General features: G+C 71.4%; 53 protein-coding genes and 2 tRNA genes (2 of these 55 only partly in view). 33 read left to right on the top strand and 22 right to left on the bottom strand.

The window, feature by feature from the left end; all coding sequences use genetic code 11:
- Positions 1 to 57: the final stretch of a GNAT family N-acetyltransferase gene (locus MUK52_RS16280; protein ID WP_114059028.1), read on the top strand. The gene continues 396 nt to the left of window position 1, outside the view; 57 of the gene's 453 nt are visible here — the last part of the coding sequence; the start codon falls outside the window, past its left edge; its stop codon occupies positions 55 to 57.
- Positions 58 to 69: 12 nt separating this feature from the next.
- Here MUK52_RS16280 and MUK52_RS16275 read toward each other — a convergent pair whose 3' ends face one another.
- Positions 70 to 1455 carry a serine hydrolase domain-containing protein gene (locus MUK52_RS16275; RefSeq protein ID WP_284577429.1) on the bottom strand — a complete coding sequence of 462 codons (1386 nt, stop codon included), beginning with the start codon at positions 1453 to 1455 and terminating at the stop codon, positions 70 to 72.
- 10 nt (positions 1456 to 1465) lie between these two features.
- On the bottom strand, positions 1466 to 2941 hold the full coding sequence (gene dnaB, locus MUK52_RS16270) for a replicative DNA helicase (protein WP_114058323.1): 1476 nt from the start codon (positions 2939 to 2941) through the stop codon (positions 1466 to 1468).
- A gap of 433 nt (positions 2942 to 3374) precedes the next feature.
- Between dnaB and MUK52_RS16265 the strand changes: the two genes are divergently transcribed.
- On the top strand, positions 3375 to 4712 hold the full coding sequence (locus MUK52_RS16265; RefSeq protein WP_284577428.1) for an MATE family efflux transporter: 1338 nt from the start codon (positions 3375 to 3377) through the stop codon (positions 4710 to 4712).
- Positions 4713 to 4786: 74 nt separating this feature from the next.
- Here MUK52_RS16265 and rplI read toward each other — a convergent pair whose 3' ends face one another.
- From rplI to rpsF, 4 genes are all read right to left on the bottom strand, one after another.
- A complete protein-coding gene (rplI, locus tag MUK52_RS16260; protein ID WP_114058325.1) occupies positions 4787 to 5233 on the bottom strand; it encodes a 50S ribosomal protein L9 in 447 nt (148 codons plus the stop codon).
- Between the two features lie 18 nt (positions 5234 to 5251).
- The gene (gene rpsR / locus MUK52_RS16255; RefSeq protein ID WP_005315025.1) at positions 5252 to 5488 is read right to left on the bottom strand and encodes a 30S ribosomal protein S18; all 237 of its coding nucleotides are present in this window, start codon (positions 5486 to 5488) and stop codon (positions 5252 to 5254) included.
- Positions 5489 to 5531: 43 nt separating this feature from the next.
- A complete protein-coding gene (locus MUK52_RS16250; protein WP_284577384.1) occupies positions 5532 to 6107 on the bottom strand; it encodes a single-stranded DNA-binding protein in 576 nt (191 codons plus the stop codon).
- Between the two features lie 71 nt (positions 6108 to 6178).
- On the bottom strand, positions 6179 to 6469 hold the full coding sequence (gene rpsF, locus MUK52_RS16245; RefSeq protein WP_003956532.1) for a 30S ribosomal protein S6: 291 nt from the start codon (positions 6467 to 6469) through the stop codon (positions 6179 to 6181).
- Positions 6470 to 6718: 249 nt separating this feature from the next.
- Between rpsF and MUK52_RS16240 the strand changes: the two genes are divergently transcribed.
- From MUK52_RS16240 to MUK52_RS16230, 3 genes are all read left to right on the top strand, one after another.
- Complete coding sequence (locus tag MUK52_RS16240; protein ID WP_114058327.1) at positions 6719 to 7033, top strand: hypothetical protein; 315 nt, start codon at positions 6719 to 6721, stop codon at positions 7031 to 7033.
- Positions 7034 to 7165: 132 nt separating this feature from the next.
- A complete protein-coding gene (locus MUK52_RS16235; protein ID WP_114058328.1) occupies positions 7166 to 8284 on the top strand; it encodes a lipid II:glycine glycyltransferase FemX in 1119 nt (372 codons plus the stop codon).
- Positions 8285 to 8351: 67 nt separating this feature from the next.
- Entirely contained in the window at positions 8352 to 9383 is a 1032-nt protein-coding gene (locus MUK52_RS16230) for an alanine racemase (RefSeq protein WP_114058329.1), read from the top strand.
- Between the two features lie 74 nt (positions 9384 to 9457).
- On the opposite strand, the gene MUK52_RS16225 is transcribed toward MUK52_RS16230, so the two are convergent.
- Both MUK52_RS16225 and MUK52_RS16220 read right to left on the bottom strand, forming a co-directional pair.
- Complete coding sequence (locus tag MUK52_RS16225; RefSeq protein WP_284577358.1) at positions 9458 to 10912, bottom strand: glycosyltransferase family 87 protein; 1455 nt, start codon at positions 10910 to 10912, stop codon at positions 9458 to 9460.
- A gap of 87 nt (positions 10913 to 10999) precedes the next feature.
- Complete coding sequence (locus tag MUK52_RS16220) at positions 11000 to 13540, bottom strand: transglycosylase domain-containing protein (protein ID WP_472912551.1); 2541 nt, start codon at positions 13538 to 13540, stop codon at positions 11000 to 11002.
- A gap of 272 nt (positions 13541 to 13812) precedes the next feature.
- On the opposite strand from MUK52_RS16220, the gene MUK52_RS16215 reads away from it, so the two are divergent.
- From MUK52_RS16215 to MUK52_RS16205, 3 genes are all read left to right on the top strand, one after another.
- On the top strand, positions 13813 to 14415 hold the full coding sequence (locus MUK52_RS16215; RefSeq protein WP_114058332.1) for a PadR family transcriptional regulator: 603 nt from the start codon (positions 13813 to 13815) through the stop codon (positions 14413 to 14415).
- A gap of 49 nt (positions 14416 to 14464) precedes the next feature.
- Positions 14465 to 15547 carry an inositol-3-phosphate synthase gene (locus MUK52_RS16210; RefSeq protein ID WP_114058333.1) on the top strand — a complete coding sequence of 361 codons (1083 nt, stop codon included), beginning with the start codon at positions 14465 to 14467 and terminating at the stop codon, positions 15545 to 15547.
- Between the two features lie 113 nt (positions 15548 to 15660).
- Positions 15661 to 16941 (top strand): MFS transporter, encoded by a 1281-nt coding sequence (locus MUK52_RS16205; protein WP_114058334.1) that lies wholly within the window; start codon positions 15661 to 15663, stop codon positions 16939 to 16941.
- Positions 16942 to 17005: 64 nt separating this feature from the next.
- Here the strand turns inward: MUK52_RS16205 and MUK52_RS16200 are convergent, their stop codons facing one another.
- Complete coding sequence (locus MUK52_RS16200) at positions 17006 to 18448, bottom strand: CCA tRNA nucleotidyltransferase (RefSeq protein WP_114058335.1); 1443 nt, start codon at positions 18446 to 18448, stop codon at positions 17006 to 17008.
- A gap of 184 nt (positions 18449 to 18632) precedes the next feature.
- Between MUK52_RS16200 and MUK52_RS16195 the strand changes: the two genes are divergently transcribed.
- From MUK52_RS16195 to trxA, 7 genes are all read left to right on the top strand, one after another.
- A complete protein-coding gene (locus tag MUK52_RS16195; protein WP_284577351.1) occupies positions 18633 to 20972 on the top strand; it encodes a DUF6049 family protein in 2340 nt (779 codons plus the stop codon).
- A 46-nt stretch (positions 20973 to 21018) separates the two neighbouring features.
- Positions 21019 to 23181, top strand: a complete 2163-nt coding sequence (gene murJ, locus MUK52_RS16190; protein ID WP_114058336.1) for a murein biosynthesis integral membrane protein MurJ — start codon at positions 21019 to 21021, stop codon at positions 23179 to 23181.
- A 117-nt stretch (positions 23182 to 23298) separates the two neighbouring features.
- Positions 23299 to 25020, top strand: coding sequence for a protein kinase family protein (locus tag MUK52_RS16185; RefSeq protein ID WP_284577348.1), 1722 nt, complete (start codon positions 23299 to 23301; stop codon positions 25018 to 25020).
- 160 nt (positions 25021 to 25180) lie between these two features.
- Positions 25181 to 25882 carry an RNA polymerase sigma factor SigM gene (sigM, locus tag MUK52_RS16180; RefSeq protein WP_162793322.1) on the top strand — a complete coding sequence of 234 codons (702 nt, stop codon included), beginning with the start codon at positions 25181 to 25183 and terminating at the stop codon, positions 25880 to 25882.
- Positions 25879 to 26844: an anti-sigma factor family protein gene (locus tag MUK52_RS16175; protein ID WP_284577344.1), complete on the top strand. Its 966-nt coding sequence runs from the start codon at positions 25879 to 25881 to the stop codon at positions 26842 to 26844. Before sigM ends, MUK52_RS16175 begins: the two co-directional genes overlap by 4 nt.
- Before the next feature lie 124 nt (positions 26845 to 26968).
- Complete coding sequence (gene trxB / locus MUK52_RS16170; protein WP_114058340.1) at positions 26969 to 27928, top strand: thioredoxin-disulfide reductase; 960 nt, start codon at positions 26969 to 26971, stop codon at positions 27926 to 27928.
- Positions 27929 to 27978: 50 nt separating this feature from the next.
- Positions 27979 to 28320: a thioredoxin gene (gene trxA, locus MUK52_RS16165; RefSeq protein WP_114058341.1), complete on the top strand. Its 342-nt coding sequence runs from the start codon at positions 27979 to 27981 to the stop codon at positions 28318 to 28320.
- Between the two features lie 93 nt (positions 28321 to 28413).
- Here trxA and MUK52_RS16160 read toward each other — a convergent pair whose 3' ends face one another.
- The 9 genes from MUK52_RS16160 to rpmH form a co-directional block, all read right to left on the bottom strand.
- Entirely contained in the window at positions 28414 to 29031 is a 618-nt protein-coding gene (locus MUK52_RS16160; protein WP_114058342.1) for a GNAT family N-acetyltransferase, read from the bottom strand.
- A gap of 105 nt (positions 29032 to 29136) precedes the next feature.
- On the bottom strand, positions 29137 to 30225 hold the full coding sequence (locus MUK52_RS16155) for a ParB/RepB/Spo0J family partition protein (protein WP_114058343.1): 1089 nt from the start codon (positions 30223 to 30225) through the stop codon (positions 29137 to 29139).
- The gene (locus tag MUK52_RS16150) at positions 30222 to 31310 is read right to left on the bottom strand and encodes a ParA family protein (RefSeq protein ID WP_114058344.1); all 1089 of its coding nucleotides are present in this window, start codon (positions 31308 to 31310) and stop codon (positions 30222 to 30224) included. Before MUK52_RS16150 ends, MUK52_RS16155 begins: the two co-directional genes overlap by 4 nt.
- A 266-nt stretch (positions 31311 to 31576) precedes the next feature.
- Positions 31577 to 32293: a 16S rRNA (guanine(527)-N(7))-methyltransferase RsmG gene (gene rsmG / locus MUK52_RS16145; protein ID WP_114058345.1), complete on the bottom strand. Its 717-nt coding sequence runs from the start codon at positions 32291 to 32293 to the stop codon at positions 31577 to 31579.
- Between the two features lie 152 nt (positions 32294 to 32445).
- Positions 32446 to 32958: a Jag family protein gene (locus MUK52_RS16140; RefSeq protein WP_284577337.1), complete on the bottom strand. Its 513-nt coding sequence runs from the start codon at positions 32956 to 32958 to the stop codon at positions 32446 to 32448.
- Between the two features lie 15 nt (positions 32959 to 32973).
- Positions 32974 to 34077 carry a membrane protein insertase YidC gene (yidC, locus tag MUK52_RS16135; RefSeq protein WP_114058347.1) on the bottom strand — a complete coding sequence of 368 codons (1104 nt, stop codon included), beginning with the start codon at positions 34075 to 34077 and terminating at the stop codon, positions 32974 to 32976.
- A 3-nt stretch (positions 34078 to 34080) separates the two neighbouring features.
- A complete protein-coding gene (gene yidD, locus MUK52_RS16130) occupies positions 34081 to 34362 on the bottom strand; it encodes a membrane protein insertion efficiency factor YidD (RefSeq protein WP_114058348.1) in 282 nt (93 codons plus the stop codon).
- Positions 34359 to 34733, bottom strand: coding sequence for a ribonuclease P protein component (gene rnpA / locus MUK52_RS16125; protein WP_284577334.1), 375 nt, complete (start codon positions 34731 to 34733; stop codon positions 34359 to 34361). The genes yidD and rnpA overlap by 4 nt, the downstream gene beginning before the upstream one ends.
- Before the next feature lie 21 nt (positions 34734 to 34754).
- Complete coding sequence (gene rpmH, locus MUK52_RS16120; protein ID WP_007265229.1) at positions 34755 to 34892, bottom strand: 50S ribosomal protein L34; 138 nt, start codon at positions 34890 to 34892, stop codon at positions 34755 to 34757.
- 356 nt (positions 34893 to 35248) lie between these two features.
- On the opposite strand from rpmH, the gene dnaA reads away from it, so the two are divergent.
- From dnaA to MUK52_RS16065, 11 genes are all read left to right on the top strand, one after another.
- Entirely contained in the window at positions 35249 to 37030 is a 1782-nt protein-coding gene (gene dnaA / locus MUK52_RS16115) for a chromosomal replication initiator protein DnaA (protein WP_284577319.1), read from the top strand.
- 965 nt (positions 37031 to 37995) lie between these two features.
- The gene (dnaN, locus tag MUK52_RS16110; RefSeq protein ID WP_114053261.1) at positions 37996 to 39126 is read left to right on the top strand and encodes a DNA polymerase III subunit beta; all 1131 of its coding nucleotides are present in this window, start codon (positions 37996 to 37998) and stop codon (positions 39124 to 39126) included.
- Between the two features lie 223 nt (positions 39127 to 39349).
- Positions 39350 to 40225, top strand: a complete 876-nt coding sequence (gnd, locus tag MUK52_RS16105; RefSeq protein WP_284577317.1) for a phosphogluconate dehydrogenase (NAD(+)-dependent, decarboxylating) — start codon at positions 39350 to 39352, stop codon at positions 40223 to 40225.
- Positions 40226 to 40298: 73 nt separating this feature from the next.
- Entirely contained in the window at positions 40299 to 41435 is a 1137-nt protein-coding gene (gene recF, locus MUK52_RS16100) for a DNA replication/repair protein RecF (RefSeq protein WP_284577315.1), read from the top strand.
- Entirely contained in the window at positions 41432 to 42001 is a 570-nt protein-coding gene (locus MUK52_RS16095) for a DciA family protein (RefSeq protein WP_428985377.1), read from the top strand. Before recF ends, MUK52_RS16095 begins: the two co-directional genes overlap by 4 nt.
- A 435-nt stretch (positions 42002 to 42436) precedes the next feature.
- Positions 42437 to 44494: a DNA topoisomerase (ATP-hydrolyzing) subunit B gene (gene gyrB, locus MUK52_RS16090; RefSeq protein WP_114053264.1), complete on the top strand. Its 2058-nt coding sequence runs from the start codon at positions 42437 to 42439 to the stop codon at positions 44492 to 44494.
- 41 nt (positions 44495 to 44535) lie between these two features.
- Positions 44536 to 47130 carry a DNA gyrase subunit A gene (gene gyrA / locus MUK52_RS16085; protein ID WP_114053265.1) on the top strand — a complete coding sequence of 865 codons (2595 nt, stop codon included), beginning with the start codon at positions 44536 to 44538 and terminating at the stop codon, positions 47128 to 47130.
- Positions 47131 to 47133: 3 nt separating this feature from the next.
- Positions 47134 to 47838 carry a DUF3566 domain-containing protein gene (locus MUK52_RS16080; protein ID WP_284577311.1) on the top strand — a complete coding sequence of 235 codons (705 nt, stop codon included), beginning with the start codon at positions 47134 to 47136 and terminating at the stop codon, positions 47836 to 47838.
- Positions 47839 to 47908: 70 nt separating this feature from the next.
- Positions 47909 to 47982, top strand: a tRNA-Ile gene (locus MUK52_RS16075).
- A 147-nt stretch (positions 47983 to 48129) separates the two neighbouring features.
- Positions 48130 to 48264 (top strand): DLW-39 family protein, encoded by a 135-nt coding sequence (locus MUK52_RS16070; protein ID WP_208809277.1) that lies wholly within the window; start codon positions 48130 to 48132, stop codon positions 48262 to 48264.
- Between the two features lie 123 nt (positions 48265 to 48387).
- Complete coding sequence (locus MUK52_RS16065; protein ID WP_284577283.1) at positions 48388 to 49692, top strand: hypothetical protein; 1305 nt, start codon at positions 48388 to 48390, stop codon at positions 49690 to 49692.
- 46 nt (positions 49693 to 49738) lie between these two features.
- Here MUK52_RS16065 and MUK52_RS16060 read toward each other — a convergent pair whose 3' ends face one another.
- The gene (locus MUK52_RS16060; RefSeq protein WP_284577281.1) at positions 49739 to 51064 is read right to left on the bottom strand and encodes a serine/threonine-protein kinase; all 1326 of its coding nucleotides are present in this window, start codon (positions 51062 to 51064) and stop codon (positions 49739 to 49741) included.
- A gap of 44 nt (positions 51065 to 51108) precedes the next feature.
- Positions 51109 to 51657 carry a helix-turn-helix domain-containing protein gene (locus MUK52_RS16055; protein WP_114053269.1) on the bottom strand — a complete coding sequence of 183 codons (549 nt, stop codon included), beginning with the start codon at positions 51655 to 51657 and terminating at the stop codon, positions 51109 to 51111.
- A gap of 162 nt (positions 51658 to 51819) precedes the next feature.
- On the opposite strand from MUK52_RS16055, the gene MUK52_RS16050 reads away from it, so the two are divergent.
- From MUK52_RS16050 to MUK52_RS16040, 3 genes are all read left to right on the top strand, one after another.
- A tRNA-Ala gene (locus MUK52_RS16050) sits at positions 51820 to 51892 on the top strand.
- A gap of 116 nt (positions 51893 to 52008) precedes the next feature.
- Positions 52009 to 52731, top strand: coding sequence for a hypothetical protein (locus tag MUK52_RS16045; RefSeq protein WP_284577278.1), 723 nt, complete (start codon positions 52009 to 52011; stop codon positions 52729 to 52731).
- Positions 52732 to 52856: 125 nt separating this feature from the next.
- Positions 52857 to 53330 (top strand): LysM peptidoglycan-binding domain-containing protein, encoded by a 474-nt coding sequence (locus MUK52_RS16040; RefSeq protein ID WP_284577276.1) that lies wholly within the window; start codon positions 52857 to 52859, stop codon positions 53328 to 53330.
- A 70-nt stretch (positions 53331 to 53400) separates the two neighbouring features.
- On the opposite strand, the gene MUK52_RS16035 is transcribed toward MUK52_RS16040, so the two are convergent.
- Complete coding sequence (locus MUK52_RS16035; RefSeq protein WP_114053272.1) at positions 53401 to 54078, bottom strand: DUF5324 family protein; 678 nt, start codon at positions 54076 to 54078, stop codon at positions 53401 to 53403.
- A gap of 174 nt (positions 54079 to 54252) precedes the next feature.
- Between MUK52_RS16035 and MUK52_RS16030 the strand changes: the two genes are divergently transcribed.
- The gene (locus MUK52_RS16030) at positions 54253 to 54780 is read left to right on the top strand and encodes a peptidylprolyl isomerase (protein ID WP_114053273.1); all 528 of its coding nucleotides are present in this window, start codon (positions 54253 to 54255) and stop codon (positions 54778 to 54780) included.
- 94 nt (positions 54781 to 54874) lie between these two features.
- Positions 54875 to 55750: a rhomboid family intramembrane serine protease gene (locus MUK52_RS16025; RefSeq protein ID WP_284577272.1), complete on the top strand. Its 876-nt coding sequence runs from the start codon at positions 54875 to 54877 to the stop codon at positions 55748 to 55750.
- Positions 55751 to 55893: 143 nt separating this feature from the next.
- Here the strand turns inward: MUK52_RS16025 and crgA are convergent, their stop codons facing one another.
- Complete coding sequence (gene crgA / locus MUK52_RS16020) at positions 55894 to 56145, bottom strand: cell division protein CrgA (RefSeq protein ID WP_114053275.1); 252 nt, start codon at positions 56143 to 56145, stop codon at positions 55894 to 55896.
- A 90-nt stretch (positions 56146 to 56235) separates the two neighbouring features.
- Between crgA and MUK52_RS16015 the strand changes: the two genes are divergently transcribed.
- Positions 56236 to 57024, top strand: coding sequence for a DUF881 domain-containing protein (locus MUK52_RS16015; protein WP_114053276.1), 789 nt, complete (start codon positions 56236 to 56238; stop codon positions 57022 to 57024).
- A 127-nt stretch (positions 57025 to 57151) separates the two neighbouring features.
- Positions 57152 to 57185: the 5' end (the start) of a hypothetical protein gene (locus MUK52_RS16010; protein WP_174250323.1), read on the top strand. The gene runs 143 nt beyond the window's last position; 34 of the gene's 177 nt are visible here — the first part of the coding sequence; the start codon lies at positions 57152 to 57154; its stop codon lies beyond the right edge, outside the window.

Here is a 57185-nt window from a genome sequence, read left to right as displayed (position 1 = left end):
TTCTACGAGCGGCTCGGCTTCACCGCCTCGCACGTCGGCTTCAAACTCGCCCTCTGACCGTCGGCGAGGTCAGCCGATGCCGCGCCAGCCCTGCGGGTCCACTCCGCCCGGAACGGGCGCCTCGGGGTCGTAGGGCTGCCGGGTGAACACGAAGGAGCCGAGGTCGAGGTGGCTCACCGTGCCGTCGGGCCCGCGCACGGCCCGCAGGGTCTCGCCCGCGTAGTAGCCGGACAGGCCCACCCAGGTGCCGTCGGGCTGGGGGCGGAACCGGGCGGCACGGCCCTGCACCGCCACCGGGCCGAGCTCCAGGTGGCCGTCGGAGCGCAGCCGGACCGCGTGCGCGGCCGTCCCCCAGTACCAGGGCCCGCACAGCTCCAGGGCCACCGGATCTTCCTCCGCGAAGGGCTTCCACGGGGCGGGGATCCGCGGCTCCGCCTCGGCCACGAGGTGCAGCAGCTCCGCCGCGACCGTCGCAGCGGGCAGCCCGGACGTGCAGTTGGCCAGCACGACCGCCGACAGGTCGTCCGCCGCGCTCAGCCACAGGCCGGCGACGAAGCCGGGCAGCGAGCCGCTGTGCCCGGCGATCCGCCGGGCACCGCTCTGCACGAGCTGCAGGCCCAGCCCGTACCCCTGGTCGGCGAGCCCCGGCTCCGGAGGCGACGCCGCGACGGCCATCTCCGCGACTGTCGCCGCGCCGAGGACGCGGTCGTCACCGTGGATCAGGAACTGCCCGAACCGTGCGAGGTCCCGGGTAGTGGACCACAGCTGGCCGGCAGGGGCCATCAGTCCCAGGTCCTCCGCGGGTTCGGGAAGCATCACGTCGGCCCACGGGTGAACGGCCCAGCCGCCCGCATACGGCGCCTGGGCCTGCACCGTGGTGCGGTCCAGGCCCAGGGGCTCCAGCACCTCCGCGCGGAGCGCCTCCTCCCACGGCCTGCCCCGCAGCGCCTCGACGAGCGAACCGAGCAGCGTGTAACCCGGGTTGGAGTAGTGGTGGCGCCTGCCCGGCTCGAACCGGAAGGGATCCTCGCCGAGTACGTCTGCGAGTTCCGGTCGGAGCGCCGCGGAGGAGCGCTCCCACCACTCGCCGGGAGTCTCGGCGGCCAGCCCGCCCGTGTGGGACAGCAGTTGGGCGACCGTCACCTCGCCGGCACCGGTGCCGGGCAGGTGCTTCTCGACCGGATCGGCGAGCGACAGCAGCCCCTCGTCACGCAGCCGCATCACGAGCACCGCGGTGAACGTCTTGGTGATGGAGCCGATCCGGTACTGCACGTTCCCGTCGGGCCCGTGGCCTTCCGCCGAGGTGCGCGCGCCCTCCCAGACGACGGCGCCGCCGCGGGCGACCGCAGCGACCAGCGAGGGCGCCCGCCCCTCGCTCTGGGCGGCGGCGATCCGGTGGAGCAGCGCGCGCCGGGTCGCGGGAAGCAGGTGCAGTTCGTCAGGCAGGGCGTCCATGCCCCGGATGCTACGTGTTGGCCATGTCCACGAACCGCGAATAATGACCCTGGAAGGCCACCGTGATCGTCGCGGTCGGGCCGTTTCGGTGCTTGGCCACGATCAGGTCCGCCTCACCGGCCCGCGGTGACTCCTTCTCGTACGCGTCCTCGCGGTGCAGCAGGATGACCATGTCGGCGTCCTGCTCGATGGAGCCGGACTCGCGCAGGTCGGAGACCATCGGCTTCTTGTCGGTGCGCTGCTCGGGGCCGCGGTTCAGCTGGGAGAGCGCGATCACGGGCACCTCCAGCTCCTTGGCGAGGAGCTTGAGGTTGCGGGACATGTCCGAGACCTCCTGCTGGCGGCTCTCGGGCCGGCGGGAGCCGCCCGACTGCATCAGCTGGAGGTAGTCGATGACCACCAGGGCGAGGTCATTGCGCTGTTTGAGGCGGCGGCACTTCGCCCGGATCTCCATCATCGACAGGTTCGGGGAGTCGTCGATGTAGAGCGGGGCGGCCGAGACATCGGGCATGCGGCGGGCCAGGCGGGTCCAGTCGTCGTCGGTCATGGTGCCCGAGCGCATGTGGTGCAGGGCCACGCGGGCCTCCGCCGAGAGCAGGCGCATCGCGATCTCGTTGCGCCCCATCTCGAGCGAGAAGATCACACTGGGCAGGTTGCTCTTGATGGAGCAGGCGCGCGCGAAGTCCAGGGCGAGGGTCGACTTGCCCATGGCGGGACGGGCCGCGATGACGATCATCTGGCCGGGGTGGAGGCCGTTGGTGAGGGAGTCGAGGTCGGTGAAGCCCGTCGGGACGCCGGACATCTGGCCGCTGCGCGAACCAATGGCCTCGATCTCGTCGAGCGCGCCCTCCATGATGTCGCCGAGCGGCAGGTAGTCCTCGGAGGTCCGCTGCTCGGTGACGGCGTAGATCTCGGCCTGGGCGCTGTTGACGATCTCGTCGACGTCGCCGTCGGCGGCGTACCCCATCTGCGTGATCTTCGTACCGGCCGCCACCAGGCGGCGCAGGACGGCGCGCTCGTGGACGATCTCCGCGTAGTACGAGGCGTTCGCGGCCGTCGGGACCGACTGGACCAGCGTGTGGAGGTAGGAGACGCCGCCGACCTTGCCGATCTCGCCGCGCCGGGTGAGCTCCGCGCCGACCGTGATCGGGTCGGCGGGCTCGCCCTTGGCATACAGGTCGAGGATGGCCTGGTAGATCGTCTCGTGGGAGGGCCGGTAGAAGTCGTGCCCCTTGATGATCTCGACGACGTCCGCGATGGCGTCCTTGGAGAGGAGCATGCCGCCGAGCACGGACTGCTCGGCGTCGAGGTCCTGCGGCGGAACGCGCTCGAAGCCGCCGCCGTCCCAGGCGCCGCCCTCGCGGCCGGACTCGCGCTGCTCGTCCCCGCGGCCGCGGCCGTCCCCGCCGCGGCGCGAGCGGGTGGGGAGACGGTCACCCGGACCGCTGTCGGCCCAGGGGTCGTCCGTGGGCTCGGGGATACTCACCGGGCCGCCTCCTCCCGTCCGCAGCGCGGACCTCGCCGTGCCAGTCTTCTACGGCACGGCTCTGACATTCGGGACACCCGGATCCGCTCCCGGCGGGTCGGGCAACGCACAACGGTAGGCCCGGAGGCGGCATCAGCCAATCTTGTTATCCACAGGCTGTGTGGATGAGATGTGGATGACCGACCCAATGCTGTGGGTAACTCGGCCGAAGCTGTGCACGGACCGGGGGACAGCGCTGTGGACAAAATCACCCACCACCCCTGACCACCGCCCTGACCTGCACGTTCTCCGGCAACAGCCCACGTCGGAGAAAAATCTCGGCACCTTCCCCCAGATCGCCTCGGACGAGGTGCCGCGCACACCCGGACCCCTCGTCATGTAAGGAGCTTAATGGCCTTGCGTCTATTACCTGTGGAAGATTAGATTGAGTCCCATGACACAAGCCCTCGAACCGCGGAAGGCGGCACCGCGACGGCACGACCGGGAAATCCTCGCCCTCGCCGTCCCGGCCTTCGGCGCACTCGTCGCCGAGCCCCTGTTCGTGCTGGCCGACAGCGCCATCGTGGGCCACCTCGGCACTCCGCAGCTGGCCGGCCTCGGCATCGCCGCCGCCCTCCTCACCACCGCGGTGAGCGTGTTCGTGTTCCTCGCCTACGCCACCACCGCGGCGGTCTCCCGGCGCGTCGGCGCGGGCGACCTCCAGGCCGCCATCCGCCAGGGCATGGACGGCATCTGGCTCGCCCTGCTGCTCGGTGCGGCCGTGGCCGCCGCTGTCCTGCCCACCGCACCCTGGCTGGTCTCGCTGCTGGGCGCTTCCGACACCGTCGCCCCGCACGCCACGACCTACCTGCGGATCTCCGCGCTCGGCATCCCCGCGATGCTGGTGGTCCTCGCAGCCACCGGAGTCATCCGCGGCCTCCAGGACACCCGGACCCCGCTCTATGTCGCCGTCGGCGGCTTCGCCCTCAACGCCGGCCTGAACGCCGCCCTCGTCTACGGGGCCGGCCTCGGCATCGCGGGTTCCGCGTGGGGCACGGTCCTCGCCCAGTTCGCCATGGCCGGCGCCTACCTCGCCGTGGTGGTCCGCGGCGCCCGCCGGCACGGCGCCTCCCTGCGCCCCGACGCGGCCGGGATCCGGGCCTGTGCCCAGGCCGGCGCGCCGCTGCTGGTGCGGACGCTCTCCCTGCGTGCCGTCCTGATGATCGCCACCTTCGTGGCCGCGCGTCTCGGCGACGCCGATGTCGCCGCCCACCAGATCCTGCTCTCCCTGTGGAGCCTGCTCGCCTTCGCCCTCGACGCCATCGCCATCGCGGGCCAGGCCATCATCGGCAGGTATCTGGGCGCCGGGGACACCGACGGGGCCAAGGCCGTGTGCCGCCGCATGGTGCAGTGGGGCATCGCCTCGGGCACCGTCCTCGGCCTCCTGCTGGCTGCTGCCCGCCCGCTGATCGTGCCCCTCTTCACCACCGACCCCGCAGTGGAGGATGCGCTGCTGCCGGCCCTGCTCGTCGTGGCCGCCTCGCAGCCGGTCGCCGGGATCGTCTTCGTCCTCGACGGCGTCCTCATGGGCGCCGGCGACGGCCGCTACCTGGCCTGGGCCATGCTGGCCACCCTGGCGGTGTTCGCCCCGGCCGCCCTGCTCGTACCGGTCCTGGGCGGCGGCCTCACGGCCCTGTGGTGGGCGATGACGCTGATGATGCTCGTCCGCATGGCGACCCTCCAGCTGCGGACCCGCTCCGGACGCTGGGCCGTCGCCGGCGCGACCCGCTGACAGCCGGCGCATGTTTCACGTGAAACACGGCGAAGGGCCGCACCCGAGAGGGTGCGGCCCTTCGTACGCGGCACTCAGGCGGCGACGACCTCGACGCCCACGTTCGCGGCGACCTCGGCGTGCAGACGCACGGAGACCTGGTACGAACCGAGGGTCTTGATCGGGGCAGCCAGCTCGACGCGGCGCTTGTCGACCTTCGGACCACCGGAAGCCTCGATCGCCGTGGCGATGTCGGCCGGGGTCACGGAGCCGAAGAGACGGCCGGCGTCACCCGAACGGGTGGCCAGACGGACCTTCGTGCCCTCGAGCTTGGCCTTGACCTCGTTGGCCTGCTCGATGGTCGCGATCTCGTGGATCTTGCGGGCGCGGCGGATCTGCGCCACGTCCTTCTCGCCGCCCTTGGTCCAGCGGATCGCGAAACCGCGCGGGACCAGGTAGTTGCGAGCGTAGCCGTCCTTGACGTCGACGACGTCGCCGGCGGCACCGAGGCCCGAGACCTCCTGGGTCAGGATGATCTTCATGTGTCGGTCACCCTTTCCTTATCGCGCGGTGGACGTGTAGGGCAGCAGCGCCATCTCACGGCTGTTCTTCACGGCCGTGGCGACGTCACGCTGGTGCTGCGTGCAGTTGCCGGTAACGCGGCGGGCACGGATCTTGCCGCGGTCGGAAATGAACTTCCGCAGCATGTTCGTGTCCTTGTAGTCCACGTACGCGGTCTTGTCCTTGCAGAACGCGCAGACCTTCTTCTTCGGCTTGCGCACAGGCGGCTTCGCCATGGTGTCTCTCCTGTGTGATCAAGAAGTGGGGATGCGAGCTTCCCTAGAAGGGGGGCTCGTCCGAGTAGCCGCCGCCGGAGCTTCCGCCCCAGCCACCGCCGCCGCCCTGCTGCTGCTGGCCGCCGGCCGGCGCGCTGGACGCCCACGGGTCGTCGGAAGGAGCTCCGCCGCCCTGCGGGCCGCCGGAGCTTCCGCCCCAACCTGCGCCGCCGCCCTGCTGCTGGCCGCCGCCGTACCCACCCTGGCCGCCGCGACCGGTGGTCTTGGTGACCTTGGCCGTGGCGTTCTTCAGGCTGGGGCCGACTTCCTCGACGTCCAGCTCGAAGACCGTGCGCTTGACACCCTCACGGTCCTCGTACGACCGCTGCTTCAGCCGGCCCTGCACGACGACGCGCATGCCACGCTGAAGGGACTCGGCGACGTTCTCAGCCGCCTGCCGCCACACCGAGCAGGTCAGGAACAGGCTCTCGCCGTCCTTCCACTCGTTCGTCTGGCGGTCGAAGGTGCGGGGGGTGGACGCGACACGGAACTTCGCGACCGCCGCACCCGAGGGGGTGAAGCGCAGCTCGGGGTCGTCGACGAGATTGCCGACGACCGTGATGACGGTCTCGCCTGCCATGGATGAACCTCTCGGCGGGGATTGCTGCTGGCTGCTGTGCTACTCGAACCCGATTACCGCTGAACCGGGGTTCAGTGGGTCTCGGGGCGGAGGACCTTGGTCCGGAGAACCGACTCGTTCAGGTTCATCTGGCGGTCGAGCTCCTTGACGACCGCAGGCTCGGCCTGCAGGTCGATGACCGAGTAGATGCCCTCGGGCTTCTTCTTGATCTCGTAGGCGAGACGGCGACGGCCCCAGGTGTCGACCTTCTCGACCTTTCCGTTGCCCTCACGGACGACGGAGAGGAAGTTCTCGATCAGCGGGGCGACAGCGCGCTCCTCGAGATCCGGGTCGAGGATGACCATCACTTCGTAGTGACGCATGTGGAACCCACCTCCTTTGGACTCAGCGGCCACGGTCGTTCCGTGGCAGGAGGGTCGTGATGCGTACCGCACGGCGCCTGAGAGCAGACACCGCGCAGACCGTACAGACTACCCCGCCGACTCCTTCCGGTTGAAATCCGGCAGCGGAGCCCCACAATCTGTAGGCAACGGGTGCGCTCGGTGCTATGCCCCGGCCGGGCCGCGGCCAGCCCGCAGCACCCTCCGCCCCAGCCAGGAGGTGCTTTTCCGATGGCACAGGCAGTACGCACCCAGTCCTCCATCTCGCTGCTCGCAACCGACGGCAAGCCGCACCCCGTCCAGGACGCCCTGATGGCGGCCACCCTCGTCCTCGGCTTCGTGTCGTTCATCACGGCCTTCTTCCACGACCTGCACCTGCTCACCTCGTGGACCGGCCTCCTCGGAATCCTGACCGGCGGCTACGGGCAGTTCATCTCCGAGACGACACGCGAGCGCTTCGCGCTGATCATCGGCCTTGGCGCGTCGGGCCTCGGCTTCTTCCTCGGCATGGCCCACGGCGGGCTCTTCGGAGGCTGGCTGGGCTGACCGGGGCACCTCCGCGGCAGGGCGCCCGCCGCTGACCGGGGGCGGGACCGACCCGTCCCCCAGAAGGGCGGCGCCCTTGTCGCAGTAGGCTTCGCGCCATAGCCAGCGAAGCCGCCGGAGGAGACGCCCCGAATGAGCCTGTCCCTGAGGACCATCAGCCGAGAGCAGCATCTGGGATACCTCCAGAGCCTGCCCTCGGCTAGCCACTGCCAGGTCCCGGCGTGGGCCGACGTCAAGAACGAGTGGCGGTCCGAGAACCTCGGATGGTTCAACCAGAACGACGAACTCGTCGGTGCCGCACTCGTGTTGTACCGCCAGCTGCCCAAGGTGAAGCGGTACCTCGCCTACCTGCCCGAGGGCCCCGTCATCAACTGGTTCGCCCCGAACCTGGAGGAGTGGCTCCAGCCGATGCTGGCCCACCTCAAGCGGCAGGGCGCCTTCACCGTGAAGATGGGCCCGCCCGTCGTCATCCGGCGGTGGAACTCCGCCGCCATCAAGGCCGGCATCCAGGACCCCGAGGTCAAGCGGCTGCGCGACGTCGAGGCCTCGCACATCGAGCCGCGCGCCTTCGAGGTGTCCGACAAGCTGCGCCGCATGGGCTGGCAGCAGGGCGAGGACGGCGGCGCCGGCTTCGGCGACGTCCAGCCGCGCTACGTCTTCCAGGTGCCGCTCGCGAACCGCTCGCTGGACGACGTCCTCAAGGGCTTCAACCAGCTGTGGCGCCGCAACATCAAGAAGGCCGAGAAGGCCGGCGTCGAGGTGGTCCAGGGCGGCTACGAGGACCTGGAGACCTGGCAGCACCTGTACGAGGTCACGGCCGTGCGCGACAAGTTCCGCCCGCGCCCGCTCAGCTACTTCCAGCGCCAGTGGACGGCCCTCAACTCCGAGGACCCGAACCGCATGCGGCTCTACCTCGCCAAGCACGAGGGCGAGGCCCTGGCCGCCGCCACGATGATCACCGTCGGCCAGCACGTCTGGTACTCGTACGGCGCCTCCGCCAACCACAAGCGCGAGGTGCGCCCGTCGAACGCGATGCAGTGGCGCATGCTGCGCGACGCGTACGCCCTGGGCGCGAGCGTCTACGACCTGCGCGGCATCAGCGACACGCTGGACGAGAACGACCACCTGTTCGGCCTCATCCAGTTCAAGGTCGGCACGGGCGGCGAGGCCGTCGAGTACGTCGGAGAGTGGGACTTCCCGCTCAACAAGGTGCTGCACAAGGCGCTCGACATCTACATGTCGCGCCGCTGACGCCCCGCACCCCCACACCACCGCACCGCTGCATCAGCAGCCATTTCCAGAGAGGCTCCGGACGGGCATGGCGCTCACGCTCTACGTCGACACCGCGCGCTGGCGTGCGCACCACAAGCAGATCCTCGACCAGTTCCCCGGAATGGTCCCGGTCTGCAAGGGCAACGGCTACGGCTTCGGCCACGAGCGGCTCTGCGAGGAGGCGACCCGGCTGGGCACCGACATCCTGGCCGTCGGCACCACCTACGAGGCCGCGACCATCAAGGACCTGTTCGGCGGCGACCTGCTCGTCCTCACCCCGTTCCGGCGGGGCGAGGAGCCGGTGCCGCTGCCGGACCGGGTGATCCGCTCCGTGTCCTCCCTCGACGGGGTCCGCGGCCTGGTCGGCGCCCGCGTCGTCATCGAGTGCATGAGCTCCATGCGCCGCCACGGCATCTCCGAGCAGGACCTGGGCCAGCTGGCCGCGGCGATCGAGGACGTGCGGCTGGAGGGCTTCGCCCTGCACCTGCCGCTGGACCGCCCGGACGGCTCGGACCCGGTCGAGGAGGTCATCGGCTGGATGGACCGGTTGCGGGCGGCCCGCCTGCCGCTCCACACCATGTTCGTCAGCCACCTGCGCTCCGAGGACCTGGCCCGGCTCCAGGCGCAGTTCCCGCAGACCCGCTTCCGGGCCCGCATCGGCACCCGGCTGTGGCTCGGCGACCACGACGCGACCGCCTACCGCGGCAGCGTCCTGGACGTCACCCGCGTCGCCAAGGGCGACCGGTTCGGCTACCGCCAGCAGAAGGCCGCCTCGGACGGCTGGCTCGTCGTGGTCGCGGGCGGCACCTCGCACGGCGTCGGCCTGGAGGCCCCCAAGGCCCTCCACGGCGTGATGCCGCGCGCCAAGGGCGTGGCCCGGGCCGGCCTGGCCACCGTCAACCGGAACCTTTCGCCGTTCGTGTGGGCCGGCAAGCAGCGCTGGTTCGCCGAGCCGCCGCACATGCAGGTCTCCATCCTGTTCGTGCCGTCGGACGCGCCCGAGCCGAAGGTCGGCGACGAGCTCGTGGCGCACCTGCGCCACACCACGACGCAGTTCGACCGCCTCCTCGACGCGTAAAGGGCGGCGGGCCCGGGGCCGTCCGCCCCGGGCCCGCCGCCCGTCCCCGCCCGGCAGCCGCCGGGCGCGCTCCGTCACCCGCCGCGGGCGGCGCCCCACTCGACCCGCTGCTCCGGCTCCTCCTGCCGCTGCCCGCGCAGGGCGTCCGCCAGGGTGAACACGTCTCCGGCGCCGTCCAGGACGCCGCCCGACGGGTCGTCGGAGCCGTCGCGGCGGACGACGTCCCGCTCGGGCATCAGGATGTCGCGGACCACCAGCGCGCACAGGTACAGCGTCCCCAGCAGGTGCACCGCGATGGCCAGCTGGTAGCCCTCGGGCGGCAGCCCCTCGTGCTTGTCCCCGCTGGTGGTGTAGGCCAGGTAGAGCCAGATCCCGAGGAAGTACATGACCTCACACGCCTGCCACACCAGGAAGTCGCGCCAGCGCGGCCGGGCGAGCGCCGCGAGCGGGATCAGCCACAGCACGTACTGCGGCGAGTAGACCTTGTTGGCCAGGATGAAGACGGCCACCACCAGGAACGCCAGCTGCGCGAAGCGCGGGCGGCGCGGGGCCGAGAGCGTCAGCAGCCCGATGCCCGCGCACAGCAGCAGCGTCAGGCCCGTCGCGTACGTGTTGGCGTCGGCCAGCGGGTTCCCGGTCCGCTGCGAGATCAGCAGCCACACGGAGCCGAAGTCGATGGGCCGCTCCTGGCTGAACGTGTAGAACTTCTGCCAGCCCTCCCAGGCGAACAGCATGACCGGCAGGTTCACCACCAGCCACGACACGGCCGCGCCGAGGGCCGCCGCGCCGAAGGCGCGCCACTTCCCGGCCCGCCAGCACAGCACGAACAGCACCCCGAGCAGCAGCACGGGATAGAGCTTGGCCGCGGTCGCCAGGCCGATCAGGACGCCTGCGAGGAGGGTCCGGCCGCGGGACCAGGCGAGCATGCCCGCCGCGGTCAGGGCGATGGCCAGCAGGTCCCAGTTGATCGTCGCCGTGAGCGCGAACGCCGGGGCGAGGGCGAAGAGCAGTGCGTCCCAGGGCCGGTTGCGGTGCGTGCGGGCGACGCACACGGCGATGACGGCGGCGCAGGCCATCAGCATGCCCGCGTTGGCCATCCAGTACATCTGCTCCCGGTGCTGCATGGAGCCGCCGCCCGGGGTCAGCCAGGATGCGACCTCCATGAAGAGGCCCGTGAGCACCGGGTACTCGAGGTAGGCCATGTCGCCGGGGATCCGGTCGAAGTACGGCGTGAGGCCGTCGGCGAAGCCCCGGGCCACGAAGAGGTGCGGGATGTCCGAGTAGCAGGCGTGGGTGTACTGGGAGCCCGCCCCGCGGAACCACGCCCAGTTGTAGCAGGGAAGCTTCTGCACCATGCCGAGCGCGAACATCCCGATCGCGGTCAGCGCCACGACGCGCACCGGGTGGAGCCAGTGGCCGCCCAGCCTGGCATGGCGGCCGATCGGCCCGCCGATGAACTCGCTGCCGGCCGCGGCGACCTCGTCCTCCCGGGTGGGAAGGACAAGCCGGCCCTCGTGCACCTTCGTCATGCGCTCATCCTGCCGTACGCCGCCGGACGCGCGGGAGGGCCGCCGCAACCGGTGCGGCGGCCCTCCGCGTCACAGGGGGCGGCGGGGTCAGCCCGTGAAGCCCGTGCTGCCGCCCCAGCTGGTGACAGCGCCCGGGCGTCCCGGCCTCACCGAGGGGGACGGGCTCGGCGAGCCGGACGAGCCGTCGCTGCCGCCGTCGGCACCGCCGCTGTCGTCGGGGATGCAGTACAGCTCCCACGGCTTGCAGGGGCGGCCCGTACCACCGCGGGAGCGGCTCGGGGACGGCGACGGGGAGGCCGAGGGGGACGGCGAGGCCGAGGCCGACGGCGAGGGGACCGCCGACGGGCTGGGGGAGGGCGCGCCCGCCCCGTCGGCGATCACGCCGATGTCCTCCGGCTCGGGGAACTGCTTGACCGGAGTGCCCTTGAGGGCCTCCTTCATGTACGCGGTCCAGATGACGGCCGGGATGTCGCCACCGTGGATGGAGTCGGTGCCGCCGACGCCCTTCATGGACATCAGCTCCTTCTCCTTCGAGTTCGGGTCGGTGCGGAAGAGGGCCACCGAGGTGGACAGCTCCGGGGTGTACCCGACGAACCACGCCGACTTGTTCTCGTCCGTCGTACCGGTCTTGCCGGCCGCCGGACGGCCCAGCTTGCGGGCCTTGGTGCCGGTGCCGTTCTCGACGACGTTCTGGAGCACCTTGGTGATGTTGTCGGCGATGGAGTCGTCCATCGCCCGCTCCTCCTTGGGGGGCTCGAACCCGGGCAGGTCCCGGCCGTCCTTCTGGACGCCGCGCACCGAGTAGGGCTCGCGGTGGATGCCGGAGGAGGCGAACGTGGCGTACGAGTCGGCCATGCGGATGGCGCTGGGCGTCGAGGTGCCCAGGGCGAACGAGGCGTTGTTGCCCGGGTCCATGGACGAGTCCAGGATGCCCGTGGCCCTGGCCACGTCCCGGACCTTGCCGTGGCCCACGTCGAAGACGAGCTGGGCGAACGGCACGTTGATCGACTTCTCCATCGCCTCGTGCAGCGTCACGTAGCCGTACGGGTAGGCACTCTCGTTCTTCTGGCGGAACGGCTTGCCGCTCGCGTCGCGCAGCGGCTTGCCGTCCCGGTTGTTGATCACCGTGAGGTCGTTGGCCTGGTACTTGCTCTGCGGCGAGATGCCGCGGCCGTTCGAGTTCTGCGTCCCGTACTCCATCGCCGCCGCCAGGACGTACGGCTTCCAGGTCGAGCCGACCGGGACGCCGATGGTGTTGGCGTTGTTGCTGAAGTACTTCTTGTCCATGCCGGGGCCGCCGTACAGGGCGACGATCGCGCCGGTCTTCACGTCGACGGAGGCGGCGCCGAACTGGACGAAGGTGTCGTGCTCGGGCCGGGCCTTCTCGTCCAGGAAGTCGTTGCGGGTGTCCTCGACCGCCTTGGCCAGGGCGTCCACCTTCGGCTTCTGGAAGGTGGTCTTGATCTGGTAGCCGCCGCGGGCCATCTGCTCGGGCGTGAGCTTCGCGACCTTCATCACGTACTGCTTGGCCGTCTCGACCAGGTAGCCGGTCTGGCCGGAGAGGCTGCGGGCCTGCTCGGAGTCGACGAGCTTGGGGAACTCGCGGTACTTCTCCCGCTCCGCCTTGTCCATGCGGCCGACCGCCACCTCGCGGTCGAGCACCCAGGCCCAGCGGGCGTGGGCGCGCTTGGTGTTCTCCTCGGGCGTGGCGTTGTCGCCGATGCCGCCGTCCGGGTTGTACAGGTTGGGGCCCTTGAGCACGGCGGCGAGGAAGGCGCTCTCGGACGGGTCGAGGTCCCAGCAGTCCTTGCCGAAGTAGGCGCGCGCGGCGGCCTGGATGCCGTAGGCGTCGCGGCCGTAGTAGGCGGTGTTCAGGTAGCCGGCGAGGATCGTGTTCTTCTCCTCGGACACACCCAGCCTTATCGAGATGAACAGCTCGGTGACCTTGCGCTTGAGCGTCTGGTCGGAGTCCAGGTAGGTGTTCTTCACGTACTGCTGGGTGATCGTGGACCCGCCCTGGGTGGAGCCGCCCTTGGCCATGTTCCAGACGGCCCGCATGATGCCCATCGGGTCGACGCCCTTGTCGGTCTCGAAGGACTCGTTCTCCGCGGCGATCACCGCGTTCCGCATCGACTTCGGGATCTTGTCGATCGGGACGATCTGCCGGTTCATCGAGCCGCCGGTGGCGACCATCTGGGTGTCGTCGGCCCAGTAGAAGACGTTGTTCTGCGCCTGGGCCGCCAGGTTCGGGTTGGGCGTGTCCACCGCCGCGATGCCGATGCCGGCGCCCGCGAAGACGATCGCGAAGAAGCCCAGGGCCGTGCCGCCGACCAGTTTCCAGGACGGCACGAAGCGCTGCCAGCCGTTCCTGTCGGAGCGCGGGTAGTTGATCAGCCTCCTGTCCGGGCGGCCTGCTCCGCGGCCCCGTCCTGCGGGTCCCTGCGGGGCTCGCCGCGCTCCGCGGCTGCCGTGTTCCCCTCGCGGGTCTGCGTACGGTCCGCTGTGCGACGCGGTGGGGACGCTGCGTGCGGGCCCGGCACCCCGTCCGGGGCGCTGCTGGGCAGCCCTGCGGGCTGCGGCACGTCCGCCGCCCTCGGGCTGCGGCGGTTTGCGGCGGTGCTCGCTCATCGAACGACTACTCCTCGGGCAGGCGAGTGGCCTGGAAGCGGCTTGTGAGTTCCGATCCCCCCGGTGTCACGCCGCAAGACTACGCACGCTCAAAACCCGAACAGTGCCGAAGTTCACCCCAAATCAGGCAACTCGCATCCTGCGAATTGGTGATGTGATGCCGGTCACCAGATCGCTACTTGTCGCCGGAGGGCACCCGTTCTATCGTCTGGATGTATCGAGCCGATACATCGGCTCGGCATAAGGCTCAGGGTTGCAGGGGAGGCAGGCGGATGAGCAGGCGCTCGGGCATCCTCGAGTTCGCCGTCCTCGGCCTGCTCCGCGAGGCCCCCATGCACGGCTACGAGCTCCGCAAACGGCTCAACACCTCGCTGGGGGTGTTCCGGGCGTTCAGCTACGGGACGCTCTACCCCTGCCTGAAGACGCTGGTCGCCAACGGCTGGCTCGCCGAGGAACCGGGCAGCGCCCCGGAGGACGCTCTCGCCGCTTCACTCGCAGGGCGCCGCGCCAAGATCGTCTACCGGTTGACGGCCGCCGGGAAGGAGCACTTCGAGGAGCTCCTCTCCCACACCGGCCCCGACACGTGGGAGGACGAGTCCTTCGCCGCCCGCTTCGCCTTCTTCGGCCAGACCGAGCGGGACGTGCGCATGCGGGTCCTGGAGGGCCGCCGCAGCCGGCTGGAGGAGCGCCTGGAGAAGATGCGCGCCTCACTGGCCCGCACCCGGGAGCGCCTCGACGACTACACGCTCGAACTGCAACGGCACGGCATGGAGTCCGTGGAGCGCGAAGTGCGCTGGCTGAACGAGCTCATCGAGAGTGAGCGGGCGGGACGGGATCGGAGACGACCCGGCCCGCCCGACGAAACTGCAAAGTGAGGCCTGCACCGCGCAGGCCTCGTCCGAGAACAAACAGGGAGCAACCGGAATGGGTTCGGTTCGCGTAGCCATCGTCGGCGTGGGCAACTGCGCCGCCTCGCTGGTGCAGGGCGTCGAGTACTACAAGGACGCCGACCCGGCGGCCAAGGTCCCCGGTCTGATGCACGTCCAGTTCGGCGACTACCACGTGGGCGACGTCGAGTTCGTCGCCGCGTTCGACGTCGACGCGAAGAAGGTCGGCCTCGACCTCGCGGACGCCATCGGGGCCAGCGAGAACAACACCATCAAGATCTGCGACGTCCCCACCACGGGCGTGACCGTCCAGCGCGGCCACACCCTGGACGGCCTGGGCAAGTACTACCGCGCGACGATCGAGGAGTCCCCCGAGGCCCCGGTCGACGTGGTCCAGGTCCTCAAGGACCGCCAGGTCGACGTCCTGGTCTGCTACCTGCCCGTCGGTTCCGAGGACGCGGCGAAGTTTTACGCCCAGTGCGCCATCGACGCCAAGGTCGCCTTCGTCAACGCCCTCCCGGTCTTCATCGCCGGCACCAAGGAGTGGGCCGACAAGTTCACCGAGGCCGGTGTCCCGATCGTCGGCGACGACATCAAGTCGCAGGTCGGCGCCACCATCACGCACCGCGTGATGGCGAAGCTGTTCGAGGACCGCGGCGTCCGCCTGGAGCGCACCATGCAGCTCAACGTGGGCGGCAACATGGACTTCAAGAACATGCTGGAGCGCGAGCGCCTCGAGTCGAAGAAGATCTCGAAGACGCAGGCCGTCACCTCGCAGATCCCCGACCGCGACCTCGGCGACAAGAACGTCCACATCGGCCCGTCCGACTACGTCGCGTGGCTCGACGACCGCAAGTGGGCCTACGTCCGCCTCGAGGGCCGCGCCTTCGGCGACGTCCCGCTGAACCTCGAGTACAAGCTCGAGGTGTGGGACTCCCCGAACTCCGCCGGTGTCATCATCGACGCCCTGCGCGCCGCGAAGATCGCCAAGGACCGGGGCGTCGGCGGCCCGATCCTGTCGGCGTCCAGCTACTTCATGAAGTCCCCGCCGGTCCAGTACTTCGACGACGAGGCGCTGGAGAACGTCGAGAAGTTCATCCGCGGCGAGGTCGAGCGCTAAACAGGACCGGTCCGGAGCGCCGGGGCCGCCGTCCCCCGGTCTCCACCCGCCGTTCCGCCGGGGTCCCCGGGCAATCTGCCCGGGGACCCTCCTCGTGTGTGAACCTTGCCCTCATGCCCGTCGTACGTGATCTGCGCGTACTCCTGCGCCTGAGGGACTTCCGCAACCTGCTCGCCGTACGGCTGTTCTCGCAGGCCGCCGACGGTGTCTACCAGGTGGCCCTGGCCACCCACGTGGTCTTCTCCCCCGAGAAGCAGACCTCGCCGGCCGCCGTCGCCTCGGCCATGGCGGTCCTGCTGCTGCCGTACTCCGTCATCGGGCCCTTCGCCGGAGTGCTCCTGGACCGCTGGCGACGCCGCCAGGTCTTCCTCTACGGCAACCTGCTGCGGGCCCTCCTCGCCTGCATCACCGCAGTGCTGGTCGCCACCTCCGTCCCCGAGTGGCTCTTCTACGCCTCGGCCCTGTCCGTGACCGCCGTCAACCGCTTCGTCCTGGCGGGGCTCGCCGCCTCCCTGCCCCGCGTCGTCGCGCCCGCCCAGCTGGTCACCGCCAACGCGCTGTCCCCGACGGCCGGGACCCTTGCGGCGACCGCAGGCGGAGGCCTCGCCTTCCTGCTGCGGTTCGTCGCCGCCGACTCCGACGCCCTCGTGGTCCTGCTCGGCGCCGCCCTCTACCTCGGAGCGGCGCTGATGTCGCTGCGCCTGGCCGTCGGCCTGCTGGGACCGGACCATCCGCCCGGCACCGTCCACCCGTCGGTGGTCCAGGGCGTCGCGCTCACCGTCCGGGGGATGGCCGCGGGGCTGCGGCACCTCGCCGAGCGCCGCGAGGCCGCCCAGGCACTGGCCGCCATGACCATGATGCGGTTCTGCTACGGAGCCCTGACGGTGACGCTGCTGATGCTCTGCCGCTACGCCTGGTCGGACACCGAGTCCGACGGCCTCGCCCTGCTGGGGCTCGCGGTGGGCGTCTCGGGGGCGGGCTTCTTCGCCGCGGCCGTGGTCACACCGTGGGCGGCCGGCCGCCTGGGCACCCGCGGCTGGATCACCGTGTGCTCCGCAGCCGCAGCGGTCCTGGTGCCCGCCCTCGGCCTGTCGTTCCTGCCGGAGCCCATGCTGGCCGCCGCCTTCGTCCTCGGCCTCGCCACCCAGGGAGCGAAGATCGCCACCGACACCGTGGTGCAGTCCCGTGTGGACGACGACTTCCGGGGGCGCGTCTTCTCCGTCTACGACGTGCTGTTCAACATCGCCTTCGTCGCCGCCGCGGCCGTCAGCTCGCTGGTGCTCCCCGCGGACGGCCGCTCGGCAGTACTCCTCGTGGGCGTCGCGGTCCTCTACGCCCTGACCGCGCTCTACCTGGGGCGGCGGCCCGGTGTTTCACGTGAAACACGCCCCTGACCCGGCAGGCGGGCCGGGCCCGCGGCAACGTTTCACGTGAAACACAGCGCGGGCCCCTCCCGCATCAGGCCTGAGCAGCCCACCACTCGCGGAGGGCCGAGACCGCCGCCTCGCGCTCCATGGGCCCGTTCTCCAGCCGCAGCTCCAGCAGGAACGCATAGGCCCTGCCGACCACGGGGCCGGGACCGACGCCCAGCTCCTGCATGATCTCGTTGCCGTCCAGGTCGGGCCGGATCGCGTCCAGCTCCTCCTGCTCCTGGAGCTGCGCAATGCGCTCCTCCAGGCTGTCGTACGTCCGGGAGAGCGCGTTGGCCTTGCGCTTGTTGCGCGTCGTGCAGTCGGACCGGGTCAGCTTGTGCAGGCGGTCCAGCAGCGGGCCGGCGTCGCGGACGTAGCGCCGCACCGCCGAGTCGGTCCACTCGCCGTCGCCGTAGCCGTGGAACCGCAGGTGCAGCTCGATCAGCCGGCAGACGTCCTTGACCATCTCGTTGGAGTACTTCAGCGCGGTCATGCGCTTCTTGGCCATCTTGGCGCCCACCACCTCGTGGTGGTGGAAGGAGACCCGGCCGTCGCTCTCGAAGCGCCGGGTACGGGGCTTGCCGATGTCGTGGAGGAGCGCGGCGAGCCGCAGGACCAGGTCCGGGCCGTCCTCCTCCAGCGCCATCGCCTGCTCCAGCACGATCAGCGAGTGCTCGTAGACATCCTTGTGCCGGTGGTGCTCGTCACTCTCCAGCCGCAGCGCCGGCAGCTCGGGCAGCACCCGGTCGGCCAGCCCGGTGTCCACGAGCAGCCCGAGGCCCTTGCGCGGGTGGGCGGAGAGCATGAGCTTGTTCAGCTCGGCCTGCACCCGCTCCGCCGAGACGATCTCGATCCGCTCGGACATCGCCTTCATCGCGGCCACGACGTCCTGCGCGACCTCGAAGTCGAGCTGGGCGGCGAACCGCGCCGCGCGCAGCATCCGCAGCGGGTCGTCGGAGAAGGAGTCCTCAGGGGTGCCGGGCGTGCGCAGGACGCCCGTCCGCAGGTCTTCCAGGCCGCCGTGCGGGTCCACGAACTCCTTCTGCGGGAGCGCCACGGCCATGGCGTTCACGGTGAAGTCGCGCCGGACGAGGTCCTCCTCGATGGAGTGGCCGTAGGAGACCTCGGGCTTGCGGGAGGTGCGGTCGTAGGACTCCGAGCGGTACGTCGTGACCTCGATCTGGAAGCCGCCCTTCTGGGCGCCGACGGTCCCGAAGGCGATCCCGACGTCCCAGACCGAGTCCGCCCACGGACGGACGATCTTCAGGACGTCCTCGGGGCGGGCGTCGGTGGTGAAGTCGAGGTCGTTGCCGAGACGGCCGAGCAGCGCGTCGCGGACGGACCCGCCGACCAGGGCGAGGCTGAATCCCGCCTCCTGGAACAGGCGGCCGAGCTCGTCGGCGGCAGGGGCGACCCGCAGCAGTTCACTGACCGCGCGGCTCTGCACCTGACTCAGGGCACTGGGGGTGTCTTCATTGGCGTTCGGCACAACAGAAAAGGGTACGTGCCCCGCCCGGAGGGGGCTCCCCCGTTTCCGGCACCCCGCCCTCCGGCGGCCCCGGTGCCGGGCCGATCATGTGGAGCAAGGCGCGGCACTCGCGCCCGGCGGGTCTCGTTACCATTCCTGGACGCACGAACGACGACCACTGACACTGCGAGGGACGGGTTAGCGCGTGGCCGAGCCGGCAGACATCCAGGGGGCTTCCCCCGCTCCTGCCCGGCGCCGCTGGCTGCGGCGCGCCGTCGTCCTGCTCTGCGGGACGCCGCTGCTCGGCGCCCTCGTCCAGCCACCCGCCCCGGCGGACGCGGCCGCGACGGGCTCCGTGGATGTGCAGCTCACCACAGTGGCTCCCGCCGCCCCGGTCAAGGGCGACACGCTGACGATCTCCGGAACGGTGGTCAACAACGGCCGCGAGACGATCACCGCGGCCCACGTGGGGCTCCGGGTCGGGTCCGCCCTGAGTGACCGCACCTCGATCGACGAGGCCGCGGACCGGACCGGTTTCCGGGCGGGCACCGACCCCGGCGAGGTCGACCAGGCGTACTCGGTGAAGGTCGCCTCGCTGCCCTCCAAGGTCAGCCAGACGTTCACGCTGACGATCCCGGTGAACAAGCTGGGGCTGGAGAAGGAGGGCGTCTACCCGCTGGGCGTCTCCCTCTCCGGCGAGACCGACAGCCGCCCCTACGAGCAGGTCCTCGGCATCAAGCGGACCTTCCTTCCCTGGCAGCCGGAGCCGGCCGCCAAGCGCTCCCAGCTGACGTACCTGTGGCCGCTGATCTCCACGACCCGCCTGACGGCGGAGACGGGCTCGGACGAGCTGCAGACCCCGGTCTTCCTCGACGACTCCCTCGCGGACGAGCTCCGGACCGGCGGCCGGCTGGAGCGGATGGTCTCCCTCGGCAAGGAGCTGCCGGTCACCTGGGTCATCGACCCCGACCTGCTGTACACGGTCGACGCGATGACCAAGGGCTACCGCCACCGCACCCCGGACGGCCGGGTCGTCCAAGGCCGGAACAAGGCCGTCGCCGAGCAGTGGCTCGCCTCGCTGGAGGCGGCGGTCCAGAGCAAGAAGGTCGTGGCCCTCCCGTTCGCCGACCCCGACATCGCCTCCCTCGCCCACCAGGGCAAGGACGTCTCAGGCACGCTCGGACAGCTCCGGCCGGCCACGGACAAGGCGAAGCAGGCGGTGGAGACCGTCCTGCACGTCACCCCGTCCACCGACTTCTCCTGGCCCGTCGAGGGCGCGATCGACCCGTCGATCGTGAACGTGGCCACCTCGGCCGGCGCCCACCACGTGCTGGCGCGCAGCGACAGCCTGCAGGAGACCGGCGCCCTCGGGTACACCCCGTCGGCGGCCCGCCCCATCGGCGCGGGCGCCACGGCCGTCGTGGCCGACGCCGACCTGTCGACGGCCTTCGAGGGCGACATGCTGAGCGCCTCGAACTCCACCCTGGCCGTGCAGCGATTCCTCGCCCACAGCCTGGCCCTGAACCTGCAGAAGACCGACAGCCAGCGGAGCTTCGTCGTCACCCCGCAGCGGATGCCGACCGCCAGCCAGGCCCAGTCCATGGCCGAAGCCCTCCGCGCCCTCCAGCCGGGCCGCTGGACGCAGCCCGCGGACCTGGAGGCCGCAGCCGCCGCCAAGCCGGACGCGGGCGTGAACACGCAGGTGCCGGGCGCCGGCCAGTACCCCGACGCGCTGCGCAAGACGGAACTGCCGGTCGCCGCCTTCGAGAAGATCCGCACCACCCAGAACACGCTCGACCACTTCAAGGCCATCCTGACGGCCCCCGACCGCGTCGAGATCCCGTTCGGGAACACCACGAACCGCGAGATGTCCACCTCGTGGCGCGGCCGCCCCCAGGACGCCGGGCACTACCGCAACCAGGTCCAGCAGTACCTGGTCGGCCTGACCGAGAAGGTCAAGGTCGTCCCCAAGTCCGACGCCACCCTGTCCGGCCACAGCGCGACGATCCCCGTGAGCGTCCAGAACAGCCTCGTCCAGGACGTGCACGGGCTCGTCCTGCGGGTGAAGTCGGCGAACCCGACCCGCCTGGTGTTCGGCAGGAGCGGGGAGGCGGAGCAGCAGGTCACCGTCCAGGGCGGGCACAGCCAGACGGTGAAGTTCACCGCGAACGCGACGGCGAGCGGACCCGTCGAGGTCACCGCCCAGCTCTTCACCGAGAACGGCGTCCCGTACGGCAAGGAGCGCAGGTTCACAGTGGAGGCGACCGAGATCACCCCGACCGTGATGCTCGTCATCGCGGGCGGTGTGCTCCTCCTCGTGCTGGCGGGCGTCAAGATGTACGCCAGCCGCAAGCGCGTGGCCGCCCGGGCCGCCGCGGAGGAGGCCGCAGAGCCGGCCGGCGACGGCGGGGAACCGGCCGGGGATGCCGCGGAGCCGGCCGAGGGTGCGCGGCCGGCCGACGGCATGCAGCCGAGTGACGGCACCCCGGACACCGGAGCGCAAAGCACCGGCCGGTCCGGCGCGGGTGAGACAGTGGACCGTTGAGCGATGCCGTGGCCGGCCGGCCTGGGGACGATGAGGTGGGGTTTCGATGAACGCGCCGTACGACGGTGACCGCGCGCAGGGCACTGGCGCGCCCGCGCCCTACCCGGGCGCCGACCCGGGCGGTCAGGTTCCCGCGCCCGCCCCCGGGCCGGACCGGGACCCGTACGTCCAGGACGCCTACGACCGCGACCCCTACCGGTCGCACGACCTGTCGGCCCAGGACCCCGTGGCCGAGGTCCTCTACGACCGGGCCTCCCACCCCCCGCCGCCGCCCGGCACCTACCAGGAGCCGGGGCCGCTGTACGCGGCGCCGCAGACGGCCGCACCCGCCCCCGACCCGCGCGTGTGGGCGCAGACGCCGCCGCCCGAGCCGGACGGCCCCTCCCGCCACCTCCGGTACGGCGACCGCCCGGGCACCACCGAGTTCGTCGGCGTCGACGCGCTGGTCACCACTGCCGGGGAGGACGAGCCGCAGACCGACGCCTTCGCGCACCTGTACCGGGACCAGCAGGCCACCCCCGGCACAGCCGTCGAGGACGCCCCCGTCGCGGCCCCGGCACCGAGCAAGCCGGCCGGCCGGGCCTCCGGGCTGCTGAAGTCCAGCGCCCTGATGGCCGCCGGAACGATCGTCTCCCGCATCACCGGCTTCCTGCGGACCCTCGTCATCGCCGCGGCGATCGGCGTCGGCACGTTCAACGACACGTACCAGATCGCCAACACGCTGCCGACGATGATCTACGTGCTGGTCGGCGGAGGCGCGCTCAACGCCGTCTTCATCCCCCAGCTCGTCCGGGCCATGAAGAACGACAGCGACGGGGGCCAGGCTTACGCCAACCGGCTGCTGACCCTGGTCGTCGTCCTGCTGGCCGCCATCACCACCATCTGCGTGCTCGCCGCACCGGTGTTCATCACGATGATGTCGCCGAAGATCGCCTCCGACCCGGACCAGATGGACGTGGCGGTCGCGTTCGCCCGCTACTGCCTGCCCACCATGTTCTTCATGGGCGTGCACGTGGTGCTCGGTCAGATCCTCAACGCGCGGGGCAGGTTCGGCGCGATGATGTGGACGCCGGTCCTCAACAACATCGTCGTCATCGCCACGTTCGGGGCGTTCATCTGGGCCTTCGGCGGCTTCACCACCTCCGGTGTCAGCGCCGCCACCGTCACCCCGGAGGGCGTGCGCCTGCTCGGCCTCGGCACCCTCCTCGGCCTCACCGTGCAGGCGCTGGCGATGCTGCCGTACCTGCGCGACGCCGGGTTCGCCCCGCGCCTGCGATTCGACTGGAAGGGCCACGGCCTCGGCAAGGCCGCCCGCCTCGCCAAGTGGACGTTCTTCTTCGTCCTCGCCAACCAGGTCGGCCTCGTCGTCGTGACCCAGCTGGCCACCTGGGCCGGCTCGGTCGCCGAGAAGCAGGGCCACCCCGGCACCGGCATCACCGCCTACAACTACGCGCTGCTGCTGTGGCAGATGCCGCAGGCCATCATCACCGTCTCCGTCATGACGGCCGTCCTGCCCCGCATCTCCCGCTCCGCCCACGACGGCGACGCGGCCGCCGTCCGCGACGACATCTCCTACGGCCTGCGCACCTCGGCCGTCGCGATCGTGCCCTGCGCCTTCGCCTTCCTCGCCCTCGGCGTCCCGATGGCCACGCTGCTGTACGCGGGTTCCGGCGACGGCGCCCGCAACATCGGCTACGTGCTGATGGCGTTCGGCCTCGGCCTCATCCCCTACTCGGTCCAGTACGTGGTGCTGCGCGGCTTCTACGCCTACGAGGACACGCGCACGCCCTTCTACAACACGGTCATCGTGGCCGCCGTCAACGCGGCCGTCTCCACCGCCGCGTTCTTCGTGCTCCCCGCCCGCTGGGCCGTCGTCGGCATGGCCGCCGCCTACGGACTCGGCTACGCCGTCGGCGTCGGCGTCGCATGGAAGCGGCTGCGCAAGCGGCTCGGCGGCGACCTCGACGGCGCCCACGTGCGGCGCACCTACGCCCGCCTCACCGGCGCCTGCATCCCGGCCGCCGCCGTCGCCGGAGGCGCCGCGTACGCGGTCACGCAGTGGCTGGGCAGCGGAGTCGCCGGCTCCCTCGCGTCGCTGACCGCGGGTCTCATCGCGCTGGCCGCCGTCTTCCTCCTGGCCGCCAAGCGGATGCGCATCGAGGAGCTCAACGCCATGGTCGGGATGGTTCGCGGACGCATGGGGCGCTGATGCGCACAACCGTCGCACTCCTTCGCGTGTCGTGCATAGCGCCGGACTGTGGGCACAATTGGCATGGCTTCGCAGACTGGCCGACAGCGTGTAACGGATGGGGAGGCAGGAACGACGGTGGCGGAACGTAGCACGGCTGCCGTCGACGTGGCCGACAACGGCGGCGACCAGCCGCCGGCCGCTGGTGCGGCAAAGGCCACGGCCGACGGGGCGGAGACCCAGAACGGACGAGCCGCGGACAAACCCGTCCCCGAGGAAAAGGACGGCGAACACAGGACCGCGGTACCGGCCGCAGCCCCCGAACTCCACAGCGGCCACAAGCTCGCCAGGCGCTACCGCCTGGAGGAGTGCGTCACCCGTCTGGACGGATTCAGCAGCTGGCGCGCGGTGGACGAGAAGCTGCGCCGTGCCGTGGGCGTCCACCTGCTGCCCGCCGACCACCCCCGCGCCCGCTCCGTCCTGGCCGCGGCCCGCTCCTCCGCCCTGCTCGGCGACCCCCGGTTCGTCCAGGTCCTCGACGCGGTGGAGGAGAACGACCTCGTCTACGTCGTCCACGAGTGGCTGCCCGACGCCACCGAGCTGACCTCCCTCCTCGCCACCGGCCCCCTGGAGCCCCACGAGGCCTACCAGCTCGTCAGCCAGGTCTCCCAGGCCATGGCCGCCGCACACCGCGAGGGCCTCTCCCACCTCCGGCTCACACCCGGCGCGATACTGCGGACCTCCACCGGGCAGTACCGCATCCGCGGCCTCGCGGTGAACGCGGCCCTGCGCGGCATCACCAGCGACACCCCCCAGCGCACCGACACGGAAGCGATCGGTGCGCTGTTGTACGCCTCCCTCACCCAGCGCTGGCCCTACGAGAACGACGCCTACGGGCTCACCGGCCTTCCCAAGGACGTCGGCCTGATCCCCCCGGACCAGGTGCGCGCCGGCGTCCACCGCGGCCTGGGCCAGCTCGCCATGCGCGCCCTCGCCAACGACGGGGCCACGGCCTCGCGGCAGGAGCCCCCCTGCACCACGCCGGAGGAGCTGGCCAAGGCAGTCGCCGCCATGCCGCGGATCAGACCGCCGGAGCCCGCATTCACGGCGCCGCCCGAGTACCAGCACACCACCTACCAGCAGGGCAGCTACGGCCGTCCGCCGACGCACCCCGGGACACCGGCCGCCCAGGTCATCGTGGCCCCGCCGCCCCCGCTGCAGAGCCGCGCGGGCCGCGTCCTGAAGTGGGCCGTGTCCGCGCTGCTCATCACGGCGCTGGGCCTGGGCAGCTGGCAGCTGGCCGACACGCTCCTCGACCACGGCAAGGGCGACAGCGGCAACGGCGGCTCACAGCAAACCGCCCCCACCGGCGAGCCTCCGAAGGTGCGGGAGCCCAAGCAGCTGAAGGTGAGCGCCGCGACCATCTTCGGCAGGGAGCCGATCAGGAAGGAAGACGCGCCAAGGGCCGTGGACGGCGACGGCTCCACCGGATGGATCACCCTCCACTTCAAGTCTCAGGCGAACTTCGGCAACCTTGCCGACTACGAGGACGGAAGCGGCGTCATCGTCGATCTCGGCAGCGTGCAGGAGGTGACCAGCCTTCGAGCGGAGATGTACGCCGCGGGCCACAAGGCCCAGGTGCGCGCTGCCGCGGCCGACGCCTCCTCGCCGAATTCGATCTCCGACTTCCCCCAGGAGCTCACGAAGCTGCAAAAGACGGGAAGGACCCTGGAAGCCAAGCCCGAAGCTCCGGTGAAGACCCGCTACCTGCTGGTGCACATCACGGAACTGCCCCCTGAGAGCGGCGGCGACTTCCGGGGCGGCATCAACGAGATCAAGGTCATGGGCCTGGTCGACTGACGGCCGCGGCCGGGTCGCACGGAACTGGGGCCGCGGTGCACGGGACGGGCGTCCCAGGGCACCGCGGCCCTCGCCGTCTGCGGGTCGGGACGCGGGGGGCCGCCCCCTCGTGTTCGGGCCGTACAGGGCCTAGTCTCCATGCCGGGAGAAGCGAGGTGTGATGCACGCAGCAACGGGGGACGGCCGCAGCGACCGGGAGCTGCTCGCGTCGCATGCCGCCGGCGACCCCGACGCCTTCGCGGAGATCGTGCGCCGCCACCGCGACCGGCTCTGGGCCGTGGCCCTGCGCACCCTCGGGGACCGCGAGGAGGCCGCCGACGCCGTGCAGGACGCGCTCGTCTCCGCCTACCGGGCCGCCCACACCTTCCGGGGGGAGTCCGCCGTCACCACCTGGCTGCACCGGATCACCGTGAACGCCTGCCTCGACCGCGCCCGCAAGGCCGCCGTCCGCAAGACCGCCCCGCTCGACGACACCGAGCGCCTGGAGCGCCTCCTGGAGCCCCACGAGTCCGCAGAGGCCCCGGCCGAACGGCAGGAGCTGCACCGCCAGCTCCTCGCCGCCCTGGGGACCCTGCCGGCCGACCAGCGCGCGGCCCTGGTCCTCGTCGACATGCAGGGGTACTCCGTGGCGGAGGCCTCCGACGTGCTGGGCGTCCCCTCCGGCACGGTGAAGAGCCGGTGCGCGCGCGGCCGGGCCAAGCTCGTCCCGATGCTCACTCATCTGCGCTCGAATGCCGGGGATAACACCGCTGCGGAGCGGGGAAGGAACCGGACGCCGGGGACACCCGTCCCACCAGCGGCAGATCCCGGTCATCCAGCCCCGGGCGCAGACACGGTGAAGGGCGGAGGTGGACGAACGTGACTCCCGCAGCCGACACGATCCGGCACCCGGACGTCTCGGAGATCTCCGACCTGGCCGAGGGGCTGCTCTCCCCGGCCCGGAGCGCGCAGGTGCGCCGCCACCTGGCCGAGTGCCCCCTGTGCGCCGACGTACTCGCGTCCCTGGAGGAGATCCGCTCGCTGCTCGGCACGCTGCCGGGGCCGCCGCGCATGCCCGCGGACATCGCCGGACGCATCGACGCGGCCCTCGCGGCCGAGGCCCTGCTGGACTCCACCACGCCGAGGGCCGGCGCCGCCGTCGGCGCGGAAGCGGACGGCGCGGAAGCGGACGCAGCAGCGCAGCCGGGCGCCTCCGGCGCCTCCGGCGCCGCGGCGGCCCGTCCGGGTGGTCGGCGGCCCTCGGGCCACCCGGACGGAGCAACCGGCCCCGGCCGGCGCCGCGCCCGGCGCCGGATCGCGGTCGTCGCCGCACTGGCGGGCGCCGCGGCATGCGCCGTCGGCATCCTCTTGGCCGGGGGCCTGTTCGGATCGGGTTCGCCAGACACCGCCGCCCGCACCTCCGACCCCCGTACGACAGCCCAGGCGCCGGCCGGGGGCACCTACACCGCCCAGGGCCTCCAGGACAGCGTCCGGCGGCTCCTCGGCCCGGCCGACGGCGCGAAGAAGGCGACCCCTCCCGAGGGGAACAGCACCTTCGGAGCGGAGAACGCCCCGCAGAGCCAGGGCCTCGCCCCCGGCGACCGGGCAGTCGGCACGGACGCGGCCGACGTGCCCGCCTGCGTGCTCGGCGCCACTCGCCGCACCGAGGCCCCGCTCGCCGCCGAACGCGGCAGCTACCAGGGCAGGGAGGTCTTCCTCCTCGTCCTCCCGCACCCCGGAGACGCCGGCCGCGTCGATGCGTACGTCGTGGGCACCGGGTGTACCGCCACCCCTTCGGGCGGTGCCGGAGAGCCCCTGCTGACCAGGACCTACCCGCGGAGCTGACAGCTTGGCACCCGGACGGGGAGGGCCAGGGAATGGACGCGCCTTAGGATCCGTTGGGTGGGGTGAGGCTCCACACCGGCCCCCGGCCAGCAGCGCGCAGTCCACAGAGACGAGGAAGAGACCCGTGAGCGACGTCCGAAACGTGATCATCATCGGTTCCGGGCCGGCCGGATACACGGCCGCCCTCTACACCGCACGCGCTTCGCTCAAGCCGCTCGTCTTCGAGGGCGCCGTCACCGCCGGCGGTGCGCTGATGAACACGACCGAGGTGGAGAACTTCCCGGGCTTCCGCGACGGCATCATGGGCCCGGACCTGATGGACAACATGCGCGGCCAGGCCGAGCGCTTCGGCGCCGAGCTCGTCGCGGACGACATCGTGTCCGTCGACCTGGCCGGTGAGATCAAGACCGTCACCGACACGGCCGGCACCGTCCACCGCGCCAAGGCCGTCATCGTGGCCACCGGTTCGCAGCACCGCAAGCTGGGCCTGCCCAACGAGGACGCCCTCTCCGGCCGCGGCGTCTCCTGGTGCGCCACCTGCGACGGCTTCTTCTTCAAGGACCAGGACATCGCCGTCGTCGGCGGCGGCGACACCGCGATCGAAGAGGCCACGTTCCTCTCCCGGTTCGCCAAGTCCGTCACCGTCGTCCACCGCCGCGACGCGCTGCGTGCGTCGAAGGCCATGCAGGACCGCGCCTTCGCCGACCCGAAGATCCGGTTCGCCTGGGACAGCGAGGTCGCCGTGATCCACGGCGAGCAGAAGCTGTCCGGTCTGACGCTGCGCAACACCAAGACCGGTGAGACTTCCGAGCTGCCCGTGACCGGCCTGTTCATCGCCGTCGGCCACGACCCGAGGACCGAGCTCTTCAAGGACCAGCTGGAGCTCGACGACGAGGGCTACCTCAAGGTGGAGGCCCCCTCGACGCGCACCAACGTCACCGGCGTGTTCGGCGCGGGCGACGTCGTCGACCACACGTACCGTCAGGCCATCACCGCCGCGGGCACCGGCTGCTCGGCCGCCCTCGACGCCGAGCGCTTCCTCGCCGCCCTCTCGCATGCCGAGAAGGCCCACGCGACGGTCTGACCCCAGACTCCCCCCACTCAACACCCCGCAGGAAGAAATAGGAGGCCGCTGTGGCCGGCACCCTCAAGAACGTGACCGACGCCGACTTCGAGACCGAGGTCCTCAAGAGCACCAAGCCCGTCCTGGTGGACTTCTGGGCCGAGTGGTGCGGCCCGTGCCGCCAGATCGCGCCGTCCCTGGAGGCCATCGCCGCCGAGTACGGCGACCAGATCGAGATCGTCAAGCTCAACATCGACCAGAACCCCGGCACGGCCGCCAAGTACGGCGTCATGTCCATCCCGACCCTGAACGTCTACCAGGGCGGTGAGGTCGTCAAGACCATCGTCGGTGCCAAGCCCAAGGCGGCCATCCTGCGCGACCTGAGCGACTTCGTCGGGGGCCCGGCCGCCTGACGGCAGCCGCCTCCGCCGCGTTTCACGTGAAACGGGGCCGCCCCCAGGGGCGGCCCCGTTTCGCACGTCCGGTCCCGCCCCGAGCCGAAGGGCTCACAGGGGGCGCAGTGCCGGCTCCTTGCGGGCGCCTCCGAGGAGCCGGTCCAGTGCCAACTCCACGTCCTCCTTCCAGGAGAGCGTGGAGCGCAGCTCCAACCGCAGCCGCGGGTGCATGGCGTGCGGCCGAACAGTCTTGAAGCCCACGGCCAGCAGGTGATCGGCGGGGAGCAGGCAGGCGGGTCCTTCCCAGCGGGCGTCGCCGAACGCCTCGATGGCGCGGAACCCGCGCCGCAGGAGGTCCTTGGCCACGGTCTGCACCATCACCCGCCCCAGGCCCTGCCCCTGGTACCCGGGGCTGATCCAAGCGGTGATCAGCTGCACCGCGTCGGGTGAGACCGGGCTCGTCGGGAAGGCCGTCGAACGGGGGACGTAGGCAGGCGGCGCGTACATCACGAAGCCGACGGGGACCTCGTCCACGTAGACGACGCGGCCGCACGAACCCCACTCCAGGAGGACGGCGGAGATCCACCCCTCCTTTTCGAGTTCGGACGTCCCTGCCTTCACGGCGGCCTCGCCGCTGACCGGGTCCAGCTCCCAGAACACACAGGACCGGCAACGCCGAGGCAGGTCCTGCAGGTTGTCCAGTGTGAGTGGTACCAACCGACGCCCCATGAGCGCATCGTATCCAGAGCCCGAATCAGGAGAAACCGCTCCAAGCCAAAGGGGCGGACCGCCCCGGCAGCACCGGCGCGATCCGCCCCTCGGCGGGCGGGAGGGTCACTCCGCGGACTGCCCCTGCTCCAGCACCCGGCCCTCGCCGGGAGCCAGGGTCGCCAGGATCCGCTCCAGGTCCTCCATCGAGGCGAACTCGACGGTGATCTTGCCCTTCTTCTGGCCCAGGTCGACCTTCACCCGGGTCTCGAAGCGGTCGGACAGCCTCGTCGCCAGCTCACTGAGGGCCGGGGACACCCGGCCGCCCGCGCGGGGGCCCTTCGGCTTGACCGCGGCCGCCGGCTCCGAGCCCATGAGCGAGACGATCTCCTCGACCGAACGCACGGAAAGCCCTTCGGCCACGATGCGTGCGGCGAGCTGGTCCTGGGCTTCCGGGTCATCGACACCGAGCAGGGCGCGGGCGTGGCCGGCCAGCAGGACTCCGGCCGCCACCCGGCGCTGCACCTTCGGCGACAGCTTGAGGAGCCGGAGGGTGTTCGTCACCTGCGGACGGGAGCGGCCGATCCGGTCCGCCAGCTCGTCGTGGGTGCAGTTGAAGTCCCGCAGCAGCTGGTCGTAGGCCGCAGCCTCTTCCAGCGGGTTCAGCTGTGCCCGGTGGAGGTTCTCCAGCAGGGCGTCCAACAGCATCTTGTCGTCTTCGGTGGCCCGGATGATCGCCGGAATCCGCTGGAGGCCGGCCTCCTTGCAGGCCCGCAGGCGCCGCTCGCCCATGATGAGCTCGTAGCCGCCGGCTGGTGCCCGCCGCACGACGATCGGCTGGAGCAGCCCGACCTCGCGGATGGAGGTGACCAGCTCCGCCAGAGCCGCTCCGTCGAAGACCTCACGGGGCTGCCACGGATTCGCCTCGATCTCGTCCACCGCGATTTCGGCGAAGGTTGCTCCCGCCACCTCGCCGGCCGCGGGCTCCACCGCGACGGTGTCGATCGGCTCGGCGACCGCAATCGATGTTTCACGTGAAACATCGGCCTGTGCGAGGGAGGTCAGCTTCGCCGCGGCGATGCCCCGCTCGGAACTCGGCCCCGGCAGGGAGGCCGCTACCGCCGGCCCGGCGCCCGCTGCGGGCGTCCTCTCCTGGGGAGCCGCGGGAATCAGCGCGCCGAGCCCCCGCCCCAGACCCCTACGTCGCTCACTCATTGGATCCCCTCCGCCATGCTCTGCGTGCTGTTCATGCCTGCGCCCACGTGGGCGTTGCGGCCGTCGTAATGGAGTCCGGCCCCCCGCAGCGCCATCTCCCGCGCCGCTTCCATGTAGGAGAGGGCGCCGCTGGAGCCCGGGTCGTAGGTGAGCACCGTCTGCCCGTAGCTCGGCGCCTCGGAGATGCGCACCGACCGGGGAATGCTCGTCCGCAGGACCTCGCTCCCGAAGTGGGTGCGGACCTCCTCCGCCACCTGGGAGGCCAGCCGCGTCCTGCCGTCGTACATCGTCAGCAGGATCGTCGACACATGCAGTGCCGGGTTCAGATGTGCCCGCACCAGGTCGACGTTGCGCAGCAGCTGGCCGAGCCCCTCCAGGGCGTAGTACTCGCACTGGATCGGGATCAGTACCTCGGCACCGGCGACCAGGGCGTTCACCGTCAGCAGGCCCAGGGAGGGCGGGCAGTCGATGAGGATGTAGTCCAGCGGCTGCTCGTATGCCTGGATGGCCCGCTGGAGGCGGCTCTCGCGCGCCACAAGCGAGACGAGCTCGATCTCCGCGCCCGCCAGGTCGATGGTGGCCGGGGCGCAGAAGAGCCCTTCCACGTCCACGACCGGCTGGACGACTTCGAGGAGCGGCCGGCTGTCCACCAGGACGTCGTAGATCGACGGCACCTCGGCGTGGTGATCGATGCCGAGCGCGGTGGAGGCGTTGCCCTGCGGGTCGAGGTCGATGACCAGAACGCGTGCACCGTGCAGGGCCAGGGAGGCCGCGAGGTTCACGGTCGTCGTGGTCTTGCCCACTCCGCCCTTCTGGTTCGCGACCACGATGACCCGGGTCTGCGCCGGCCTCGGCAGCCCCTCGCCCGAACGGGCCAGCGGCTCGACCGCGAAGGACGCGGCTGCGCCGATGGACGCGTCGTTGTCGACGGGAGGCGGGGGCGGTGTTTCACGTGAAACATCGCCGCCCGCCGATTCAGATCGGGGACCGGGGACCGGATCGGCCATCGGCCCCGCGAGGTTGGCGTCTGACCGCACGGTGTCACTCTCCTCGGCATCAGGCTCGGGCTGAACAGAGCCTGCCATGTCACCGGGGTCGCGAACCAGCGGGGCCCGTGCACCTGTGGATGAATCCACACCTGTGGACAACTCCGTCCCCCCTGTCTCCTTGCGGGAGCGGGGAGCGGCGGCCGCACGGCCGCGACTGATGATTCCGTGCAGCAGAGAGCGACGTTTCACGTGAAACACGATGCCGAAACGGAGTCTTCAGACCCCTCCGACACTCCGAAATCCATACCTATCGGGCACAACGGGCCCTATATAGAACCCGCCGCACCCGAGAAACGCCGCCCTCAGCGACGGCGGCGTGCGCGCCCCACCCGGGCCGCCTTCGCCCGCTTGGCGGCGAACCTCACCCCGCCGGGGCTCTCGCCGACCTCCACCCGGACCACCGTCGACAGGGGATCCACCACACCCTCGCCGACATGGAGCACCGAGGTCTTCACCACACCGAGCTTGGCCAGCGCGGTCTTCGCCGCCACCAGCTCCTCCTCAGCGGTGTCTCCCTTGAGGGCCAGCATCTCGCCGTACGGGCGCAGCAGCGGCACACCCCAGCCCGCGAGGCGGTCCAGCGGAGCCACCGCGCGCGCGGTCACCACGTGTACCGGCGGCACTTTGCCGAGCATCTCCTCGGCGCGGCCGCGGACCACCGTCACGTGGTCCAGCCCCAGCAGCTCCACGGCTTCCTGGAGGAAGGTGGTGCGCCGCAGCAGGGGCTCCAGCAGGGTGATCTTCAGGTCCCGCCGTACGAGGGCCAGCGGAATGCCGGGGAGACCCGCGCCGGAGCCCACGTCGCACACGGTGACGCCCTCCGGAACGACCTCCGAGAGGACGGCGCAGTTCAGCAGGTGCCGCTCCCACAGGCGCGGGACCTCGCGCGGGCCGATCAGGCCGCGCTTGACCCCTGCGTCGGCCAGCAGCTCCGCATACCGCACAGCTTCCGGGAAAAACTCGCCGAACACCGCGCGCGCCTGCTCGGGTGCCGGGGGAAGCTCCGCTGCCTCCGTCACGGGGGACCGTCCTTCCGTATCGCGTACCGCGTGGATCGAGGGGGATCGAGGGGGTGCACCGCTCGGGCGGGTCCGGCCCGCCCGGCCATGCCAGGCTGACAAACATCGGCCCCGTCTGCGACACAGACGGGGCCGAGGACTCGGGCTCGGGGTCAGGCCGGGAGCACGACGACGAAGCGCTGCGGCTCCTCGCCTTCCGACTCGCTCCGCAGACCGGCGGCCGCCACGGCGTCGTGGACGACCTTGCGCTCGAACGGCGTCATGGGGGCGAGCTTGAGGGGCTCGCCGGAGGCCTTGACGTCGGCCGCGGCCTTGGCGCCGATGGCCGCCAGCTCCTGGCGCTTCTTCGCCCGGAAGCCGGCGATGTCCAGCATGAGGCGGCTGCGGTCGCCGGTCTCGCGGTGGACGGCGAGGCGGGTGAGCTCCTGCAGGGCCTCCAGGACCTCACCGTCACGGCCGACGAGCTTCTGCAGGTCGCGGCTGTCCGAGTCGCTGACGATCGACACGGAGGCGCGGTCGGCCTCGACGTCCATGTCGATGTCGCCGTCGAGGTCGGCGATGTCCAGCAGACCCTCGAGGTAGTCGGCCGCGATCTCACCCTCCTGCTCGAGGCGGGTGAGGGTGTCGCCACTCTGGGCGGCGGCGGTGGTGGTGCCTTCCGTCACGGGAGGGACTCCTTCTTACTTCTTGGAAGAGGGCTTGGAGGGCGTCTGGCGCTGCGACTTCGACTGGCGCTTGGGCTGCTGCCGCTTGGGGGCGCCGCCGCTCGCCGCGTCGGCGTCCGCCGTGGCCACGGCGCTCTTGACCACGGAACCGTCGGCCTGGGCCGCCAGGCCCTGCTTCGTCAGCGCCGCGATGAACCTGCGCTCGTTCTCGTTGCGGTCCGCGCCCTTGGCCACGATTCCCGCGACGATCTTCTTCCGGCCCCGCCCCTTGACGCCCTCGTGCGAGGAGACGTGCTTGAGGAGGCGTGCCAGGTACTGGTCCTGGGCCTTGCTGCCCGGGGTGGGGTTCTGGTTGATCACGTACATCTGCTGGCCCATGGTCCAGACGTTGGTGGTCAGCCAGTAGACGAGGACACCGACGGGGAAGTTGACACCCATGACCGCGAAGATCACCGGGAAGATGTACATGAGCATCTTCTGCTGCTGCATGAACGGCGTCTTGACCGTGAGGTCGACGTTCTTCTGCATCAGCTGGCGCTGCGTGTAGAACTGCGACAGCGACATCAGGATGATCATGACTGCGGTCACGATGCGGACGTCGGTCAGGGAGGCGCCGAGCGCGGCGACCTTCTCCTCGCTGTCCATGAACTTCGCCGCGATCGGGGCGCCGAAGATGCGGGCGGACCGGGCGCTGTCGACGAGCTGCTCGTCCAGGACACCGATGGTCTTGCCGTCGGCGATGGTCGCGAGCACGTGGTACAGGGCGAAGAAGAACGGGGACTGCGCCAGGATGGGCAGGCACGAGGAGAGCGGGTTGGTACCCGTCTCCTTGTACAGCTTCATCATCTCTTCGGACTGGCGCTGCTTGTCGTTCTTGTAGCGCTCCTGGATCGCCTTCATCTTCGGCTGGAGCGCCTGCATGCCGCGCGTCGCCTTGATCTGCTTCACGAAGAGCGGGATCAGGCAGATGCGGATCAGGACCACGAGGGACACGATGGACAGGCCCCAGGCCCACCCACTGTCCGCACCGAAGATCGCACCGTACAGCGAGTGGAACTGCACGATGATCCACGAGACGGGCGTGGTGATAAAGCTGAACAGACTGGCAATCGTGTCCACTAATCAGGCTCCTTGAGCATTGCGAGATCTACGCAACGCACTGCGCAGCTGCTCGTGCCAACGCGGGCGTTTACGAGGTGGGACATGGTCCACGCCGCCTGCGGTCCACGGATTGCACCGCAGGATCCGCCAGACGGTCAGGACCGTCCCCTTCACCGCACCATGCCGGTCGATGGCCGTGAACCCGTAGCGTGAGCACGAGGGGTAATAGCGGCACACCGGGCCGAGCAGCGGACTGATCGTCCACTGGTACAGCTTGATCAGAGCGAGCAGCGGGTACTTCATCGAGCTGCGCCTCCCAGGAGCCGCAGCAGGGCGGCATCCAGGTCCCGGGCCAGATCCTCGGGGCCGACATCGCCCGATCCGGGCAGTGCCCGCACCACCACCAGGCTACCGGCGGGCAGCCGGGTCAGCCGTTCGCGCACGAGATGGCGCAGTCGGCGCTTGACCCGGTTGCGGACCACGGCACCGCCCACGGCCTTGCTGACGACGAAACCCGCACGCGTCGGGGAATCAGTCTCCCCCGGCTCGTGCGGGTCCGTTGCACCGCTTGTACGTAGGTGGACGACGAGGAGCGGGCGACCGGCCCTGCGGCCCCGCCGTACCGCGCTCGCGAAGTCCTCGCGCCGCCTCAGCCGATTGTCGGGAGACAGCACGACGTCACTACCTGCGTGTGGTTACGCGGAGAGGGCAGAGCGGCCCTTGCTGCGGCGGTTCGCCAGGATGGCGCGGCCGGCACGCGTACGCATCCGCAGGCGGAAGCCGTGGGTCTTGGCGCGGCGGCGGTTGTTCGGCTGGAAGGTGCGCTTGCTCACTCGGGGGCTCCAGAGAATGAATCGTTGTGGCGGGACATCGCCTGGCTGTCACCGTGCGCCCACGAGGAAGCTCGCGTGTTCGCCCGAGTGGCACCGCTCAACGATCACAACTAGTGATCCTCGCCCATCGGTAGGCAGGCGGCAGCAGCCATCGACAACTCGACCTCGTTACGGTACGCGCGGCTACGCCATCCGGTCAAACCGAGGCGATGCCACCCCGCGCTGTGCACAGGCTGTGGACAACGACTTGAACCGTACCGGCTGCGCTGACTACCGTTGCCTGACCCTGGATTTTTTGTCCCGACCGTCCCAAAGAACCACACATTCGTGGGACCCCCTGTGAGAGAGCGTGCCCTGTGGCTGACGTACCTGCCGATCTTGCCGCAGTGTGGCCACGGGTGCTCGACAAGCTCCTGGGGGAGGGGCAGCAGGCGATCGAGCCCAAGGACCGGCAGTGGATCGAGCGCTGCCAGCCCCTGGCCCTGGTCGCCGACACCGCACTGCTCGCGGTGCCCAACGAGTACGGCAAGCGCGTCCTCGAGGGCCGCCTCGCCCCGCTGATCAGCGATGCGCTGAGCCGCGAGTGCGGCCGCCCGATCCGCATCGCCATCACCGTCGACGACTCGGCCGGCGAGCCCGCCCCCATGGCGCCGCCGGCCCCGCAGCGCGGCGACGCGTACGAGCCGTACGGCGGGCAGCGCTCCGGCGGGCACACCGGCCCGGCCGACGACCAGCTGCCGACGGCCCGCCCCGCCTACCCGGACTACCAGCAGCCGCGCCCCGAGCCCGGCACCTGGCCCCGCGGGGGCCAGCAGGACGACTACAGCTGGCAGCAGCCCCGCCTCGGCGGCTTCCCCGAGCGCGACCCCTACGCCTCCCCGCAGCCCGGCTACCTCCAGCAGCCGGAGTCCGGCGGCTACGAGCAGGGCCCGTACGACCAGAACGGCTACGACCAGGGCTCCTACGAGCAGAAGCCGTACGAGTACGATCCGCAGCCGCTGCCCTACGAGCAGCAGCAGTACGAGCAGTCCGCGCCGCGCCCGGCGCCCGGCCGGCCCGCCCCGCCGGCGCCGTCCGCCGGCTCGACCCCGGGCCCGCTGGAGCCGACGGCCCGGCTGAACCCGAAGTACCTCTTCGACACGTTCGTGATCGGCGCGTCGAACCGCTTCGCGCACGCGGCCGCGGTGGCGGTCGCCGAGGCGCCCGCCAAGGCCTACAACCCGCTCTTCATCTACGGCGAGTCCGGCCTGGGCAAGACGCACCTGCTGCACGCCATCGGGCACTACGCGCGCAGCCTGTACCCGGGGACGCGGGTGCGGTACGTGAGCTCGGAGGAGTTCACCAACGAGTTCATCAACTCCATCCGCGACGGCAAGGGCGACGCCTTCCGCAAGCGCTACCGCGAGATGGACATCCTGCTGGTCGACGACATCCAGTTCCTCGCGAGCAAGGAGTCGACGCAGGAGGAGTTCTTCCACACCTTCAACACGCTGCACAACGCGAACAAGCAGATCGTGCTGTCCTCCGACCGGCCGCCCAAGCAGCTCGTCACGCTGGAGGACCGGCTCCGCAACCGCTTCGAGTGGGGCCTGATCACGGACGTGCAGCCGCCCGAGCTGGAGACGCGCATCGCGATCCTGCGCAAGAAGGCGGTGCAGGAGCAGCTCAACGCCCCGCCGGAGGTGCTGGAGTTCATCGCCTCCCGCATCTCGCGCAACATCCGCGAGCTGGAGGGGGCCCTGATCCGGGTCACCGCCTTCGCGAGCCTGAACCGCCAGCCGGTCGACCTGGGCCTGACCGAGGACGTCCTGAAGAACCTGATCCCGGGGGGCGAGGACTCGGCGCCCGAGATCACGGCCGGGGACATCATGGCGGCCACCGCCGACTACTTCGGCCTGACGGTGGACGACCTGTGCGGCTCCTCGCGCAGCCGGGTGCTGGTCACGGCGCGGCAGATCGCGATGTACCTGTGCCGGGAGCTGACGGACCTCTCCCTGCCGAAGATCGGTGCGCACTTCGGCGGCCGCGACCACACCACCGTCATGCACGCGGACCGCAAGATCCGCGCCCTGATGGCGGAGCGGCGCTCCATCTACAACCAGGTCACCGAGCTCACGAACCGCATCAAGAACGCCTGACCGGCGCTTCCTCCCTCGCATCCACAGGCCGGCCCGCGGAGCCGCGGGCCGGCCTGTGCGCTACCTCCCGACAGCCCGTCAAAGTGCCTTCTGCGGGCTCTCGGTGCTCCGCCAAACGCATCCACAGGGCGCTTCCGGATCACTCCGGGGGCGCCCTTCTTCATGCGCGCGCCCCTGGTCTGTTCGAATACGCCCCCTGGAGAGCAACTTATCCACAGATTGCGGGACTTTCTTGGGTCCACAGGGTGGGGACGGGTTTCGTCACCCACAATCTGTCCACAGGGCTGCCTGGTGAGGGACCATCAGGGCAGGTCAGCCGCCTGTGGAATTGTGCACCGAAGATATCCACAGACTGTGGACGGTCGCTCCGTCCACAGACACGTCCACGGCGTTGTCCACCGCCAACCCACAGGTTGCCGCATGCTGTGCACAGGTTCCGATGACTTACCCACACCGCTGTCCACTGTTCGGCAACAGAGTGACCCCGCTCACCGGCCGGAGTGAAAGCCGTCACACCAAGGTCGACGTTTGGGCTGTGGAGTACCGGGGGAAAACTGGGGACGCAGCTGTGGAGTACTCCAGGTCATCTGGGGATGGCCTGTGCAGAACTTTCTGTTCTCCACAGCGACACCGTGTTGTCCACGGCGCCGCCCACAGGGCATGGGGATAAAAACTGGGGCTTGACCTGCGGAAACGGGCTTATCCACGGTTTCCACAGCCCCTACTACTACCCCCATGGACAGTTAGCTCGGAATCGGTTTTCAAGCAGCCCCTGTGCACAACCCGGCTCGAAGGCCTCCCCGACACCTCGCTCCGGATTTGACGGCCGGCAGCACGCGCTGTCGGTGCCGTACGTCAGACTGGTTCCCGGCACCGACGGGCCGCAGCCCCCGGGGCACGGCAGCGGCGGGCCGACGACGAAGGCCGGCAGACGGACGAGCGAGCAACAGCAGGAGGCGGTTCCGGTGAAGATCCGGGTGGAGCGCGACGTACTCGCGGAGGCGGTGGCCTGGGCTGCCCGCAGCCTCCCGGCCCGGCCGCCCGTGCCCGTCCTCGCGGGCCTGCTGCTGAAGGCCGAGGAAGGGACGCTGTCCCTCTCCGGCTTCGACTACGAGGTCTCGGCCCGCGTCTCCGTCGAGGCGGACGTCGAGGAGGACGGCACCGTCCTCGTCTCCGGCCGGCTCCTCGCCGACATCTGCCGCGCCCTCCCCAACCGGCCGGTGGAGATTTCCACAGACGGTGTACGGGCGACCGTGGTGTGCGGCTCCTCCCGCTTCACCCTCCACACCCTGCCGGTGGAGGAGTACCCGGCCCTGCCGCAGATGCCGACCGCCACCGGCACCGTCTCCGGCGAGGTCTTCGCCGCCGCCGCGGCCCAGGTCGCCATCGCCGCCGGCCGTGACGACACCCTTCCCGTCCTCACCGGCGTCCGCATCGAGATCGAGGGCGACCGCGTCACCCTCGCCTCCACCGACCGCTACCGCTTCGCGGTCCGCGAGTTCCTGTGGAAGCCGGAGAACCCGGACGCCTCCGCCGTCGCCCTCGTCCCCGCCAAGACGCTCCTCGACACGGCGAAGTCCCTGACCAGCGGCGACACCGTCACCCTGGCGCTGTCCGGCTCCGGTGCCGGCGAGGGCCTCATCGGCTTCGAGGGCGCCGGCCGCCGCACCACCACCCGCCTCCTCGAAGGCGACCTGCCCAAGTACCGCACGCTCTTCCCGACCGAGTTCAACTCCGTCGCCGTGATCGAGACCGCCCCCTTCGTGGAGGCCGTCAAGCGCGTCGCGCTGGTCGCCGAGCGCAACACCCCGGTCCGCCTGAGCTTCGAGCAGGGCGTGCTGATCCTGGAGGCCGGCTCCTCCGACGACGCACAGGCTGTGGAAAGGGTCGACGCGGTCCTGGAGGGCGACGACATCTCGATCGCCTTCAACCCGACCTTCCTGCTCGACGGCCTCAGCGCGATCGACTCGCCCGCCGCCCAGCTCAGCTTCACCACGTCCACCAAGCCGGCGCTCCTCAGCGGCCGCCCCGCCGTGGACGCCGAGGCGGACGAGGCCTACAAGTACCTGATCATGCCGGTGCGCCTCTCCGGCTGACACCCGCCCGCCACCGGGGCCCGCTCCCGCCGCCCGCGGGGGACCGGGCCCCGACGGCTGCGGCCCCGCCTGCCGCACGCCCCGCGGCCCCCGCGCCCCGTACGGCGGAGCCCGGAGCGCCCGTGGCGCCGTGTGCGACGGCCCGGCGTAGGCTCGGAGCCGGGTACTCCCGGGCACCGGGGGAATCCGGCACACACGGCCACAACGCAAAAGGAACCACCTGATGGAGCTCGGTCTCGTCGGTCTCGGCAAGATGGGCGGCAACATGCGCGAGCGCATCCGCCGCGCAGGCCACACCGTCATCGGATACGACCGCAACCCTGACCTCGCCGACGTCCACAGCCTCGCGGAGCTTGTGGACGGACTCCAGGCGCCCCGCGTGGTGTGGGTGATGGTCCCGGCCGGTGCCGCGACCCAGTCCACCATCGACGAGCTCGGCGAGCTGCTCTCCCCCGGCGACGTCGTCGTCGACGGCGGCAACTCGCGCTGGACCGACGACGAGAAGCACGCCGAGGAGCTCGCCGCCAGGGGCATCGGCTTCGTCGACTGCGGCGTCTCCGGCGGCGTGTGGGGCCTGGAGAACGGCTACGCGCTCATGTACGGCGGCGAGAAGGAGCACGTCGCGGCCGTCCAGCCGGTCTTCGACGCGCTCAAGCCCGAGGGCGACTTCGGCGCCGTCCACGCCGGCAAGGTCGGCGCCGGCCACTTCGCGAAGATGGTCCACAACGGCATCGAGTACGCCATGATGCAGGCCTACGCCGAGGGCTGGGAGCTGCTGGAGAAGGTCGACTCCGTCACCGACGTCCGCGAGGTGTTCCGGTCCTGGCAGGAGGGGACGGTCATCCGCTCCTGGCTGCTCGACCTGGCCGTCAACGCCCTCGACGAGGACGAGCACCTGGAGCAGCTGCGCGGCTACGCGCAGGACTCCGGCGAGGGCCGCTGGACCGTGGAGGCGGCGATCGACAACGCCGTCCCGCTGCCGGCGATCACCGCGTCGCTCTTCGCGCGCTTCGCCTCGCGCCAGGACGACTCGCCGCAGATGAAGATGATCGCCGCGCTGCGCAACCAGTTCGGCGGCCACGCGGTGGAGAAGAAGTAGCCGCCGCACCCACCGCACCACCGCACCACACAGCAGAGCAGAGCAGAGCAGAGCCGGGGGAGGTCGGCGCCGCATGCACGTCACGCACCTCTCCCTGGCCGACTTCCGCTCGTACGCCCGGGCCGAGGTCCCCCTCGACCCGGGCGTCACCGCCTTCGTGGGCCCCAACGGCCAGGGCAAGACGAACCTCGTCGAGGCCGTCGGCTACCTGGCCACGCTGGGCAGCCACCGGGTGTCCTCGGACGCCCCCCTCGTCCGGATGGGCGCCGAGCGGGCCGTCGTCCGCGCCGCCGTCCGGCAGGGCGACCGGCAGCAGCTGGTCGAGCTCGAACTCAACCCGGGCCGCGCCAACCGCGCCCGCATCAACAGGTCCTCCCAGGTCAGGCCCCGCGACGTGCTCGGCATCGTCCGGACGGTGCTGTTCGCGCCGGAGGACCTCGCCCTCGTCAAGGGCGACCCGGGGGAGCGCCGCCGCTTCCTCGACGAGCTGGTCACGGCGCGCTCCCCGCGGATGGCGGGGGTCCGCTCCGACTACGAGCGGGTCCTCAAGCAGCGCAACACCCTGCTGAAGTCCGCGGCCATGGCACGCCGGCACGGCGGCCGCTCCATGGACCTGTCCACCCTGGACGTGTGGGACCAGCACCTGGCCCGGGCCGGCGCCGAGCTGCTGGCCCAGCGCCTCGACCTGATCGCGTCGCTGCTCCCGCTGGCCGACAAGGCGTACGAGCAGCTCGCGCCCGGCGGCGGCCCGCTCGGCCTGGCCTACCGCTGCTCCGCGGGCGAGCCCGTCGACAGCGGCGCGGCCCGCTCCCGCGAGGAGCTGTACGAGGTGCTGCTCCAGGCACTGGCGCAGGTGCGCAAGCAGGAGATCGAGCGGGGCGTCACCCTCGTCGGGCCGCACCGCGACGACGTGCTGCTGCGGCTCGGCGAGCTGCCGGCCAAGGGGTACGCCAGCCACGGCGAATCCTGGAGCTACGCGCTCGCGCTGCGGCTCGCCTCGTACGAGCTGCTCCGCGCCGAGGGCGCCGAGCCGGTGCTGATCCTCGACGACGTCTTCGCGGAGCTGGACGCGCGGCGCCGGGAGCGGCTGGCCGGACTGGTGGCCCCGGGGGAGCAGGTCCTGGTGACGGCCGCGGTGGACGACGATGTCCCCGGGGTCCTCGCCGGGGCGCGTTTCGCGGTGTCCGGCGGTGAGGTGACCCGGCTGTGAAGGACCACGGGCAGGGCGGAAACGGAACCGGAAGCGAAAGCAACGCTCCGGGCGAGCGGCCCAGGACTCCGGAGCCCTCCGGCATCGACCTGGCGCGGCAGGCCCTGGCGGCGGCCCGCGAGCAGGCGCGTGCCCGGGGCCAGGCTGCCGGCGGCCGCGGCGCCCGCCGGAACCAGCCGGGCCTGCGTTCGGGCGCCCGGGCCGATGGCAGGGACCCCATGCCGCTGATGGCGGCGCTGGAGCGGCTGCGGACCGAGCGCGGCTGGGAGATGCCGATGGCGGTGGCCGGCGTGATGGAGCGCTGGCCGGAGATCGTCGGGCCGGAGATCGCCGCGCACTGCGAACCGGAACGCTATGAGGAGCGTGAGCTCTTCGTCCGGTGCGACTCCTCGGCCTGGGCGGCGCAGCTGAAGCTGCTCGCCCCGCAGCTGGTCGCGCGGCTGAACGCGGACCTCGGCCAGGGCACGGTCCGGCTGATCAAGGTCCGCGGACCGGGCGGGCGCCCCAAGCCCTACGGTCCCTGGCGGGCCCCCGGCAGCTCGGGCCCGGGCGACACCTACGGCTGACGCCCCCGGGCCGGGCCGCGCCCCCGTCCCCCTCGCCCATTCCCTCCCCTTACCTCTCTCCCCTCCGCCCCTGCCCCCGCAGCCCCGGCGCCCGCCTCCGGCGCGCCTTCCCCACGGGTCGGCAGGCGCCTCCGCACGGCCGGCGGACCGGCCCGTCCCCGTGGCGTCCCTCACGGTGATGAGAGGTTGACAGCCCGAAGCGCTGGACGCCCGCGTGAGCCTCTTTGGGCCCCGGTCCGAATATGGGGAGTCGGAGAGAGGAGGTTCAGGGCGGCACATGCGTACTCAGGTACCGGCAAACCCCCATCGATGTCCGTGGTACCGGTAGACTGAAGCAAATCCCGCCCGGTTGCGGGAACACGCTGACAAACGCTGACAACGCAGATCGACGCAGCCGCTCCACGCCGGCACGCACGCCGGCCCGGAGTCCGGCCTGTGCTGTGCCAGAAAGGGCGCTTCGTGGCCGATTCCGGCAACCTCAACGACAACCAGTCCACAGCCGGCGAGAACGGGGAGGTCACCTCCTCGTACGACGCCTCCGCGATCCAGGTCCTGGAGGGCCTGGACGCCGTGCGCAAGCGGCCCGGCATGTACATCGGCTCGACCGGCGAGCGCGGTCTGCACCACCTCGTGTACGAGGTCGTCGACAACTCCGTCGACGAGGCCCTCGCGGGCCACGCGGACACCATCGACGTGACGATCCTCGCCGACGGCGGCGTGCGCGTGGTCGACAACGGCCGCGGCATCCCCGTCGACATCGTCCCGTCCGAGGGCAAGCCGGCCGTCGAGGTCGTGCTGACCGTCCTGCACGCGGGCGGCAAGTTCGGCGGCGGGGGCTACGCCGTCTCCGGCGGTCTGCACGGCGTCGGCGTGTCCGTCGTCAACGCCCTGTCGACGAAGGTCGCGGTCGAGGTCAAGCGCGACGGCCACCGCTTCACCCAGGACTACAAGCTGGGCGTCCCGACGGCCCCCCTCGCGAAGAACGAGGAGACCGACGAGCACGGCACCACGGTCACGTTCTGGGCCGACGGCGACATCTTCGAGACGACCGAGTACTCCTTCGAGACGCTCTCGCGCCGCTTCCAGGAGATGGCCTTCCTCAACAAGGGCCTGACCATCAGCCTGACCGACGAGCGCGAGTCGGCGAAGGCCACCGTCGGCGCCGAGACGGCCGAGGAGACCGAGGAGCCGCAGGCCCGCACGGTCCGGTACTACTACGAGGGCGGCATCGTCGACTTCGTGAAGTACCTGAACTCGCGCAAGGGCGAGCTCATCCACCCGACGGTCATCTCCGTCGAGTCGGAGGACAAGGAGCGCATGCTCTCGGTCGAGATCGCGATGCAGTGGAACTCGCAGTACACCGAGGGCGTGTACTCCTTCGCGAACACGATCCACACGCACGAGGGCGGCACCCACGAGGAGGGCTTCCGCGCGGCCCTCACCGGCCTGGTCAACCGCTACGCGCGGGACAGGAAGCTGCTGCGGGAGAAGGACGACAACCTCGCCGGCGAGGACATCCGCGAGGGCCTGACGGCGATCATCTCGGTCAAGCTGGGCGAGCCGCAGTTCGAGGGCCAGACCAAGACCAAGCTGGGCAACACGGAGGCCAAGACCTTCGTGCAGAAGGTCGTCCACGAGCACCTGAACGACTGGTTCGACCGCAACCCCAACGAGGCCGCGGACATCGTCCGCAAGGCGATCCAGGCCGCCACGGCCCGCGTCGCGGCCCGCAAGGCCCGCGACCTGACCCGCCGCAAGGGCCTGCTGGAGAGCGCCTCGCTGCCCGGCAAGCTCTCCGACTGCCAGTCCAACGACCCGACGAAGTGCGAGATCTTCATCGTCGAGGGCGACTCCGCCGGCGGCTCCGCCAAGTCCGGCCGCAACCCGATGTACCAGGCCATCCTGCCGATCCGCGGCAAGATCCTGAACGTCGAGAAGGCCCGTATCGACAAGATCCTCCAGAACACCGAGGTCCAGGCGCTCATCAGCGCCTTCGGCACCGGCGTCCACGAGGACTTCGACATCGAGAAGCTCCGCTACCACAAGATCATCCTGATGGCGGACGCCGACGTCGACGGCCAGCACATCAACACCCTGCTGCTGACCTTCCTCTTCCGCTTCATGCGCCCGCTGGTCGAGGCCGGCCACGTGTACCTCTCCCGCCCCCCGCTCTACAAGATCAAGTGGGGCCGGGACGACTTCGAGTACGCGTACTCCGACAAGGAGCGCGACGCGCTCGTCGAGCTCGGCAAGCAGAACGGCAAGCGGATCAGGGAGGACTCGATCCAGCGCTTCAAGGGTCTGGGCGAGATGAACGCCGAGGAGCTGCGCGTCACGACCATGGACGTCGACCACCGCGTGCTCGGCCAGGTCACCCTGGACGACGCCGCCCAGGCCGACGACCTGTTCTCCGTGCTTATGGGCGAGGACGTCGAGGCCCGGCGCTCCTTCATCCAGCGCAACGCCAAGGACGTCCGCTTCCTCGACATCTGAGTCGGCTCTCAACGGCCGCCCGAAAGGATTTCTGACCAGCAATGGCCGACGAAACCACCCCCACCGCCGAGAACCCCGCGGAGGACGAGCCGCAGCTGCGCATCGAGCCCGTCGGGCTCGAGACGGAGATGCAGCGCTCCTACCTCGACTACGCGATGTCCGTCATCGTCTCGCGCGCCCTGCCGGACGTGCGCGACGGCCTCAAGCCGGTGCACCGCCGCGTGCTGTACGCGATGTACGACGGCGGCTACCGGCCCGAGAAGGGCTTCTACAAGTGCGCCCGCGTCGTCGGCGACGTCATGGGCACCTACCACCCGCACGGCGACTCCTCGATCTACGACGCCCTGGTCCGCCTGGCCCAGCCGTGGTCGATGCGCATGCCGCTCGTCGACTCGAACGGCAACTTCGGCTCCCCGGGCAACGACCCGGCCGCCGCCATGCGCTACACCGAGTGCAAGATGGCGCCGCTGTCGATGGAGATGGTCCGCGACATCGACGAGGAGACCGTCGACTTCACGGACAACTACGACGGCCGCAACCAGGAGCCGACGGTCCTGCCGGCGCGCTTCCCGAACCTCCTGGTCAACGGCTCCGCCGGCATCGCGGTCGGCATGGCGACGAACATCCCGCCGCACAACCTGCGCGAGGTCGCCGAGGGCGCCCAGTGGTACCTGGCCAACCCGGAGGCCCCGCACGAGGAGCTGCTCGACGCGCTCATGGAGCGCATCAAGGGCCCCGACTTCCCGACCGGCGCGCTCGTCGTGGGCCGCAAGGGCATCGAGGAGGCGTACCGCACCGGCCGCGGCTCCATCACCATGCGGGCCGTCGTCGAGGTCGAGGAGATCCAGAACCGCCAGTGCCTGGTGGTCACCGAGCTCCCCTACCAGGTGAACCCGGACAACCTGGCGCAGAAGATCGCCGACCTCGTCAAGGACGGCAAGATCGGCGGCATCGCCGACGTCCGCGACGAGACGTCCTCCCGCACCGGCCAGCGCCTCGTCATCGTGCTCAAGCGCGACGCCGTCGCCAAGGTCGTCCTGAACAACCTGTACAAGCACACCGACCTGCAGACCAACTTCGGCGCGAACATGCTGGCGCTGGTCGACGGCGTGCCGCGGACCCTGTCGCTGGACGCGTTCATCCGCCACTGGGTGCACCACCAGGTCGAGGTCATCGTCCGGCGGACCCGCTTCCGCCTGCGCAAGGCGGAGGAGCGGGCGCACATCCTGCGCGGCCTGCTCGCCGCGCTCGACGCCATCGACGAGGTCATCGCCCTCATCCGGCGCAGCGACACGGTCGAGGTCGCCCGCGAGGGCCTGATGGGGCTCCTCTCGATCGACGAGATCCAGGCCAACGCCATCCTCGAGATGCAGCTGCGCCGCCTGGCCGCCCTGGAGCGCCAGAAGATCGTCGCCGAGCACGACGAGCTCCAGGCGAAGATCAACGAGTACAACGGGATCCTGGCGTCCCCGGAGAAGCAGCGCGCGATCGTCAGCGAGGAGCTCGCCGCGATCGTCGACAAGTTCGGCGACGACCGCCGCTCGAAGCTGGTGCCGTTCGACGGCGACATGTCCATCGAGGACCTGATCGCCGAAGAGGACATCGTCGTCACCATCACCAACGGCGGCTACGTCAAGCGGACCAAGACCGAGGACTACCGCTCGCAGAAGCGCGGCGGCAAGGGCGTGCGCGGCACGAAGCTGAAGCAGGACGACATCGTCGACCACTTCTTCGTGTCCACCACCCACCACTGGCTGCTCTTCTTCACCAACAAGGGCCGCGTCTACCGCGCCAAGGCGTACGAGCTGCCGGACGCCGGGCGCGACGCCCGCGGCCAGCACGTGGCCAACCTGCTGGCGTTCCAGCCGGACGAGCAGATCGCGGAGATCCTCGCGATCCGCGACTACGAGGCCGCGCCCTACCTGATCCTGGCCACCAAGGCCGGCCTGGTGAAGAAGACCCCGCTGAAGGACTACGACTCCCCCCGCTCGGGCGGTGTCATCGCCATCAACCTCCGCGAGCGCGAGGACGGCAGCGACGACGAGCTGATCGGCGCCGAGCTGGTCTCCGCCGAGGACGACCTGCTGCTGATCAGCAAGAAGGCGCAGTCGATCCGCTTCACCGCGACCGACGACGCGCTGCGCCCGATGGGCCGCGCCACCTCCGGCGTGAAGGGCATGAGCTTCCGCGAGGGCGACGAGCTGCTCTCGATGAGCGTGGTCCGGCCCGGTACGTTCGTCTTCACCGCGACCGACGGCGGATACGCCAAGCGGACCCCGGTCGACGAATACCGCGTCCAGGGGCGTGGCGGTCTCGGCATCAAGGCTGCGAAGATCGTGGAAGACCGCGGTTCGCTCGTCGGGGCGCTCGTGGTCGACGAGACGGACGAGATCCTCGCCATCACGCTCGGCGGTGGTGTGATCCGTACGCGAGTCAGCGAAGTCCGGGAGACGGGCCGTGACACCATGGGCGTCCAGCTGATCAATCTGGGCAAGCGGGATGCCGTGGTCGGTATCGCGCGGAACGCCGAGGCGGGTCAGGATGCTGACGAGGTCGACGAGACCGAGGCCGCCGAATCACAGGCCGCCGAGGCAGCCGGGGGCGCACAGCCTCCGGCCGGGGAGCACGAGGAGTAAGTCGTGAGTGGAGCCACGGGCGCCGGACCGGCCAAGACTGGGGAGGACGGTGCCCGTGGCCCCGCCGCGGACTCCCGGGCCGGGGCCGCGGACGCCGAGGGCGGGGCGACGACCGTGACGGACGCGCGCGGTGCGAAATCCCAGTCGAAGCCGCAGCCGAAGCAGGAGAAGGCCGGCAAGCAGTCGCAGGCGCAGCAGAAGCCCCAGCAGCAGAAGCCCCAGCCGTACCACCCGCCGCAGGCGTACGAGGCCCCCTCGGGTGCCGGCGCGCCCCGCGGCAGCGCCCCGGGCGGCACCTCGCAGCGCGCGCCGCGCCCGGGGGTGCGTACGACGCCGAGGACGCGCAAGGCGCGGCTGCGGGTGGCCAAGGCCGACCCGTGGTCGGTGATGAAGGTCAGCTTCCTGCTGTCGATCGCGCTCGGCGTGTGCACGGTCGTCGCGGCGGCGGTGCTGTGGATGGTCATGGACGCCATGGGCGTCTTCTCGACCGTGGGCAGCACGATCAGCGAGGCGACCGGCTCCAGCGAGAGCAACGGCTTCGACCTCCAGGCGTTCATGTCGCTGCCGCGGGTGCTCGTCTTCACCTCGGTCATCGCCGTGATCGACGTCGTGCTCGCGACGGCGCTCGCGACGCTCGGCGCGTTCATCTACAACCTGTCGGCGGGCTTCGTCGGCGGTGTGGAGCTCACGCTCGCCGAGGACGAGTAGGGCCCTGATCAGCGATTTGGGAACTCCAGCGTCTGTGCGCTAATCTTCAGGAGTCAGCGCGCAGCGCGGAGGGGCTATAGCTCAGTTGGTTAGAGCGCATCCCTGATAAGGATGAGGCCACAGGTTCAAATCCTGTTAGCCCCACATATGGCGAAGACCCCCAGGCCGGAAGGCCCGGGGGTCTTCGCCGTTCGGCCGTCCGGGGCCTCCCAGGTCACCGAACGGTATCGATCGGTGTGTATTGTTGGCGGCCAGAGGTACCCCAACGACGACGAAAGACGAGGTCGCGCGGTGAAGAAGCTGCTCCTGGTCGCACTGGCCGCCATCGGCGGTCTCCTCGTGTACCGCCAGATCCAGGCGGACCGCGCCGAGCAGGACCTGTGGACGGAGGCAACCGACTCCGTGCCCTCCGGTTCCGGCGTGTGAGACCCGAAGGCCGATCCACGAAGCCCCGGCTGCCCTTGCGGCCGGGGCTTCGTGCTGTTCTGTGACGAATTATTCCGTTATGCAAAGATTGTGGTTGCTGCGGCAAAAGCGGGGGTGGGTGTGATGGGGCGGCTGAGCAGGACGCTGCCGGCGGTGGCCGCGGCCCTGGGCCTGGCGGCGGGGCTGCCGGGCACCGCGTACGCGGCCGGGGAGCCGCTGCCGGCGTACCGGACGGCCGACGGGGCGCGCCCGGTGCAGGGCGCGGAGTCCTCGGCCGACGCCCCGGCCCTGGAGCCGGGCGCGGTGTACGGCGACACCCTCGCCCCCGGCAGCCGCTTCTACCGGCTGAACCTCGACGACACCTCCAGCGTGTACGTCTCCGCGGTGCTGGTGCCGAAGCCCGGTGCCCGGATCGACTCCGGCGGCGACGGCCTGGAGGTCTCGCTGATGACCACCGCCGGCCGCTCCTGCCCGGGCAGCCCCGGCCGGACGACCTTCGGCTACGGCCTGGGCGCCCGGCCCATCGGCGCCGCGGCCGTGCGCCTCCTCCAGGAGGACGGCGACTGCCAGCAGGCCGGCGTCTACTACGTGAAGGTCACCCGGGAGGCCTCGAAGAACTCCGACCGGTCCCCGTGGCCCGTGGAGCTCACCGTCTCGCGCGAACCCGGCCTGAAGACCGGCAGTGCCCCCGCAGCAGCCCCCAGCGGATGGCCTTCCACCCCGCCGCAGCCGCCGGCGTCCGAGCCGGTGGCCCGCGAGGGCGGCACCGGCTTCAACGACGCCCGCGCGCTGGGCACGGGCGTATGGCGGGACGGCCTGAGGCCCGGTCAGACGCGCTTCTACCGGGTCCCGCTGGACTGGGGGCAGCAGCTGTCGGTCGGTGCCGAGCTGGCCGCGGCCAGACTGACGAAGGACTTCGCCTCCGCCTCCACCGGGCTCGGCGTCACCCTGTACACGCCCTACCGCAGCGTGGTCGACGACAAGGACACCGGCTACGACGGCAGGCAGGCGGGCCTCACCCTCCCGCCCACCGCGCCGGTCGCCTACGAGAACCGGTTCGCGAAGGGCTCCGGGGCGGGCGGGGCCCGGGTCGCCGGCTGGTACTACCTGGCGGTCACGCTCGGCGAGAAGGTCGGCGAGTTCACCGAGGACGCCGTCCCCGTGCCGCTGACGCTGCGGCTGACCGTGCAGGGCAAGGCGGCGGCCCCGCCCCCGTACGCGGAGGGCCTGGCGCGGTCCGGCTTCGGCGTCGACGACGCGGACCGCGCGGCGGCCCGGGAGGGACTGACGGAGCCGGAGGCGGCCCAGGCCGCGGACCGGCGCGCGACCATGGGCACCGTCGCGGCGGGCGGCTTCGGGACCGGCACGCTGCTGCTGCTCGTCCTGGGCGGCTGGCTGCTGCTGGCCCGGCGCGGGCGCACCGGCTGACGGGCCCGCGACCGGGCGCGGCCCACGGCCTGTCCCAGGCCCCTTCTCACGTCTGGGTGAGCGCCCACACGCCGACGGCGAAGCACAGCAGCGCGGCCGCCAGGAGGGCCGCGGCGGCCGCCTTCGACGGCGGGGCGACGCGGCCGCGGCCGGCCGGCCCGGGCAGGGCGGTCGCCGCCGCCACCGCGGCCGGCTCCGGCCGGGCGGGCTGCGGTACGGGGTGGGCCGGCGGGGCCAGGTGGAAGCTGCCCGTCGCGGAGGAGCCGGGGTGCGCGGGCGCCGCGGCGGCCGGGGCGGGCGCGGGAGCCGGCTGCGCCGCGGGTGTCCACGCCGGTGCGGCCGCGGCCGCCCGCGGGTCCGTACGCGTCGGCTCGCCGGCCCCCGCGCCGGCCGTCGGCACACCGCCCGGCGGCGAGGGAGCCGCCGCAGGGCCGGCCGCGGCCGCCGCCCCCGCCGCCTTCCGCGGGTCCGGGCCGCCGCCCGCGGCGCCGCTCTCGGGGCCCTGCGGGCCGAAACCCGGCGGCAGCGGGCCCAGTTGGTCGAAGACCTCCACGTCGGCCGCTTCCGGCGGGTCCGCCGGCAGCAGCTCCACGGCCTCGGCAAGGGCCCTGCGGACGCCCGTGGCGGTCTTGAAACGGCTCTGCGGGTCGGGCTGGAGGAGGTTCGCGACGACGTCCCACAGCGGGGCGGGCACGCCCTCGGGGGCGCCCGGGGTGCCGTGGGCGCGGAAGTGCTCCACCAGGGCGCGGGAGTCGGGCCGGGCGCCCTGGAGCAGGTACAGCGCGACGAGCCCGACGGCGAACAGGTCCGCGGGGAAGTCGGGTTCGGCGCCGAGGAGTTGCTCGGGCGCGAAGTAGCCGGGGGTGCCCACCACGTAGTCGGTCTCGGTGAGGCGGGGCTCGCCCTTGCGCATCGAGATGCCGAAGTCGGAGAGCCGGAGGTGCGGCCGGCCGGTCCCGGTCGCCTCCAGCAGGATGTTGGCGGGCTTGATGTCGCGGTGGACGACGCCCTCCGCGTGCACCGCGGCCAGCCCCGCGAGGAGCTGGTCGAGGAGCGTGCACACGAAGCGCGGCGGCAGCGGCCCGTAGTCGCCGATCAGGTGGGCGAGCGAGCCGCCCCCGACCAGGTCCATCGTGAAGAGGACCTTGTCGTCGTCCGCCGCCCAGCTGGCCGGCGCCAGCACGTTCGGGTGGTCGATCCGCAGGGCCTGCTCGCGCACGAAGCGCAGCAGGGTGTGGGCGTCGCCCTGCTGGAGGACCTTGGCGGCGACGTACCGGCGCCGCCGCTGGTCCCAGGCCCGCCAGACGGCGCCCATGCCGCCGCGGCCGATCGGGTCGACCAGCTCGTACCGGCCGGCGAAGACCTCACCCATGGCTGTGCATCCCCCGTTGTGGTGTCCGTCCGCGCCCGGCGGCGTCAGTTCTGGTGCGCCTCGTAGTGCGCGACGGCGTCCGCCGTGCGGCCGGCGCCGTACACCCGGAGGAACTCGGCGAGCTCCGGGTGGCTGGGCGCGAGGCTGTTCGCGGCGTCGAGTATGTCGCCGGCTGCGGAGACCGACCGCAGCAGGGACTGGATCTCGCGGACGACGCGCTTGACCGTCGGGGCGCCCGAACCGGTGCTGTTCTGGGTGCTGCTGCTGAGGACGGAGCCGCCCTGGGTCCGCTTGATCTCGTCCATGCGGTCGGTGGCCTCGGCGGCGCTGACGCTGCCGTCCGAGACCTGGGCCGCGAGGTCCTGGAGCGCCTGCACCCGCTGCACCACCGCGGGGTTGCCGATCTTGGCGCGCTGGCCGCTCATCAGCTGGGACAGCATGGGTGCCGACAGGCCGAGGACGGCGGCGAGGCGGGCCTGGTTCAGCCCGAGGTCGTCTATGAGCCGGCGGAAGAGGGCACCGAGGGGCTCGCCGTACCAGCTGCGCTGGAGTTCCCTGGCTCTGGCCGTGGCCTCTTGCTGAACTGCATCCACTCTTCCTACTCCCCTTCGCTGGTGCGAACCTCGCCGAGCATCTTACGGAGAGTGGTCGCGCGAGGGGAGTCCCTATCATTTTGCGGGATGCGGCCGAGAACCCGGTACTCTGTTGTGCGGAACGGCCACTCCTCTGCCGGGGGATGGTCGCGTCCGCGTTCCGGGGCTTTAGCTCAGTTGGTAGAGCGCTGCCTTTGCAAGGCAGATGTCAGGAGTTCGAATCTCCTAAGCTCCACCGGAAGAGAGGCCCCTGGCCTGCGAACATGCAGGCCAGGGGCCTTTTTTGCATGTGCGCGGCCATGCTCGCGGGCCTACGCTGGGCGGGGGGCGTTCCCCTGCGGAGGTGACGAGATGGCCCGGTTCCGCAAGGCGGCCGCCGTACTGGCCGCCGGCTGCTCGGCCGCGCTGCTGACGGGCCTCGCCCCGGCCGGCAACGGCATCGAGGACGAGAGCGCCCGCGCGATCGTCGACAAGGCCCGGACGGAGCTGGCGGAGGCGCGCTCCGTGCACATGGTGGCGCACGCCGCCGGGGAGGAGGGGGAGGCCGCCCTCGACCTCCGCTTCGACGTGGACGGCAACTGCGCCGGGTCGGTGTCCCTGCCGCGCGGCGGCGGCCGCGCCGAGATCGTCAAGCGGGGCCAGGACATCTGGGTGAAGCCGGACGGGGCCTTCCTCCGGTCGCAGGTCCCCGCGCCCGCCGCGGACGGCGCCGCCGCCCTGATCGGCGACCGCTGGCTGCACGGCACGTCCGGCGACGCCCTGCTGCGCAAGCTCACCGACGTCTGCGACCTGAAGGACTTCCAGCGGGCCTACGCCTCGCACCTGGCCACCGGGGACCTGAGCAAGGGCGGCCGCGCGACCGTCGGCGGCAGCCCGGCGGTCACCGTCACCGCCACCCGCGGCGGCGACACGGTCACCTTCTACGTGGCGACCGAGGGCGAGCCCCGCCTGCTGCGCCTCGAAGGCCGCGAGGACGGGCGGAGCGCGCGGGCCGACTTCCTCGACTACGGCGCCCCGGTGCCGGCCCGCACGCCGCCGCCGGAGCAGTCGGTGGACATCTCCGGGCTCCGGTAGCCGCTGTTCCGGGGCGCCGGACGTCCCCCGGACGGGTCGGCCGCGGGGCCCGCGGGAGCGACCTGGCGGACAGTGGGACAGCAGGCACCGAGCCGGGGGGCGAGACCACGCCGGAGGCGCATGACATGGGACTCTTCGACTTCCTGAGATCCGAGAAGAGGAAACAGGCCGCTGCCCGGAAGGCCGCCGGGCAGGCCTCCGCCGACTACGCGGCGACCTACACCGACGCGGTCAACGCGACGCGCGCCGCCGCCGAGCGGATGGCCGCGGCGGCCCCGCCCAAGGCCGCCCCCGGCCCGCCGAGGGCCGCGGCCCCGCGCCGCCCCGCCGCGGCGGGCCGGCCGCCGCACACGCCGACGCCGTCCTCGGCCGCGCACAAGGCCGTCCCGGCGGCCCCCGACGCGCCCGTGCCCGGGGCCGGGGCGGGGGCCGCCAGGCGCACGTACACGGTCCGCAAGGGCGACACGCTGATGCTGATCGCCCGCCGGGAGCTGGGGAACGAGGCCCGCTGGCGGGAGCTGTACGCCGTGAACCGCGGGGTCATCGGCACCGACCCGCACCAGGTCCACCCCGGCCAGGTGCTCACCCTGCCGGGCTGAGCCTTCGGGGAACGCGCGGGGCCCGGATCCACCGGATCCGGGCCCCGCGCGGTTCGGCCTGCGGAACTGCTCACTCCTCCTCGGTCGCCTCGCGCTCCTTCTCGGCGAGCTCGTCGTCGAAGCTCGCCGGGGCGTCCCGGCGGGAGGACAGCTCGGTCGCGGCGGGCGGCTCGACCAGCCAGTCGGGGCTCGACTGGCGGTCCCACCAGCGCCATGCGGCGTACGCGGCGCCGGCCACGGCCGCGGCCACCGCGAGGCCCTTGAGGACGTGCCCGGCGCGGGCCCGTCGCTCGTGGCGCCTGATCAGCCGCTGCACCTCCTGCGCCGACACCTGGCCGCGCAGCGCGGCGATCGCCGCCACGGACCGGGAGGCGGCCTCCTCGGCCACGGGGCGGCCCGCCGCGATGGCGTGCTCCAGCCGCGGGCCCGCGTAGTCGGCGGCCTGCCGGGCGGCGCGGCGCGTCTCGTGCACGGCCTGGACGGCGGCCCGGTCGACGTTCGGCGGCACATGCGTGCGCGCGGCCTTCAGCCGCGGGTGCAGATGGCACTCGTACGCCGTGCGCGCCTGCCGCGAGGCCTGGTGGGCCGTCTGGGCCACCAGCGGCGCGAGCCGGTCGTTCGCCTCGTGCGCGTAGTGGACCGCCGCCTCCTTGGCGGTCTCTGCGTACGGCGCCACCACTTCCGCTGCGTGCCTCATGGTGTCCCGGGCGCTGTCGGCGCACAGGCGCACGCTGTCCTTGCGGGTCACGTGATCCTCCTCATCGGTGGCGGACACAGTTCACCTTTCCACCCTTTGTCGGATCATGCCTGGGTTGGGGGCGGGCGGCATGCACGACAGGGCATCCGGGTGGGCGATTTCCGCTCCGTACCGCCCTCCGTGGGAGGATCGGGAACCGACAGTGCCGACTAGGAAGGCGGACCCGTGGCCGACAAGCTCTACGCCACCCTGAAGACCAACCACGGCGACATCGAGGTCGAGCTGCTGGAGAACTTCGCCCCGAAGACCGTGCGGAACTTCGTGGAGCTGGCCACCGGCGCGCGCGAGTGGACCCGCCCCACCGACGGCCAGAAGACGACGGACCCGCTGTACGACGGCACCGTCTTCCACCGGGTCATCAGCGGCTTCATGATCCAGGGCGGCGACCCGCTGGGGAACGGCACCGGCGGCCCCGGCTACCAGTTCGCCGACGAGTTCCACCCCGACCTGGCCTTCACCAAGCCGTACCTGCTGGCCATGGCCAACGCGGGGCCGGGCACCAACGGCTCGCAGTTCTTCATCACCGTCGCCCCCACCGCGTGGCTGACGCGCAAGCACACCATCTTCGGGGAGGTGACGGGCGCGGCCGGCCGGAAGGTCGTCGACGCCATCGCCGGGCTGCCGACGAACCCCCGGACCGAGCGGCCGCTGGAGGACGTCGTCATCCAGTCCGTGGCGGTCGAGCGGCGCTGACGCCGGGCCGGGAACCTTCCGCCCCGCCCGTCCGTCCTGAGGGCATACCGGACCGGCGGGGCGCGCCGTGCCCCGCCGCTGATCGAGGGGACCGATGGACACCGACCGTCTGCCGGGCTGCTACCGCCACCCGGACCGCGACACGGCCATCCGCTGCACCCGCTGCGAGCGGCCCATCTGCCCGGACTGCATGATCAGCGCAGCCGTCGGCTTCCAGTGCCCCGACTGCGTCCGCGGCGGCTCCGGTACGGGGCACCGGCCGGCGGCGAACGCCCCGCGGACGCTGGCGGGGGGCCGGGTCGAGTCCGACCCCCACCTCGTCACCAAGGTCCTCATCGGGCTGAACGCCGCCGTGTTCCTCGCCGCCCTGGCCGTGCCCGGCCTGGCCGTGCAGCTGGAGCTGCTCGGGCTGTACGTGCAGTTCTGGGGCGCTCCCGTGCAGGGCGTGGCCACCGGGGAGTACCACCGGCTGCTGACCTCGGTGTTCCTGCACGTGGAGTGGTGGCACATCGCGGGCAACATGCTCGCCCTGTGGTTCCTCGGCAGCCCGCTGGAGGCCGTGCTCGGCCGGGCCCGCTTCCTCGCCCTCTACCTGCTGTCCGGGCTGGGCGGGAGCGCCGTGGTGTACCTGCTGACGCCGCCGAACACGCCGACGCTCGGCGCCTCGGGCGCGGTGTTCGGGCTGCTGGGGGCGACGGTGGTGCTGGTGCGGCGCACGCGCCAGGAGATGCGCCCGGTCGTGGTCATGCTCGCGCTGATGCTGGTGCTGACCTTCGCGCCGTACGGGGGCGGGCTGGAGGTGTCCTGGCAGGCGCACGTGGGAGGCCTGGTCACGGGCCTGCTGCTCGGGGCGGCCATGATCCGGCCCGCTGCCGGGGGAAAGCGGCCGCTCATCCAGTGGGGTGCCTGCGCGGTGGTGTTCCTGCTGGTCACGGCGGTGGTGCTGGTCCGGACGGCGGCACTCACCTGATCACACCGGCGTCAACCCTCCACAAGGTTATCCACAGATCTTCTGTCTTTTCCTCAGGTGTGGATGACGCTGTGGATAACTCATGGGGAGAACTTGCGGGCCGGGCGGCCGGTGTGCTCAGCCGCCCGGGCCCCGCGACCTGCCTACTTCCACTGCGTGGAGACGCCGAATCCGGCCGCGATGAACCCGAATCCGACCACGATGTTCCAGTTGCCGAGGGATTCGATCGGCAGCTGGGTCTCGCTCACGTAGAAGACGACGATCCAGGCGAGGCCGATCAGGAAGAACGCCAGCATGACCGGGGCGACCCAGCTCCGGTTCGTCAGCTTGATCGGCTGCGCCTTCACGGGCGGCGGGGTGAACTCGTCCTTCTTGCGGATACGTGACTTCGGCACGAGGGGCTCTCCTGTCGATGCGCTGGGGACCTGCCTGCCCCGGGCGTCCGTTAGCGTAGTGGACCTGTGGCGTTGAAGGAGAAGGGTACGTTGAGCGATTCCGCCGACTCCTCCGCGGGTCCCCGTCGCCGGTTCCGGGCGGTCCGGCTGCTCACGGCCGCCGTCTTCGCCCTGGCGGGGCTGCTCTTCGTCACCAGCTTCAACACCTCCAAGGGTACGAACATCCGCACGGACGCCTCGCTCCTGCGGCTCACCGACCTCATCCACGAGCGCAGCCAGAACAACGCGCTGCTGGAGCAGTCCACCGCGGCCGCCCGCGGCCGCGTCGAGGCCCTCGCCGACCGCGACGACGGCAGCACCCGCGCCGAGGACGCCAGGCTGGCCGCCCTGCGCGCCACCGCAGGCCTGGAGCCGCTGGCCGGCAAGGGCCTCACCGTCACCCTCAACGACGCCCCGCCGAACGCCACCGCCCGCATCCCGAACATCCCCGAGCCGCAGCCCAACGACCTGGTCATCCACCAGCAGGACCTCCAGGCCGTCGTGAACGCCCTGTGGCAGGGCGGCGCCCAGGGCATCCAGGTCATGGACCAGCGGCTGATCTCCACCAGCGCGGTGCGCTGCGTCGGCAACACCCTGATCCTCCAGGGCCGCGTCTACTCGCCGCCCTACAAGGTGAGCGCCGTCGGCGACCCCGCCGCGCTGCGCCGGGCGCTCGCCGCCTCCCCGGCGCTGCAGAACTACCAGATGTACGTCGCCGCGTACGGGCTCGGCTGGAAGGTCGACGAGCACAAGGAGCTGAAGCTCCCCGGCTACGCCGGCACCGTCGACCTGCACCACGCCAAGCCGGCCGACGGCCCCTCCGCGCCGGGCACGCCCTGACCCGCCGGGGGACCGCCCCGCCGGTCCCGTCCGGGGTTCGGGCAGGCGGCCCTCCCCGGAGCCCCGCTGGCTTTACCCTGTGTGCGTACCGCCCACGCGGTGCGAGAGCGAAAGGGACGCGGACGGGATGTACGGCTGGATCTGGCGGCACCTGCCGGGCA

It is taken from the genome of Streptomyces sp. 2P-4, from assembly GCF_030167965.1.
GTDB classification, from domain to species: Bacteria; Actinomycetota; Actinomycetes; order Streptomycetales; family Streptomycetaceae; genus Streptomyces; species Streptomyces globosus_A.
Note: the sequence above shows the minus strand (reverse complement) of the source record. Positions and strands in the feature narration are given on the sequence as shown.

What these genes read in the sequence shown, in the direction of transcription:
- MUK52_RS16275 (WP_284577429.1), bottom strand. Translation starts at nt 1,455, where the DNA reads ATGGACGCCCTGCCTGACGAACTGCACCTGCTTCCCGCGACCCGGCGC.
- MUK52_RS16265 (WP_284577428.1), top strand. Translation starts at nt 3,375, where the DNA reads ATGACACAAGCCCTCGAACCGCGGAAGGCGGCACCGCGACGGCACGAC.
- rplI (WP_114058325.1), bottom strand. Translation starts at nt 5,233, where the DNA reads ATGAAGATCATCCTGACCCAGGAGGTCTCGGGCCTCGGTGCCGCCGGC.
- rpsR (WP_005315025.1), bottom strand. Translation starts at nt 5,488, where the DNA reads ATGGCGAAGCCGCCTGTGCGCAAGCCGAAGAAGAAGGTCTGCGCGTTC.
- MUK52_RS16250 (WP_284577384.1), bottom strand. Translation starts at nt 6,107, where the DNA reads ATGGCAGGCGAGACCGTCATCACGGTCGTCGGCAATCTCGTCGACGAC.
- rpsF (WP_003956532.1), bottom strand. Translation starts at nt 6,469, where the DNA reads ATGCGTCACTACGAAGTGATGGTCATCCTCGACCCGGATCTCGAGGAG.
- MUK52_RS16240 (WP_114058327.1), top strand. Translation starts at nt 6,719, where the DNA reads ATGGCACAGGCAGTACGCACCCAGTCCTCCATCTCGCTGCTCGCAACC.
- MUK52_RS16235 (WP_114058328.1), top strand. Translation starts at nt 7,166, where the DNA reads ATGAGCCTGTCCCTGAGGACCATCAGCCGAGAGCAGCATCTGGGATAC.
- MUK52_RS16230 (WP_114058329.1), top strand. Translation starts at nt 8,352, where the DNA reads ATGGCGCTCACGCTCTACGTCGACACCGCGCGCTGGCGTGCGCACCAC.
- MUK52_RS16225 (WP_284577358.1), bottom strand. Translation starts at nt 10,912, where the DNA reads ATGACGAAGGTGCACGAGGGCCGGCTTGTCCTTCCCACCCGGGAGGAC.
- MUK52_RS16220 (WP_472912551.1), bottom strand. Translation starts at nt 13,540, where the DNA reads ATGAGCGAGCACCGCCGCAAACCGCCGCAGCCCGAGGGCGGCGGACGT.
- MUK52_RS16215 (WP_114058332.1), top strand. Translation starts at nt 13,813, where the DNA reads ATGAGCAGGCGCTCGGGCATCCTCGAGTTCGCCGTCCTCGGCCTGCTC.
- MUK52_RS16210 (WP_114058333.1), top strand. Translation starts at nt 14,465, where the DNA reads ATGGGTTCGGTTCGCGTAGCCATCGTCGGCGTGGGCAACTGCGCCGCC.
- MUK52_RS16205 (WP_114058334.1), top strand. Translation starts at nt 15,661, where the DNA reads ATGCCCGTCGTACGTGATCTGCGCGTACTCCTGCGCCTGAGGGACTTC.
- murJ (WP_114058336.1), top strand. Translation starts at nt 21,019, where the DNA reads ATGAACGCGCCGTACGACGGTGACCGCGCGCAGGGCACTGGCGCGCCC.
- sigM (WP_162793322.1), top strand. Translation starts at nt 25,181, where the DNA reads ATGCACGCAGCAACGGGGGACGGCCGCAGCGACCGGGAGCTGCTCGCG.
- MUK52_RS16160 (WP_114058342.1), bottom strand. Translation starts at nt 29,031, where the DNA reads ATGGGGCGTCGGTTGGTACCACTCACACTGGACAACCTGCAGGACCTG.
- MUK52_RS16155 (WP_114058343.1), bottom strand. Translation starts at nt 30,225, where the DNA reads ATGAGTGAGCGACGTAGGGGTCTGGGGCGGGGGCTCGGCGCGCTGATT.
- MUK52_RS16150 (WP_114058344.1), bottom strand. Translation starts at nt 31,310, where the DNA reads ATGGCAGGCTCTGTTCAGCCCGAGCCTGATGCCGAGGAGAGTGACACC.
- yidD (WP_114058348.1), bottom strand. Translation starts at nt 34,362, where the DNA reads ATGAAGTACCCGCTGCTCGCTCTGATCAAGCTGTACCAGTGGACGATC.
- gnd (WP_284577317.1), top strand. Translation starts at nt 39,350, where the DNA reads ATGGAGCTCGGTCTCGTCGGTCTCGGCAAGATGGGCGGCAACATGCGC.
- recF (WP_284577315.1), top strand. Translation starts at nt 40,299, where the DNA reads ATGCACGTCACGCACCTCTCCCTGGCCGACTTCCGCTCGTACGCCCGG.
- gyrA (WP_114053265.1), top strand. Translation starts at nt 44,536, where the DNA reads ATGGCCGACGAAACCACCCCCACCGCCGAGAACCCCGCGGAGGACGAG.
- MUK52_RS16065 (WP_284577283.1), top strand. Translation starts at nt 48,388, where the DNA reads ATGGGGCGGCTGAGCAGGACGCTGCCGGCGGTGGCCGCGGCCCTGGGC.
- MUK52_RS16060 (WP_284577281.1), bottom strand. Translation starts at nt 51,064, where the DNA reads ATGGGTGAGGTCTTCGCCGGCCGGTACGAGCTGGTCGACCCGATCGGC.
- MUK52_RS16045 (WP_284577278.1), top strand. Translation starts at nt 52,009, where the DNA reads ATGGCCCGGTTCCGCAAGGCGGCCGCCGTACTGGCCGCCGGCTGCTCG.
- MUK52_RS16040 (WP_284577276.1), top strand. Translation starts at nt 52,857, where the DNA reads ATGGGACTCTTCGACTTCCTGAGATCCGAGAAGAGGAAACAGGCCGCT.
- MUK52_RS16025 (WP_284577272.1), top strand. Translation starts at nt 54,875, where the DNA reads ATGGACACCGACCGTCTGCCGGGCTGCTACCGCCACCCGGACCGCGAC.